The sequence below is a fragment of the Lactobacillus melliventris genome, from assembly GCF_042679465.1.
GTDB classification, from domain to species: domain Bacteria; phylum Bacillota; class Bacilli; order Lactobacillales; family Lactobacillaceae; genus Lactobacillus; species Lactobacillus melliventris.
Genome location: NZ_JBHTMT010000005.1, coordinates 112,841 through 168,663 on the forward strand (window position 1 = coordinate 112,841; position 55,823 = coordinate 168,663).

The 55,823-nt window shown below is 36.4% G+C and carries 68 protein-coding genes, 1 other RNA gene and 1 other annotated feature (2 of these 70 running past the window's edge); of the genes, 62 read left to right on the forward strand and 7 right to left on the reverse strand.

Annotated elements, in window-relative coordinates:
* On the forward strand, positions 1-24 hold the 3' end of the coding sequence (locus tag ACFQ32_RS06840) for a hypothetical protein (RefSeq protein WP_046325309.1). The gene continues 285 nt to the left of window position 1, outside the view; only the last 24 of its 309 coding nucleotides appear in the window; the start codon falls outside the window, past its left edge; the stop codon is at positions 22-24.
* A 105-nt stretch (positions 25-129) separates the two neighbouring features.
* Here the strand turns inward: ACFQ32_RS06840 and ACFQ32_RS06845 are convergent, their stop codons facing one another.
* The 3 genes from ACFQ32_RS06845 to ACFQ32_RS06855 all read right to left on the reverse strand — a co-directional run bounded on the left by ACFQ32_RS06845 (position 130) and on the right by ACFQ32_RS06855 (position 2,648).
* Entirely contained in the window at positions 130-1,164 is a 1,035-nt protein-coding gene (locus ACFQ32_RS06845) for a linear amide C-N hydrolase (protein ID WP_046325308.1), read from the reverse strand.
* A gap of 206 nt (positions 1,165-1,370) precedes the next feature.
* On the reverse strand, positions 1,371-1,955 hold the full coding sequence (locus tag ACFQ32_RS06850) for a DJ-1 family glyoxalase III (protein WP_046325307.1): 585 nt from the start codon (positions 1,953-1,955) through the stop codon (positions 1,371-1,373).
* A gap of 36 nt (positions 1,956-1,991) precedes the next feature.
* A complete protein-coding gene (locus ACFQ32_RS06855) occupies positions 1,992-2,648 on the reverse strand; it encodes an HAD family hydrolase (protein WP_046325758.1) in 657 nt (218 codons plus the stop codon).
* 257 nt (positions 2,649-2,905) lie between these two features.
* Here ACFQ32_RS06855 and ACFQ32_RS06860 point away from each other — a divergent pair, with 257 nt between their 5' ends.
* The 13 genes from ACFQ32_RS06860 (at position 2,906) to ACFQ32_RS06920 (ending at position 13,362) form a co-directional block, all read left to right on the forward strand.
* On the forward strand, positions 2,906-3,184 hold the full coding sequence (locus ACFQ32_RS06860; protein ID WP_034980372.1) for an autorepressor SdpR family transcription factor: 279 nt from the start codon (positions 2,906-2,908) through the stop codon (positions 3,182-3,184).
* Positions 3,171-3,806 (forward strand): SdpI family protein, encoded by a 636-nt coding sequence (locus tag ACFQ32_RS06865; RefSeq protein WP_046325306.1) that lies wholly within the window; start codon positions 3,171-3,173, stop codon positions 3,804-3,806. Before ACFQ32_RS06860 ends, ACFQ32_RS06865 begins: the two co-directional genes overlap by 14 nt.
* A 250-nt stretch (positions 3,807-4,056) precedes the next feature.
* Positions 4,057-4,818, forward strand: coding sequence for a sulfite exporter TauE/SafE family protein (locus ACFQ32_RS06870; protein ID WP_046325305.1), 762 nt, complete (start codon positions 4,057-4,059; stop codon positions 4,816-4,818).
* A 34-nt stretch (positions 4,819-4,852) separates the two neighbouring features.
* Complete coding sequence (locus ACFQ32_RS06875; RefSeq protein ID WP_046325304.1) at positions 4,853-5,533, forward strand: histidine phosphatase family protein; 681 nt, start codon at positions 4,853-4,855, stop codon at positions 5,531-5,533.
* 53 nt (positions 5,534-5,586) lie between these two features.
* Positions 5,587-6,468: a cation diffusion facilitator family transporter gene (locus ACFQ32_RS06880; RefSeq protein ID WP_046325303.1), complete on the forward strand. Its 882-nt coding sequence runs from the start codon at positions 5,587-5,589 to the stop codon at positions 6,466-6,468.
* A gap of 14 nt (positions 6,469-6,482) precedes the next feature.
* The gene (locus tag ACFQ32_RS06885; protein ID WP_052724659.1) at positions 6,483-6,662 is read left to right on the forward strand and encodes a hypothetical protein; all 180 of its coding nucleotides are present in this window, start codon (positions 6,483-6,485) and stop codon (positions 6,660-6,662) included.
* Between the two features lies 1 nt (position 6,663).
* A complete protein-coding gene (locus tag ACFQ32_RS06890; RefSeq protein ID WP_046325302.1) occupies positions 6,664-7,344 on the forward strand; it encodes a 2,3-bisphosphoglycerate-dependent phosphoglycerate mutase in 681 nt (226 codons plus the stop codon).
* 85 nt (positions 7,345-7,429) lie between these two features.
* The gene (locus tag ACFQ32_RS06895; protein WP_046325301.1) at positions 7,430-8,365 is read left to right on the forward strand and encodes an AAA family ATPase; all 936 of its coding nucleotides are present in this window, start codon (positions 7,430-7,432) and stop codon (positions 8,363-8,365) included.
* A 140-nt stretch (positions 8,366-8,505) separates the two neighbouring features.
* Positions 8,506-9,669 carry a galactokinase gene (locus ACFQ32_RS06900; protein ID WP_046325300.1) on the forward strand — a complete coding sequence of 388 codons (1,164 nt, stop codon included), beginning with the start codon at positions 8,506-8,508 and terminating at the stop codon, positions 9,667-9,669.
* Positions 9,670-9,684: 15 nt separating this feature from the next.
* Positions 9,685-11,163, forward strand: a complete 1,479-nt coding sequence (locus ACFQ32_RS06905; RefSeq protein WP_046325299.1) for a UDP-glucose--hexose-1-phosphate uridylyltransferase — start codon at positions 9,685-9,687, stop codon at positions 11,161-11,163.
* A gap of 170 nt (positions 11,164-11,333) precedes the next feature.
* The gene (locus ACFQ32_RS06910) at positions 11,334-12,161 is read left to right on the forward strand and encodes a hypothetical protein (protein WP_046325298.1); all 828 of its coding nucleotides are present in this window, start codon (positions 11,334-11,336) and stop codon (positions 12,159-12,161) included.
* 2 nt (positions 12,162-12,163) lie between these two features.
* A complete protein-coding gene (locus tag ACFQ32_RS06915) occupies positions 12,164-12,748 on the forward strand; it encodes a hypothetical protein (RefSeq protein ID WP_143444025.1) in 585 nt (194 codons plus the stop codon).
* Positions 12,749-12,756: 8 nt separating this feature from the next.
* Positions 12,757-13,362 carry an ATP-binding cassette domain-containing protein gene (locus tag ACFQ32_RS06920; protein ID WP_046325296.1) on the forward strand — a complete coding sequence of 202 codons (606 nt, stop codon included), beginning with the start codon at positions 12,757-12,759 and terminating at the stop codon, positions 13,360-13,362.
* A 115-nt stretch (positions 13,363-13,477) separates the two neighbouring features.
* Here ACFQ32_RS06920 and pepC read toward each other — a convergent pair whose 3' ends face one another.
* Both pepC and ACFQ32_RS06930 read right to left on the reverse strand, forming a co-directional pair.
* Positions 13,478-14,824, reverse strand: a complete 1,347-nt coding sequence (pepC, locus tag ACFQ32_RS06925; protein WP_046325295.1) for an aminopeptidase C — start codon at positions 14,822-14,824, stop codon at positions 13,478-13,480.
* Positions 14,825-14,953: 129 nt separating this feature from the next.
* Positions 14,954-15,268, reverse strand: coding sequence for a hypothetical protein (locus ACFQ32_RS06930; RefSeq protein ID WP_046325294.1), 315 nt, complete (start codon positions 15,266-15,268; stop codon positions 14,954-14,956).
* A 119-nt stretch (positions 15,269-15,387) separates the two neighbouring features.
* Between ACFQ32_RS06930 and ACFQ32_RS06935 the strand changes: the two genes are divergently transcribed.
* The 42 genes from ACFQ32_RS06935 (at position 15,388) to ACFQ32_RS07140 (ending at position 47,498) form a co-directional block, all read left to right on the forward strand.
* A complete protein-coding gene (locus tag ACFQ32_RS06935; protein ID WP_046325293.1) occupies positions 15,388-15,939 on the forward strand; it encodes a dUTP diphosphatase in 552 nt (183 codons plus the stop codon).
* Entirely contained in the window at positions 15,940-17,316 is a 1,377-nt protein-coding gene (gene radA / locus ACFQ32_RS06940) for a DNA repair protein RadA (RefSeq protein WP_046325292.1), read from the forward strand.
* Positions 17,317-17,390: 74 nt separating this feature from the next.
* Positions 17,391-18,890, forward strand: a complete 1,500-nt coding sequence (gene gltX, locus ACFQ32_RS06945; protein WP_046325291.1) for a glutamate--tRNA ligase — start codon at positions 17,391-17,393, stop codon at positions 18,888-18,890.
* Positions 18,891-19,054: 164 nt separating this feature from the next.
* A complete protein-coding gene (gene cysS / locus ACFQ32_RS06950; RefSeq protein ID WP_046325290.1) occupies positions 19,055-20,479 on the forward strand; it encodes a cysteine--tRNA ligase in 1,425 nt (474 codons plus the stop codon).
* Positions 20,472-20,915 carry a Mini-ribonuclease 3 gene (locus ACFQ32_RS06955; RefSeq protein ID WP_046325289.1) on the forward strand — a complete coding sequence of 148 codons (444 nt, stop codon included), beginning with the start codon at positions 20,472-20,474 and terminating at the stop codon, positions 20,913-20,915. Before cysS ends, ACFQ32_RS06955 begins: the two co-directional genes overlap by 8 nt.
* The gene (rlmB, locus tag ACFQ32_RS06960) at positions 20,902-21,657 is read left to right on the forward strand and encodes a 23S rRNA (guanosine(2251)-2'-O)-methyltransferase RlmB (protein WP_046325288.1); all 756 of its coding nucleotides are present in this window, start codon (positions 20,902-20,904) and stop codon (positions 21,655-21,657) included. Before ACFQ32_RS06955 ends, rlmB begins: the two co-directional genes overlap by 14 nt.
* Positions 21,658-21,866: 209 nt before the next feature.
* Entirely contained in the window at positions 21,867-22,442 is a 576-nt protein-coding gene (locus ACFQ32_RS06965; RefSeq protein WP_046325287.1) for a sigma-70 family RNA polymerase sigma factor, read from the forward strand.
* 72 nt (positions 22,443-22,514) lie between these two features.
* A complete protein-coding gene (locus ACFQ32_RS06970; RefSeq protein ID WP_046325286.1) occupies positions 22,515-22,733 on the forward strand; it encodes a P8 family protein in 219 nt (72 codons plus the stop codon).
* A gap of 192 nt (positions 22,734-22,925) precedes the next feature.
* Positions 22,926-23,075: a 50S ribosomal protein L33 gene (gene rpmG, locus ACFQ32_RS06975; RefSeq protein ID WP_084619582.1), complete on the forward strand. Its 150-nt coding sequence runs from the start codon at positions 22,926-22,928 to the stop codon at positions 23,073-23,075.
* A 3-nt stretch (positions 23,076-23,078) separates the two neighbouring features.
* On the forward strand, positions 23,079-23,249 hold the full coding sequence (gene secE, locus ACFQ32_RS06980) for a preprotein translocase subunit SecE (protein ID WP_046325285.1): 171 nt from the start codon (positions 23,079-23,081) through the stop codon (positions 23,247-23,249).
* Positions 23,250-23,350: 101 nt separating this feature from the next.
* The gene (gene nusG / locus ACFQ32_RS06985) at positions 23,351-23,899 is read left to right on the forward strand and encodes a transcription termination/antitermination protein NusG (protein ID WP_038523578.1); all 549 of its coding nucleotides are present in this window, start codon (positions 23,351-23,353) and stop codon (positions 23,897-23,899) included.
* Positions 23,900-24,026: 127 nt separating this feature from the next.
* The gene (gene rplK, locus ACFQ32_RS06990) at positions 24,027-24,452 is read left to right on the forward strand and encodes a 50S ribosomal protein L11 (protein WP_046325284.1); all 426 of its coding nucleotides are present in this window, start codon (positions 24,027-24,029) and stop codon (positions 24,450-24,452) included.
* Between the two features lie 70 nt (positions 24,453-24,522).
* A complete protein-coding gene (gene rplA / locus ACFQ32_RS06995) occupies positions 24,523-25,215 on the forward strand; it encodes a 50S ribosomal protein L1 (RefSeq protein WP_038523574.1) in 693 nt (230 codons plus the stop codon).
* A 137-nt stretch (positions 25,216-25,352) separates the two neighbouring features.
* Positions 25,353-26,219 (forward strand): phosphate ABC transporter substrate-binding protein, encoded by an 867-nt coding sequence (locus tag ACFQ32_RS07000; protein ID WP_046325283.1) that lies wholly within the window; start codon positions 25,353-25,355, stop codon positions 26,217-26,219.
* A 1-nt stretch (position 26,220) separates the two neighbouring features.
* Positions 26,221-27,213 (forward strand): phosphate ABC transporter permease subunit PstC, encoded by a 993-nt coding sequence (gene pstC, locus ACFQ32_RS07005; RefSeq protein ID WP_046325282.1) that lies wholly within the window; start codon positions 26,221-26,223, stop codon positions 27,211-27,213.
* A gap of 7 nt (positions 27,214-27,220) precedes the next feature.
* The gene (gene pstA, locus ACFQ32_RS07010) at positions 27,221-28,114 is read left to right on the forward strand and encodes a phosphate ABC transporter permease PstA (protein ID WP_046325281.1); all 894 of its coding nucleotides are present in this window, start codon (positions 27,221-27,223) and stop codon (positions 28,112-28,114) included.
* Between the two features lie 10 nt (positions 28,115-28,124).
* The gene (pstB, locus tag ACFQ32_RS07015; RefSeq protein WP_046325280.1) at positions 28,125-28,925 is read left to right on the forward strand and encodes a phosphate ABC transporter ATP-binding protein PstB; all 801 of its coding nucleotides are present in this window, start codon (positions 28,125-28,127) and stop codon (positions 28,923-28,925) included.
* 14 nt (positions 28,926-28,939) lie between these two features.
* Positions 28,940-29,695, forward strand: coding sequence for a phosphate ABC transporter ATP-binding protein PstB (gene pstB, locus ACFQ32_RS07020; protein ID WP_046325279.1), 756 nt, complete (start codon positions 28,940-28,942; stop codon positions 29,693-29,695).
* A 15-nt stretch (positions 29,696-29,710) separates the two neighbouring features.
* Positions 29,711-30,385, forward strand: coding sequence for a phosphate signaling complex protein PhoU (gene phoU / locus ACFQ32_RS07025; RefSeq protein ID WP_046325278.1), 675 nt, complete (start codon positions 29,711-29,713; stop codon positions 30,383-30,385).
* A 33-nt stretch (positions 30,386-30,418) separates the two neighbouring features.
* Positions 30,419-30,542: a sequence feature (ribosomal protein L10 leader region), on the forward strand.
* 38 nt (positions 30,543-30,580) lie between these two features.
* A complete protein-coding gene (gene rplJ, locus ACFQ32_RS07030; protein WP_046325277.1) occupies positions 30,581-31,090 on the forward strand; it encodes a 50S ribosomal protein L10 in 510 nt (169 codons plus the stop codon).
* A 43-nt stretch (positions 31,091-31,133) separates the two neighbouring features.
* A complete protein-coding gene (gene rplL, locus ACFQ32_RS07035) occupies positions 31,134-31,499 on the forward strand; it encodes a 50S ribosomal protein L7/L12 (RefSeq protein ID WP_046325276.1) in 366 nt (121 codons plus the stop codon).
* Positions 31,500-31,711: 212 nt separating this feature from the next.
* Complete coding sequence (locus tag ACFQ32_RS07040) at positions 31,712-32,641, forward strand: CAP domain-containing protein (protein ID WP_052724658.1); 930 nt, start codon at positions 31,712-31,714, stop codon at positions 32,639-32,641.
* 154 nt (positions 32,642-32,795) lie between these two features.
* Positions 32,796-33,416: a class I SAM-dependent methyltransferase gene (locus ACFQ32_RS07045; RefSeq protein WP_046325275.1), complete on the forward strand. Its 621-nt coding sequence runs from the start codon at positions 32,796-32,798 to the stop codon at positions 33,414-33,416.
* The gene (gene tadA / locus ACFQ32_RS07050) at positions 33,416-33,925 is read left to right on the forward strand and encodes a tRNA adenosine(34) deaminase TadA (RefSeq protein ID WP_046325274.1); all 510 of its coding nucleotides are present in this window, start codon (positions 33,416-33,418) and stop codon (positions 33,923-33,925) included. The genes ACFQ32_RS07045 and tadA overlap by 1 nt, the downstream gene beginning before the upstream one ends.
* A 26-nt stretch (positions 33,926-33,951) precedes the next feature.
* Positions 33,952-34,049, forward strand: an RNA gene (ffs, locus tag ACFQ32_RS07055) — signal recognition particle sRNA small type.
* Between the two features lie 55 nt (positions 34,050-34,104).
* Positions 34,105-35,910 (forward strand): DNA polymerase III subunit gamma/tau, encoded by a 1,806-nt coding sequence (gene dnaX, locus ACFQ32_RS07060; protein WP_046325273.1) that lies wholly within the window; start codon positions 34,105-34,107, stop codon positions 35,908-35,910.
* A 19-nt stretch (positions 35,911-35,929) separates the two neighbouring features.
* Complete coding sequence (locus ACFQ32_RS07065) at positions 35,930-36,259, forward strand: YbaB/EbfC family nucleoid-associated protein (protein ID WP_046325272.1); 330 nt, start codon at positions 35,930-35,932, stop codon at positions 36,257-36,259.
* Complete coding sequence (gene recR, locus ACFQ32_RS07070; RefSeq protein WP_046325271.1) at positions 36,260-36,859, forward strand: recombination mediator RecR; 600 nt, start codon at positions 36,260-36,262, stop codon at positions 36,857-36,859. It begins immediately after the preceding gene.
* Positions 36,859-37,089 (forward strand): YaaL family protein, encoded by a 231-nt coding sequence (locus tag ACFQ32_RS07075; protein WP_046325270.1) that lies wholly within the window; start codon positions 36,859-36,861, stop codon positions 37,087-37,089. The genes recR and ACFQ32_RS07075 overlap by 1 nt, the downstream gene beginning before the upstream one ends.
* A gap of 103 nt (positions 37,090-37,192) precedes the next feature.
* Positions 37,193-37,840 carry a dTMP kinase gene (gene tmk, locus ACFQ32_RS07080; protein WP_046325269.1) on the forward strand — a complete coding sequence of 216 codons (648 nt, stop codon included), beginning with the start codon at positions 37,193-37,195 and terminating at the stop codon, positions 37,838-37,840.
* A 5-nt stretch (positions 37,841-37,845) separates the two neighbouring features.
* Entirely contained in the window at positions 37,846-38,169 is a 324-nt protein-coding gene (locus ACFQ32_RS07085) for a cyclic-di-AMP receptor (protein WP_046325268.1), read from the forward strand.
* Entirely contained in the window at positions 38,169-39,029 is an 861-nt protein-coding gene (locus ACFQ32_RS07090) for a DNA polymerase III subunit delta (protein WP_046325267.1), read from the forward strand. The genes ACFQ32_RS07085 and ACFQ32_RS07090 overlap by 1 nt, the downstream gene beginning before the upstream one ends.
* Before the next feature lie 9 nt (positions 39,030-39,038).
* Positions 39,039-39,374 carry a DNA replication initiation control protein YabA gene (yabA, locus tag ACFQ32_RS07095; RefSeq protein ID WP_034980509.1) on the forward strand — a complete coding sequence of 112 codons (336 nt, stop codon included), beginning with the start codon at positions 39,039-39,041 and terminating at the stop codon, positions 39,372-39,374.
* A 12-nt stretch (positions 39,375-39,386) separates the two neighbouring features.
* Positions 39,387-40,241 (forward strand): 16S rRNA (cytidine(1402)-2'-O)-methyltransferase, encoded by an 855-nt coding sequence (gene rsmI, locus ACFQ32_RS07100; protein ID WP_046325266.1) that lies wholly within the window; start codon positions 39,387-39,389, stop codon positions 40,239-40,241.
* A gap of 8 nt (positions 40,242-40,249) precedes the next feature.
* Complete coding sequence (locus ACFQ32_RS07105) at positions 40,250-40,987, forward strand: acyl-[acyl-carrier-protein] thioesterase (RefSeq protein WP_046325265.1); 738 nt, start codon at positions 40,250-40,252, stop codon at positions 40,985-40,987.
* 55 nt (positions 40,988-41,042) lie between these two features.
* Complete coding sequence (locus ACFQ32_RS07110; RefSeq protein WP_046325264.1) at positions 41,043-41,561, forward strand: folate family ECF transporter S component; 519 nt, start codon at positions 41,043-41,045, stop codon at positions 41,559-41,561.
* A 28-nt stretch (positions 41,562-41,589) separates the two neighbouring features.
* Positions 41,590-42,336, forward strand: coding sequence for a tRNA (adenosine(37)-N6)-threonylcarbamoyltransferase complex dimerization subunit type 1 TsaB (gene tsaB, locus ACFQ32_RS07115; RefSeq protein ID WP_046325263.1), 747 nt, complete (start codon positions 41,590-41,592; stop codon positions 42,334-42,336).
* Entirely contained in the window at positions 42,320-42,871 is a 552-nt protein-coding gene (rimI, locus tag ACFQ32_RS07120; RefSeq protein ID WP_046325262.1) for a ribosomal protein S18-alanine N-acetyltransferase, read from the forward strand. The genes tsaB and rimI overlap by 17 nt, the downstream gene beginning before the upstream one ends.
* Positions 42,872-42,887: 16 nt before the next feature.
* Positions 42,888-43,937, forward strand: coding sequence for a tRNA (adenosine(37)-N6)-threonylcarbamoyltransferase complex transferase subunit TsaD (tsaD, locus tag ACFQ32_RS07125; RefSeq protein WP_046325756.1), 1,050 nt, complete (start codon positions 42,888-42,890; stop codon positions 43,935-43,937).
* A gap of 605 nt (positions 43,938-44,542) precedes the next feature.
* Positions 44,543-45,163, forward strand: coding sequence for an ABC transporter ATP-binding protein (locus ACFQ32_RS07130; RefSeq protein WP_046325261.1), 621 nt, complete (start codon positions 44,543-44,545; stop codon positions 45,161-45,163).
* On the forward strand, positions 45,160-46,329 hold the full coding sequence (locus ACFQ32_RS07135; RefSeq protein WP_046325260.1) for a hypothetical protein: 1,170 nt from the start codon (positions 45,160-45,162) through the stop codon (positions 46,327-46,329). Before ACFQ32_RS07130 ends, ACFQ32_RS07135 begins: the two co-directional genes overlap by 4 nt.
* Positions 46,329-47,498, forward strand: a complete 1,170-nt coding sequence (locus ACFQ32_RS07140) for a hypothetical protein (protein ID WP_046325259.1) — start codon at positions 46,329-46,331, stop codon at positions 47,496-47,498. The genes ACFQ32_RS07135 and ACFQ32_RS07140 overlap by 1 nt, the downstream gene beginning before the upstream one ends.
* Before the next feature lie 713 nt (positions 47,499-48,211).
* On the opposite strand, the gene ACFQ32_RS07145 is transcribed toward ACFQ32_RS07140, so the two are convergent.
* Entirely contained in the window at positions 48,212-48,358 is a 147-nt protein-coding gene (locus ACFQ32_RS07145) for a hypothetical protein (RefSeq protein WP_244885264.1), read from the reverse strand.
* A 216-nt stretch (positions 48,359-48,574) separates the two neighbouring features.
* Positions 48,575-50,500 (reverse strand): ABC-F family ATP-binding cassette domain-containing protein, encoded by a 1,926-nt coding sequence (locus ACFQ32_RS07150; protein WP_046325258.1) that lies wholly within the window; start codon positions 50,498-50,500, stop codon positions 48,575-48,577.
* 279 nt (positions 50,501-50,779) lie between these two features.
* On the opposite strand from ACFQ32_RS07150, the gene ACFQ32_RS07155 reads away from it, so the two are divergent.
* From ACFQ32_RS07155 to pcp, 6 genes are all read left to right on the forward strand, one after another.
* Positions 50,780-51,415, forward strand: coding sequence for a redox-sensing transcriptional repressor Rex (locus tag ACFQ32_RS07155; protein ID WP_046325257.1), 636 nt, complete (start codon positions 50,780-50,782; stop codon positions 51,413-51,415).
* A 160-nt stretch (positions 51,416-51,575) separates the two neighbouring features.
* Positions 51,576-51,860: a co-chaperone GroES gene (gene groES, locus ACFQ32_RS07160; protein ID WP_046325256.1), complete on the forward strand. Its 285-nt coding sequence runs from the start codon at positions 51,576-51,578 to the stop codon at positions 51,858-51,860.
* 19 nt (positions 51,861-51,879) lie between these two features.
* The gene (gene groL / locus ACFQ32_RS07165; RefSeq protein WP_046325255.1) at positions 51,880-53,505 is read left to right on the forward strand and encodes a chaperonin GroEL; all 1,626 of its coding nucleotides are present in this window, start codon (positions 51,880-51,882) and stop codon (positions 53,503-53,505) included.
* Positions 53,506-53,638: 133 nt separating this feature from the next.
* Positions 53,639-54,307, forward strand: a complete 669-nt coding sequence (locus ACFQ32_RS07170; RefSeq protein WP_046325254.1) for a DUF969 domain-containing protein — start codon at positions 53,639-53,641, stop codon at positions 54,305-54,307.
* 8 nt (positions 54,308-54,315) lie between these two features.
* Positions 54,316-55,239 carry a DUF979 domain-containing protein gene (locus tag ACFQ32_RS07175; RefSeq protein ID WP_046325253.1) on the forward strand — a complete coding sequence of 308 codons (924 nt, stop codon included), beginning with the start codon at positions 54,316-54,318 and terminating at the stop codon, positions 55,237-55,239.
* A gap of 19 nt (positions 55,240-55,258) precedes the next feature.
* Positions 55,259-55,823: the 5' portion of a pyroglutamyl-peptidase I gene (gene pcp / locus ACFQ32_RS07180; RefSeq protein ID WP_046325252.1), read on the forward strand. Its footprint extends 83 nt past the window's final position; only the first 565 of its 648 coding nucleotides appear in the window; it begins with the start codon at positions 55,259-55,261; the stop codon falls past the right edge of the window.

Consider the following 55,823-nt stretch of genomic DNA (forward strand, 5'->3'; position numbering starts at 1 on the left):
CCATCACTATTAGTTGGTAAATAGTAATTATTTATAAAAATGCGTGTAAAAGTATCAAACTTTTACACGCATTTTGTTTCAAATAGAATAATTAAAAGACTAATGACTCAAATCAACTGGTAAAAAATTTTAAGCTAGAGCTTTTTGTCTTTTAGTTTCTAATACTTTAAAGTCGTGTTGAATAGGTTGAGTGATTTTAGACGTTGTGTCAGGGTCCAGAACAAACTTGGTCATTGTTGGGCAGTCTTCGGGTTGAATATATAAACTTCTGCCTGAAACATCATATCCTGCCCAGTAACCAGAATAATCACATTTGTCTTCACCCTCGTGAAGATGTTCTAGTCCCCGTGGAATCATGACGGATTTAAAGACGTTATATAATTGTGGAATTCCTTGATCAGAGTGGAATGGTGCTAGGAATTTAGAAATAAATGTGCCACGAACAAAACGTGATGGTGCAGTGTAATCACCGGGTAATCCCAACAGACCTGAACCACTTTCAATTTGTTTAATATCTAGTTGATCAGTAATTTGGTGATGACCCAAATTGTGATTAGTTAAATGTAAATAATTCCGTAAATTGTCAAGATGCCAAGGATATTCCGGACTATTGGTCATCACACCAATGCCATCATAAATTTTGAAGGCACCATTGTTAACTGGTTCCAAAATAACGCTTTTGCCGCTGGGATCACAGAAAGTGTAATGCATTGGAATTGGAGTAGGGATGCCTGTGTCTGCATCTTCCCAATCAGGATAATTAGTTTTTTCCTGACCTAAATGTTTGAATGCTTCTTTAATTTCTGCGATAGAACCAAAATTACTTAAAACATAGGCAACAACTTCTTCACCAATGATTGGCTTTAATCCGCGCTTTTTAAGATTTTCTACTGTATCCCAAGAGGCCTCTTCTAAAAATTGTGCATCTCCTACGATTCCAGCACTATTAATGCCATCGTTAAAGAAAAGCGAATCATTGACGTTGATACCCATAAACGGATATTTGGTCATCCAGCTTTGGTGCAAACCCTTTAATTCATAGTTTGCAGGAAAAGTGGTCATTTTGCTATCTGCACTAGGTTTAAAGGGATCAAATGTAAAGTCCATTGTCCGTCCCCAAAATACGTCACCACTATCAGATTTAATTGCAATAGTTGTACACATGCTTAATACCTCCCAATTATTTGTTTTGCTTTTTTAAGGTTAATCTAATTTTATCATATTTTTTAAATACCACTAAAAAATAGGGTGTTTAAATAATCTTGTATAAAGTTCAATTTTTCCTTTAGATAATTTGGTCATAAAAAAGCCCCAAAAGTTATCCAACTCTTGGAGCTCTGAACTAACCTCTCCTTTTTTCAGCAAAAAATTTACAAACTATCCTGAATATTGTCAGCTAAATAATTGTATAACATGCCGGCTTTCAGATCCTTGGTGTCAATTCCCAGCGCTTCCGCAATTGCGTATGCAAATGCCCAGGCAGTTGCAGGACCACGACTGGTAATTACTTTGTGAACATTATCAGTAACAGTAATAGTTTCCTTGAAATGTCCGCTTGGGGCATCTTTTTTAGTTTGTTCTTCAAAACCAGGGTAGCAAGTATAATCAGCATCAGCTATAACGCCGTAACGAGCCAGAGCAATGGGAGCAGCGCACATTGCCGCATCCCATTTGCCAGCGTTATGCCGTTTTATCATTAAATCTGCTAACTTTTTATTGTCACGTAAATTTTCTGCTCCGGTTGTTCCACCTGGAAGAGCTACTACGTCATAATCCAATAGACTATCAGCAACAGTTTTATCACAAGTAAGTTTGATATTGTGTGCACCATTTACAGTTGTACTAGTAAGTCCAATCATGTCCGCTTGAACGCCTAAGCGGCGCAACACATCGATAATGCTTAAGCCTTCAACTTCTTCACAACCATCGGCAAAAACTACAGCTACTTTGTTCATTTGTTTTACCTCACAATCCTTTTACTTTATTATAAACTAGCTTAATTCCAGGTAAAATAATAAATCACTTAATTTATTTAAATGTAAGGTTGGGTGAGGGCTAATTGGCATTTTTACTTTCTTGGGCGCGAGCCAAAGGGAATCTAGGTTAGCATTTTCGGCCCCCTGAATTTCATCGACTAAGTTTGTACCAATCACAAGACAAGTAGCTGGCGACAGATTTTGCTGCTGCAATATTGTTGTCAAAACCTTCTTATCTGGTAATTTACTAGTCAAGTCATCTTTAAAATAAACCGCGGAAAAATAATTTATTAGTTCTGTATTTTGCATGCGGGATAAAGCCACATCTTTTTTCTCTTTTGTCAGCAAAATCAAGTTAACTTTATTTTGCACTTCATCTAAAAAAGGCAAGACTTCTTTATTTAACTGATCTTGTTTTTGCAGCTGGTTGTCAAAAGCCTGTTTCGCAGAAATCCAGTCATTTTTAAAGAATTCCTGCAAAGTTAATTTAATGCGTTCATCAAATCCTAGTAATTTAATCTTTTCCTGTACTGAGTTATATTGTATGCGCTGAGCTGGACCAAATTCTCTGCCTGCCAACTTCAAAGTCTGACTAAGTGCATTTAGTTCTGCAACTTTTTCGTTTAATAAGCTTCCTTCAAGAATAAAAATTAAAGTTTCATATTTTGCCAAGTGTACTTTTCCTTTCATTAACTAACCCTCTGCATTATAACGATTAGCTAAGCTAAATTAAAGACAAATATTTATGAACAAGTTTTTACTCATAATTTTTCTGAGTTCTCACACAGCCACCTGAATAGTTTTATTATTTTTACTATAGTTCAAGGATTTTTGATTAACATGTTAAAAATTATTGTTTTTTGTAAAATTGTGATACTATTTAGACAAATATCTAATTAGATATTTGTCTAAATAGAAAGGAAACTAATGTGAGCTTTGAGTCTAGTTTTAAGGCCTTGTCAGATCCAGTGCGCCGCAAAATATTGCAGCTTTTAAAAAATGGACCAATGTCGGCAGGAGATATTGCTAATCATTTTAATATGACTAAAGCTACTATTTCCTACCACCTTAATATGCTGAAAAAGGCTGATTTAATTGAAGAGGAACACGAAAAAAACTTTATTTATTATTCGCTAAATACTTCTATTATAGAAGAAATTATGGGTTGGCTTGTTGATCTGAAAGGAGATCATGATGAAAAAGAATAGTATTCGTCAAACAGAATTAATCTCGCTTCTGCTAATCTTATTTCCAATTTTGACCGGAGCATTTTTATATAATCGTTTGCCGCAAAAAATGGCCACACACTTTGGGATGACTGATATGCCAAATGCTTTTAGCAATAAATTATGGGTTATTATTGGTCTGCCTTTTTTGGGAATTATGCTTCAAATAATGGTTTTTTTTATATTACACAATCAAAAAGAAACCAAAAATCTTGATTTTAAGATAGTTAATATTACCCTTTGGCTTGTTCCTGTTATTACTAATATCGTAAATCTGTCACTTTATGCCTATGCACTGGGTCATAAAGTAAAAGGCTCCTTTATGCTTAGTGCTTTTTTGGGACTGTTCTTTATTATTTTTGGTAATTATCTGCCTAAAGTTAGTCCCAATCATGTCGTTGGCATTAGATTACCATGGACTTTGAATAATACGGAAAATTGGCGTAAAACACACAGATTTGCCGGATGGATCTTTTTTATCAGCGGCATTTTTCTGCTTCTAACTTCTTATTGGGAAATGTATTGGATGATTATAGCTGTTGCTATTTTGGTTATTTTGATTCCAACTTCTTACTCATATTTATTGAGTAAGAAAGGGTATTAAGTAACTAAGATACTGAGAGATGAATTTAAAACAAAATATTTATTTAGAGAAGAATTGACTTTATTATCGACTAAAGTTAATTCTTTTTGCGTGCAAAAACTGTATGTTTCAGTAATTATTAGTTAAAGACTAATTTGTTAAAGCCAATTTCATTATTAAATAGACAATTGGTCAGAATTAAAATACCTGCTTAAATTATTTTTCAAGAGCATTATAATAGAAATTAACTTTAAAAAGGGAGTTAGTTTGAATGGCAGCTATTTTTTCAGTAATTTTTATCTTAATTGGAGGCGTGGCCAGTGGCTTGTTGTCGTCAGTAGCTTCAATGGCTTCTCTTGCTTCATATCCGGTATTACTAGCTGTTGGTATTCCACCAGTTTATGCCAATGTCACAAATGATGCTGCCTTGATTTGGACTAGTATTGGTTCTACTATTTCTTCGACAAAGGAACTTAAAGGACATTGGCACCAAGTTGCCTTTTACTCGATATTTACGGTTGTAGGTTCTTTAATTGGCTGTCGTTTATTATTAGCTTTCCCATCGAGTGTTTTTGAAAAAGTGGTACCAATTTTTATTGCTGGTTCGGGTGTTTTAGTAATTGTTTCAGGTAAGCATCATAGTTTAGAGCCGCATAAAAGACCACTGTGGCAGGAAATTTTTTATATTGCTGCATTATTAGGTATGGGCGTTTACACTGGCTATTTTGGAGCAGCCGGCGGAGTAATTGTGCTGGTTTTATTAACTTATATTACTGATGAAAAGTTTATTGTCGTTAATGCAATCAAAAATGTCATCTGCGGCCTGGCCAATCTGGTAGCACTAATTGTCTTTATTTTTACTTCGCGTATATATTGGCTGCAGGCTATTCCTCTTGCTATCGGCATGTTTATAGGTGGCTATTTGGGAATGGATGTCTTGCGCAAAGTTCCGGCCAAATATGTCCGCATCTTTATTGCAACTTTAGCTTTTATTCAAGCTGGGTATTTCTTTTACAAAGCATATATGTTATAGTTTAAAACACGTTATAAAGGAAGGAGAATGCAAATTGGCAACGGAAATTTATTTTGTCCGCCACGGCGAAACAATGTTTAACCAGTTAAACAAAGTTCAAGGATGGTGTGATTCTCCCTTAACGGTTAAAGGAATTAATGATCTGAAGATTACTGCGCGAGCTTTAAGTCAAGTTCATTTTGACAATATGTATTCTTCTGATTTAAAACGTGCAATTGATACAGTTCACCTGATGAAAGATGCCAATCAAGTTTCAGAAATCGGTAAAATAAAAAAATTACCTGAATTTAGAGAAGTATTTTTTGGTTCATTTGAAGGTGATGATATTGAAGATACATGGAGACAGGTTGCACTGGCAGCAGGTGTTGGACCACAAACAGATGTAACCAAAATTATCAATCAAGTTGGTATTTATGAGTTTCGCGAAGCAACCAAAAAGGCCGATCCACGTCATTTAGCTGAAAATAAAAAAGAACTGGATGAACGAATGGTAAGGGCGATTAATGTTCTTCATGAATTAACTAAAAATGAAAAGAGAGTTTTGTTAGTTTCTCATGGTGATTTTTTAAAAACCCTGGCAATTAAATATTGGAATCAGAGTGACGGTCTTCATGATATTAATTTTCCCAATAATGGTAGTGTAACTCGGGGAATACTTCGTGAAGATGGCAATTTTGAAATTATAGATTATAATATAAATGCTGAAGATATGTAAAGTCCTGCTTAAAAGTAGGACTTTTTTCGCCCTTAGGCATTGAAAGGAAATTTATGAAGGATCACACTACAAAGAAATTTGCGTATGTAACTGGGTTGAATGTTGTTATTACGGCCGCTGAATTTATTGGTGGATTTGTTTCGGGGTCTTTATCCTTATTATCAGACGCAGTTCATAATCTCAGCGATGTTGGTGCAATAATTATTTCATTCGTGGCTCACATCATCAGCAACAGGCGCAACAATAAGAATAAAACTTTTGGTTATGAGCGAGCTGAAACTTTGGCTGCTTTTACCAATGGTATTATCTTAATATTAATCAGTATCGTCCTATTTATAGAAGCGATTGAAAGATTTTGGACACCTACCAAAATTAGTGGTGGCGTTATGCTCATCGTTGCCATTATTGGACTCGTGTCAAATGTAATTTCAATGCTCGTGATGAATCAAGGTAGCGAGCAGAATTTAAATGTGCGCTCTACATTTATGCATATGCTGAGTGATGCTCTTTCAAGCGTAGCAGTGGTAATAGGTGCTATTTTTATTTACTACTGGCACATTAGCTGGATTGATCCCTTAATGACCTTACTGGTTTCAGTTTTTGTGTTTCATGAAGCTTGTGAAATAACCGGCAAAGCAGCAAATATCTTGATGGAATCCAATCCCGATATTGATTTGGAAGAAATTAATAGAATTGTTTTATCATTTCCCGAAATAAAAAACATGCATCATGTACATCTGTGGCGTTATAGCGATCGTTATATCATGCTTGATGCGCACGTTAACGTTGATCCTGATTTGACTGCTAAAAAGTTCGAATTATTGACTCAAGAAATTAGCGCAAAATTGCAAAAATTAGGTATTAACCATATTAATTTTCAAGTTGAATGTGAACGCGGAAAAAATGATAAAATGATTGTAACTGATCGAGAGTAAGTAGGAGAAAGATAATTTTGAAAATTAGTATTTTTACTGCTGTTATCGTTTTGATAGTCGGCTTATATGATATTGCCTATGCTTATAACAGACGGTACAGCAATCATAATCGAGGAGTAACTCCTTTTATGATATTAGGCATCATTTTTACTATTAGTGGTTTGATTTTAATCATAATGCACTGGGTAAAGTAAAATGGTTAAGTTGGTATTGTTAAGACATGGTGAAAGTACAGCCAATAAGTCTAATGTATATACTGGCTGGAATGATGTTGGTTTAACTGTTAAAGGACGAAAACAAGCAGAATCCGCCGGCAATTTGATTAAGGAAATTACCGATTTTAAGCCCACTCATATCCATACTTCTGTTTTAACTCGAGCAATTGTGACAGCTAATATAGTAGCTGATATTTGTCATTTTTTATATTTACCTGTTACTAAGACTTGGCGTTTAAACGAAAGACATTATGGCAAATTGCGTGGAATAAATAAAGATGAGTCACGCAAAATATTTGGTAAACAGCAAGTGTTAGAATGGCGACGTGGCTTTTACGCTGTTCCTCCTTTGGGTGAAAAAGTGACTTCAAGACGCTATTCTAGCTGCGACTTTCACCTCTTGCCAAGAGCTGAAAGTCTTTATCAGACACAAAAGAGAGTGTTACCTTATTATCAAGATAACGTAGCCACCAGGTTAAAAATGGGTGAGGATCAATTAGTCGTGGCTCATGGTTCAAGTTTGCGCGCATTAATTAAAAAATTGGAGAATATCAATGATTACGATATTATCAAGCTTGAGGTGCCAAATGCAGAGCCCATAATTTATACTTTTGATCAACATTTAAAAATTATTGATAAAAAGATTTTACGCAGCTTTTAGTTCAATAGTAAGGATTTCTGCAATTATATGTTAAAATTTAATACGATATCATTTAAATTTTACATTTTTAGTTTGGAGTAGAGGCATGCGTAAAATATTTTTATTACGAGGCGCACCCGGCTCTGGTAAATCTTCATTTATTTCTCGTCATCACTTACAGCCATATGCAATTAGTCGTGATCAGATCAGATTGTTATTGGCGAATCTAACCTATTATTATGAAGAAGAAACAGATTGCTTACATCAAGTTATTCCCCGTTATGCAAACGAGCAAACGGAAAAAGTGGTGGATTACCTCGTAGAAGAAAAAATGAAACGCGGCGAAACAGTTATTGTAGATAGTACGCATATTTTTACGGAAAACATCGAACATTATCAACCCTGGGTCGAGCGTTATCATTATGAGTTATTTGTCGTTGATTTAATGTATCATAAAACTTTGCGAAATTTATTGAATCGTAATGAAATTCGCAGACAGTATGATTGGGTTAAGCCTAATGTGATTAGGGAAATGTTTTTATCATATCAAGATAACTTTGATGTGCCTGAGTGGGCGCATGTGATAAGCCCTAATCAGTTAGGTAAAGCATTATCGCAAAAGGAAAGTAATTTGGATCATTTTGCTCACGTCATCGCAATTCCTGATAAAGTTACAGAAGAGAACTTTCCTCATGTGCATATTTCCAATTTTTATTTTTCTTTTAATGATTTATTTACAGAAAAGTATGGTACATATCGTAATGTAGTTACGATTGGGAAAACCAAGGATGAAGTTGTCAATCAGTTTCGCTTACCGTTTTTTGTATTTAAATTTCATCACAAACATTTTTTGATTTCTGCGTATCCGGTTAGAAATGAAATGCTTGATCCTATTAAAAAGGTTAAAAGTGTTTGGTCATATTCTACGGGACTAGCTAATCCGGCTGATTTTTTGGAGCAATTTCCCCAAAGCCGGCCGCAGCATGTGCACCAGTTTAATTTATGTAAATTACATCCGGATAGATTATTACATATTTGGTAATAGCCTTGAAAAGAGTTTCGACAAGACGAAACTCTTTTTTAATATTGAGAATTCCTTTTCAAGCCTTGCTGGTAAATTATAATGAAGTATAATTTAATTGTTAGTATGCTGATAGCGCTTTTAAAAGGAAATGGATACAAATGAAAATTAAAGAACTCAAGCAAGAATTTAGTAAAATTTATCACCAAGAACCAACCGGCTGTTATTTTTCGCCTGGTAGAATTAACTTAATTGGTGAGCACACTGATTATAATGGAGGTCATGTGTTCCCCTGTGCAATATCTTTAGGAATTTATGGTGCAGCCAGTCCGCGGACTGATGAAAGATTTTGCTTTTATTCTGCTAATTTTGCCGATATGGGCGTAGTAGAAACTGATATGCGCCAGCTGCAGTTTGCAAAGGAAGATTCATGGGCAAACTACGCAAAAGGGATGCTTCATTTTATGCTCGAAGATGGGCCAAAGATTGATCATGGTCTTAATATTTATATTAATGGCAATATTCCTGATGGTGCCGGATTATCTTCGTCTGCAGCCTTAGAAATGTTAATTGGCATTTTATTGCAGGATCAGTTTAAACTAACTTTTTCTAAGTTAGAAATCGTCAAGCTGGGAGTCAAAACCGAAAATGACTTTATTGGCGTCAATTCTGGCATTATGGATCAATATGCAGTTGCTATGAGTAAAAAAGATCACGCCATTCTGCTTGATACTGAAAAGGTAGAGTCTGAGCTGGTACCACTTGACTTGAAAGATAATGTCATTGTTATTATGAATACGAACAAGAAGAGGACCTTAGCAGATTCAAAATATAATGAACGTAGAGCAGAATGTGAAAAGGGATTGCACTTTTTGCAGGAGAAACTGTCAATTCAGTCGCTGGGTGAATTGGATAATTTAACTTTTGATGAGAATAGTTATCTTTTGCCAACAGAAAACCTGCTGAAACGCTGCCGTCACGCAGTCTGGGAAAATGAACGCACATTAAACGCTGAAAAAGCACTGCAAAAGGGTGATTTAAATGAGTTTGGTCACCTAATGAATGCTTCACACATCTCTTTAGAGTATGACTATGAAGTGACGGGTAAAGAACTTGATACATTGGTTCATACTGCTTGGAAGCAACCTGGAGTTTTGGGTGCAAGAATGACTGGTGCTGGCTTTGGCGGCTGTGCGATAGCTTTGGTTGCCAAAAATAAAGTTGAAGCTTTTGAAAAAAATGTCGCTGATATTTATCAAGAAGAAATTGGCTATTTACCTTCATTTTATATTGCAGACACTGCTGATGGTACAAAAGTTTTATAATATTGGAAAGTTGAGATGGATAAAACGAATTTAATTGATAATTTTATTACGCAAGTTATTGCCCACAGCGATTTTACGGAACTTGATCGTATTTATTTGAGAAATAGAATTTTGGCCCTTGTTGGTGATGAGGCAAGAAAAGTAACAACCAATAAGGAAGATCTACTGGATCTTAAAGACGAGTTGATTCAGGCTGCTCAAAATTCAGAAAAGTGCCCAGCTAATAATTCCGCTAGGGATGTCCTTGATGCACAATTAATGAATTTGATTGTCCCTAGACCAAGCATTGTTAACCACGACTTTTGGCAAACTTATGAGCGTTCACCACAAAAAGCGATAGCTGATTTTTACCAATTGGGTAAAGATAGTGATTATATTAAAACTAGAGCTATTGCAAAAAATATTTATTTTACAGCTGCAAGTAAATACGGCGATCTAGAGATTACGATTAATCTTTCCAAACCAGAAAAAGATCCCAAAGAAATTGCGGCAGCCAAGAATGCCAAAGTAAAGTCATACCCAAAGTGTCAGTTGTGTATGGAGAATGAGGGCTACCTTGGTCATATAAATTATCCTGCGCGTACCAATCACCGTATCATTCGCTTTCATTTAGGAGATGAAACTTGGGGCTTTCAATATTCCCCTTATGCGTATTTTAATGAGCACTGCATTTTCTTAGCGCCAAAGCATGAACCGATGGTAATAAATGAACAAACTTTTGCCAATTTGCTGGAAATTGTTGCTAAATTCCCAGGTTATTTTGTTGGTAGCAATGCGGATTTGCCAATCGTAGGCGGCTCGATTTTAGCGCACGAACATTATCAGGGTGGCAAGCATCGCTTTCCGATGGAAAAAGCACCAATTGATAAAAAACTTAACTTTAAGGGATTTGATGATGTAGAAGCAGGTATTGTCAAGTGGCCTATGTCTGTGATCCGTTTACGTGGTCTAAATAAAAATAGCTTAATCAATTTAGCAAACAAAATTTTAATAAACTGGCACAATTATAGTGATGAGAAAGTAACAGTTCGGGCATTTACAGACAATACCCCTCACCATACTATTACCCCAATTGCTCGTTTACATGGACAAACTTATGAACTTGATTTAGTTTTAAGGGACAATCAAACTTCAGATAAATATCCTGATGGAATTTTTCATCCCCATGCTGATGTCCAGCACATTAAAAAAGAAAATATCGGCTTAATTGAAGTAATGGGATTAGCAGTTTTTCCGCCACGCTTGAAGCCCGAGATGCTTGAGGTAAAAAAGTTTTTGCTTAACCAATCTAACAATATTGCACCAATGCATCTTGACTGGGCTAAGGAAATTAGCAGTAAGTATGAAATCACTAATGCAAATGTGGATCAAATTCTACAAAAAGAATTAGGTCTTGTTTTTGCACGCGTTTTAGAAGACGCGGGGGTTTTCAAGCAAACTGCAGAAGGTAAAGCCGCTTTTATGCGTTTTGCTAAGAAAGTTGGTCTATGTTAAGTTTTTAATTTTATTTAAGTAATCATATGAATAAAGGCAACAATAAGAGCATTTTTTAATAGGGAAAAATTAGTTTTTTCTTAACTTTTTTGGCATACTATTTTAGTTTATAATTAATATTATACATGATATAGTATTCAAAGATATATTTGTTAAGAGGACTTCTGCTAATGCTAAAACGAACCCCAAAATTTGTTCTTATTTTTCTAATTATTTATTTTTTTATGATTACCTGGCAGTTTTTTATAGCCGCTAAATCTGAAGCAGGATTAATACCATTAAAGGGCAAAGCAGTTGACATTTCTGTTATGCTTTTCTTTTCAATTCAGCCTAATGGTTGGAACGAAAATATTATAAATTTAGTTATTTTGTTGGCCTTGGTATCTGTCTTTGGAGCTGGTCTCTTAATCTATTTTAAAAATAATAATATGTTTAGCGCTGTCCAGCAAAGAATTGGATATCATGGTTTTATCAAAGCAGGGATTATTCGCTCGTTTATTATTGGTGTAGTATTTTCTTTAATAACTAATCTTTACCAGTTAGCATTAATTAACTTATTTTATTATCCCTTTTTCTTTAAAACCAGACCTATCAAATTATACATTGGTGCCAGACCAGGATATTTTTCCACTAATCAACTAATTGACTTATGTTCGTATGTTATATTATCTGCTATTGGCTGGGGTATTTTTGCTGTTTTAATTTTCAGTATTGGTCTGTTTGTATCAAAAAATAGTATTTATCTAGTTTTGGGCCCGTGTGTAGGGCTGGGTTTAACCTTATTGTCATTCATAATATCACTGGGCAATGAATTTTTGCTCTTTCTCTCGTATTTGTGGTTTCCATTTGCTGTACTTGCACCGGGACAGTTTGCGCTAGGCTCTCGCTTGCCACCGATTAATTCATATTTGCTTTTTATAGTAGTGGCATTGGTTTATCTGTCACTTGCTGCTTACCTAATCCAACTTTGGCAGAAGAAAAAAAGAAAGCTGGGCTAATTATGCGCTTAAAAAGAATATCCTGCAGACTTGTTTTAATTGGTTTCATCATATTTTTGATAGGATTAATGGGGAGCATTATACTTATAAAAACAGGTTCACCAGAAACCATGGAATTGCCAAACGAATATCTCAATTTTCACATGGTATCACTGTATTTGCAGCCAGCGGTCTTCTTGCTATTTTATAAGCAGATACTTACTTTTCGTAACATCAACGTGTTTGTGACGGTGCGAAAAAAGAATAAGTCGATGATCATGCACTTAATGGTACTGGCTACAATTTATTGTTTAATTTTTGTATTAGGTCTTTTTGTTCCGTATTTTTTTACTGATTACCCTTTATTTAAATTTGGTAACCCAATTGTGGGCATTGAACTCATACTACTACACGTGCTGGTTTTTTTGCTTCTACTTTGGCTGTTAGTTGGTGGCTATAACTGGCATAGGCCTTATTTATTATTGCTAATGGCGATAATCATAGACTTAATTTATCACTACTATATTGAGAAAAATATTTTAATAAATTACAGTCTCGTGTATGACGAGTTATATCGAGCTGTTCATGAAATTTATGGTGGCTTTTAGGAGAAATAATGTTAGAGCTTAAGCAGATAAAAAAGTCATTTGGTCAGAAGCTGGTTTTAAAAAGCGTATCTTTGACAGCTAAGCCAGGAGAACTAATTCATATTTCAGGTATTAACGGTTCTGGAAAGTCTACCATTTTTAAGATTATTACCGGCTTGTTAAAGGCTGACAGCGGTGAAATTAAGTTGGATGAAAATGATATTGTTGGGGCATTAATTGAAAATCCAAGTTTTTTGGAATATGAATCAGCCATGTCCAACCTTCATTTTCTGGCTAATCTTAACAAGCGCTTTAATGAGAAAGAAGTTAGGGATTTACTACAGTACTTTATGCTTGATCCTGACGATCCGGAACCCATAGTCAAGTATTCTGTTGGTATGAGGCAAAAGGTGGGCATCATCCAGGCTGTGATGGAAAACCAAAATATTATTTTGCTTGATGAGCCGACACGTGGAATTGATCAAGAGAGCATTGGCTTTTTTGTAGCTATGCTTAAAAAATTAAGACAGCAAAATAAAATTATAGTGGTTGCCAGCCATGATCAAATAAGTGAGCTTAAATACGATCGTCAATTCGTATTGAAGAAGGGAATACTGCGAGAAAAGCAAAAATAGCTTTGAATACTTATTCAAAGCGTATAAAAAAGCATTGGGAAAACTGCTAGGTGATATAACCACCAAATTTCTCAATGCTTTTTAATATTTAACTTTTTGAACGGAAATAATAATTTTATTTAAAAGCCAAAGCGCCCATTGGGTCCCATGGTAATAATTGGATCGGGTCCTTAGCTCCTTCATCAAAGGCTGTTCTTAAATCATCAGGTAAGAATTTCTTGTTAATAACTGCTTGGTAGACAAATTGGTCAAACCATGAGTCACTCATTACAAAATAGCCCTTAAAGCCTGGCTTTTCTCCCCATGAGTTTTCAATCTTCCATTTAGTAGGCTTGTCATCAACTAAGTCAACGCCGGTGATAACCATGGCATGATCCATCATACTTTCGCTGGAATCAAGTTTATCACCCTTAGACATTGAAAAGTCAACGTCAAATAGTTCATCACGCTTATAAATATTGGTGTCAAGCAAGCCCAGTTGTCTTTCTGAATCCTTACCAACATTTGAACCAAACCAAACAACTTCTCCGGCTTTTAGTTGTTTAATAATCAAGTCTTTCATTTCAGAAATTTTAACGTTAAGGTGGCGTACTTGTCTGCCGCCAACAACATTACCCAAGTACTCAACTGAAAAGACTTTGTGATATGGTTTATCATCAGTAGGAGAGTTAATGATTGAAACATGATCTTCCAAGTTCATGCCCACAAATTTATCAAAGAATTCTTTAGGAGTGATACCAGCTTCACGGTGGTAATTACCATCATCATCTTTATATTCAAAGTCAAATTTCTTTGGTGGTACGCCTAATGAAATAGCTAAAATGCGGAAAACATCATTTAACAATTCGTTTTTGCGTTGCTCAATTTCGTCTTCTGACTTACCTGCATTGACCAAATCGCGTAATTCTAAGCCGTCTTTACGCAAAAGAGTATTTAAAGTATCATTTAAAGCGCCAGAATTGTTCGAGTTGGCAGTTTCTGGGTAAACAGACTTGGGTACAATACCATACTTTTCAACTAATCCACATAACATGTCCCATTGACCACCATCTTGTTGCGGGGTTGCGAATAGGAAGCTTACCTTACGGTCACCGAGTGGCTTCTTAGCTGACGCAATTACATTTTCGAAGAAGAAGTTTGATTTTTCAAATTTGTCCCAGAAATTAGTGTAATTTTGAGATAATTCAAAATCCTTAATCTTATATTCTTTTTGCAATGGGTGACGCATAGTATTTAATGCAGAAAACATCCAGCAGCGACCAGACTGCTTTTGATCAGCAGGTTTACCAGTATCAATCTCTACGGAAAAAGTAGGTGTTAAATCAATTTTTGATTGCAAATTTTGACTTGCCTTAAAAATGCCGTTTTCTTGAGCAGCATGACTGGCAATATTAATTCCAGCATGATTTGATAAATCATTTGTAAACTTATCAATGGCTGCACTTGTAATTTCTTTTGTCATTTATATTAAAATCCTCCTTAAACAAACTAATACTATTTTAGCCTAACTAAATAAAGTAGTCTATCTTTGAAAATTTAATTATTGTTAAAAATATATTGGCTTTTGCTTTATCTATTTAATCTGAAATGTTTATATATTTTTGTTTGCTGGATTTGGCTTATGATACCAGATCGAATGAAATTCTGAATGCTTCTCAAAGTATTTAATAACTAAAGGATCAAGTGGCCAAACAGGTAAGTGAGATTCTTGAGCAATAAACATTACTGTTGCCATTTGTTTGTGTAAAATCTTGTTACTGTCTATTTTGGGGTTGATAAAGAAATGGTTCATTATCCAGACAGTAGCGTCTTTGCGCTTAATTTTATCCATGGTCCAGCTGCAAATAGTTTCGCCATTATCATCATCTTCGCAAAAAAATTGGTGAGGGTTATCTAAGTTAAACATTTACTTTTCCTTCAAACTTTAATATTTCAGCTAATTTTACCAAACTAATTATATAAGATTTTAAAACACAGCAGTAAATTAATGTAAAATAGTGTTTAAAGATTTTTAAAGGAGATAACATGGAGAAAATTCGGGGCTTTGAAATTGTATCTAAATATAAAAATAAAAATGTGGCGTTACCTAGAAGACAAACAATTGCCAGTGCAGGCTATGATTTAGCAGCAGCAAAAGACGTTTTAATTCCCAGTATTTGGCGGCTTAATTTTGTGCGTATTTTTCGGTTAATTCGTAATGGTCATCAGCTATACGAACAAGACTATGAAATGGCCGAACATGTGCTCAAGCCGTTTTTGATTCCGACAGGTGTAAAGGCTTATATGCCTGAAGATGAAGTGTTAATATTGGCTAACCGCTCTTCAAATACTTTTAAAAAAAATCTTTCTTTGCCAAATGGCGTGGGCGTCATCGATGCGGATTATTACAATAATGATGACAATGAAGGTGAAATTTTCGTACAGTTAATTAATTATGGCGTTAGACCAATTCAGATTCACAAGGGGGATCGAATTGGTCAGGGGATTTTTGTTCATTATTTAAAAACCGATAATGATCTGCCTATTGACAGGCAAAGGTTAAGCGGTTTTGGCTCAACTAATAAGAAGGAAAGCTAAATGGCAAAACTTAAAACAAAGTATAAATGTCGTTCTTGTGGCTATATTTCTGCCAGCTATTTAGGACGCTGTCCTAATTGCGGTGCCTGGAATCAGTTTGAAAAGGAAACTGAAGCGGTGCAAAATCGCTCAACTAAAGGCAGCCCTAGTCGCTTGATCAAGAAAACCGGAATAAGTGAACCGGTTAAGCTGGAAAATGTTAAGGCTGAAAAAGAAGAACGCATTCAGACTAGTATGGAAGAATTGAACAGGGTTCTAGGTGGGGGCATTGTTCCAGGCTCCTTAGTCTTAATCGGTGGTGATCCAGGAATTGGCAAGTCGACTTTAATGTTGCAAATCATGAGCGAACTAGCTGGTAAATATAAAGTATTGTACGTTTCCGGTGAAGAATCAGCTAATCAAATCAAGTTAAGAGCAGATCGCTTGGGACTGCCGGCTAATGATATGATGCTTTATCCAGAAACTGATATGGAAGATATTCGCCAGCAAATTGCCGCTTTAGCACCTGACTTTGTTGTCATTGACTCAATTCAAACTATGAATGAACCTAGCTTAGACTCAATGACGGGTTCAGCATCACAAGTAAGGGAAGTTACAAGTGAGTTAATGAAAATAGCAAAAATGGATGCTATTACCGTTTTTGTTATTGGCCATGTTACAAAGGAAGGGGCAATTGCCGGCCCTAAAATTTTGGAGCACATGGTTGACACTGTTCTTTATTTTGAAGGTGATGAACACCATGCCTACCGTATTTTGCATTCCGTTAAAAACAGATTTGGCGCAGCTAATGAAATCGGCATGTTTGAAATGGTTAATAATGGTTTAAAAGAAGTTACTAACCCGTCTGCTATTTTTTTGGATGAGCGTTTACCGAAGTCAACCGGGTCTGCTATTGTCGTTTCACTCGAAGGGACTCGTCCTATTTTGGCAGAGATTCAGGCATTAGTTACACCCACTGCTTTTGGCTATGCTAAAAGAACTACATCTGGTATTGATTATAACCGCGCTGGACTGCTTTTAGCAGTTTTGGAAAAACGGGGCAACTTAATGTTGCAAAATCAGGATGTCTATTTAACAGCTACCGGTGGAATACGCCTTAACGAACCCGCTGTCGATTTGGCTGTAGTGATGGCTATAGCGTCTAGCTATAAAAATCAGGAAATTTTGCCCACAGATTGTTTTGTAGGCGAAGTCGGTTTAACTGGTGAAGTAAGGCGAGTTAATCAAATAGATGCGCGAATTAAGGAAGCAGCAAAAACTGGGTTTAAGCGTATTTTTATTCCCAAACATAATATGCATACCAGCCTGAAAAACGCAGATATTGAAATTATTCCGGTTTCAAGTATTCCGCAAGCATTAAAACTGGTTTTAGGCTAACGAATATTGAACTTTTTGACTATTACGCGTAAACTTAAATTGTTTATATTTACTTTTTGAAAGAGGCATGAATTTTGGCTAAACAAAAAATTCGGGTAAGATATGCCCCAAGTCCAACGGGGCATTTACATATTGGTAATGCACGGACTGCGCTATTTAATTACTTATTCGCGCGGCATAATAAGGGCACTTTTGTTTTAAGAATTGAGGATACGGACCAGAAACGGAATGTTGCAGGCGGCTCGCAGTCGCAAATGGAAAACCTGCACTGGCTTGGTATCGATTGGGATGAAGGTCCTGATAAAGGTGGCGCTTATGGCCCATACCGTCAATCTGAGCGTAAGGATATTTACAATAAATATATCAAACAGCTGATTGATGAGGGCAAAGCTTATTATTCTTATAAAACTGAAGAAGAATTAGAAGAGCAGCGTGAAGAACAGCGGGCCATGGGAATTGCGCCCCACTATACTTACGAATATGAGGGCATGACAGCTGCTGAAATTGCTCAAAAGCAAGAAGAAGCAGAAAAGAAGGGCTTAAAGCCGGTTGTTCGTATCCACATTCCTGAAATGGAAACATATTCTTGGGATGATATTGTTAAGGGACATCTAAGTTTCGAATCTGATACTATTGGTGGCGATTTTGTCATTCAAAAGCGCGATGGTATGCCAACTTATAACTTTGCTGTTGTTATTGATGATCACCTGATGGAAATCACTCATGTTTTGCGAGGAGATGATCACGTTTCAAATACCCCAAAACAATTAGCAGTTTATGAAGCATTAGGCTGGCAGCCGCCAAAGTTTGGTCATATGACTTTGATTATTAATTCTGAAACTGGTAAGAAACTTTCTAAGCGTGATGAATCAGTTTTACAATTCATTGAGCAATATAGAGATTTAGGCTATTTGCCTGATGCAATGTTTAACTTTATTACTTTATTGGGCTGGTCTCCTGTGGGCGAGAGTGAAATTTTCAGTCAACGAGAATTAATTAAGCAATTTGATCCTGCGCGTTTGTCAAATTCTCCTGCTGCTTTTGACCAGAAAAAACTGGAATGGATTAACAACCAGTATATTAAGAAAGCTGACCGAGACACGCTTTTGGATTTAGCGCTTAACAACTTGCAGGAAGCTGGTTTGGTTGAAAAAGATCCCAATCCGGAAAAGCTGGAATGGGTCAGACAATTGGTTAATATTTATTCTGTCCAAATGTCTTATACAAAACAAATTGTGGATCTGGCAAAGATTTTCTTTAATGCACCTAAAGATTTAAGTGAAAAAGAAATTGCGGAAATTCGTCAGGATGAAGCCAGACCAGTAATTGAGGAATTTAAAAAACAAATTGATTTAATTCCCCGTTTTACTGCACCGCAAATTATGAATGCGGTACAAGCAACTCGTCAAGCAACTGGGATTAAGGGCAGACGCTTGTTTATGCCAATTCGAATTGCTACTACCAGGTCAATGGTAGGACCAGGAATTGGCGAAGCGATGGAGCTCTTAGGCAAAAAACGCGTATTAGAGCATCTGGACTTAACATTAAAACAAATGAGTGAAAATGGCTTGTAAATAAAAGCAGCGTATTATTCCGTTATTGAATGAGTAATACGCTGTTTTAGTGTATATTTGAAAGGAACTTGGCTACGTTAAGATTAAATCTTTTGCTTGTTAGGATTTGTCACAGTTTCTGGTAAAATGAGAATATAAGATTTTAGAAAGGCAAGTCAGCCGCTGTGAAAATTTATAATACTTTAACTAATACAAAGGAAGAATTTAAGCCGATAGTGCCCGGACAAGTGACAATGTATGTTTGTGGACCAACGGTATATAATTACATTCATATTGGTAATGCCAGAAGCGTCATTGCTTTTGACACAATCAGACGTTATTTAGAATTTCGTGGGTTCAAGGTTAACTATGTGTCCAATTTTACAGATGTAGATGACAAGATGATTGCTGAAGCTCAAACTGAACATCTGACTGTCCCTGATTTAGCTGCAACATATATTAAAGCTTACCTAGCAGATATTGCTGCTTTAAATGTTGAGCCTGCTACTAAAAATCCTCGTGCTACGCATGAAATCACTGCGATTATCAAATTTATCCAAAAACTAATTGATAAAGGATATGCCTATGAATCAGATGGGGATGTCTATTATCATACCCGGAAATTTAAGCACTATGGTCAACTTAGCAGTCAAAACATTTCCGAACTTGAAGAAGGGGCTTCTAAGCATATTAATGCTGCAGAACAAGAGCGTAAAAAAGACCCGATTGATTTTGCCTTATGGAAAAAGCAAAAAAGTTCAGCTGAAATAGCTTGGAAATCGCCTTGGGGAATGGGTCGGCCTGGTTGGCACATAGAATGTTCGGTGATGGCTATTAAATATTTGGGAGAAACAATTGATATTCATGGTGGGGGCCAAGACCTGGAATTTCCCCATCACGAAAATGAAATTGCACAAAGTGAAGCTGTAACAGGAAAAACCTTTGTTCATTACTGGATGCACAATGGTTTTGTAACAGTCGGGGCAGATGCAGAAAAAATGTCTAAGTCACTGCACAATTTCGTGACTGTCCACGATTTACTGCAAGAAGTGGATCCACAAGTATTGCGCTTTTTTATGGCAAGCGTTCAATATCGCAGACAAATTAACTATTCAGCGGAAAATCTAAAACAGGCGCAAATTATTTTACAGCGGTTCAAAAATACATTTAATAACCTGGAATACCGCCTAAAAGATGATTCAACTAGTGAAAAGGCAGAATTTCTAGCCGCTAAAATTAAAGATACTGAGCAAAAATTTGTCACAGCTATGGACGATGACTTTAATGTGCAAAATGCTTTAACTGCCATTTACGATTTATTACCAGAAATAAATGCTAATATTAATGCTAAAAATGCTGATAAAGGTGCTCTTAAAAAAGCGGCTAAGCTTTTAACAAGCTGGCTGGCAGTTTTTGGAATAGATGTACAGCGCTTAATTACCACTGAAAATCAAAATAATGATGAGCAAGTTCTGCGACTAATTAAAAAACGTGAAAAAGCACGTAAAAATAAAGATTGGGCGCGAAGCGATGCGCTGCGTGATGAATTAAAGCAAATGGGCATCACAGTTGAAGATACCCCGCAAGGAACGAGGTGGTTACGTGAGTAAAACTAAAATAATGATAGAAAATGATGTTAATCCAGAGACCTTAAATGGGCAAACTTTAGCTTATCTTGGGGATGCTGTTTATGAGATATTTATTAGGCGTCACCTCATTAAATGCGGCATTGTTAAACCCCAGTCTTTGCAAAGACGGGCAACCCATTATGTTTCGGCTAAGGCACAGGCGGCATTAATTACAAAACTGCAAGAAGATAATCTGCTTACAGCAGATGAAATTGCAACTTTTCATCGCGGAAGAAATTCAAAAACTTATACGAAAGCCAAAAACACCAGTTTAGCCACTTACCAATTATCTACAGGTTTTGAGGCAGTTTGGGGCTACTTGGAACTTTTAAACAAAAGAAATCGCATTGAAGAATTAACTGAGTGGTGTATTAAAACCATTGAGAATGGAGGCATTGAAAAGTATGACTTCAAGTGACAAGGATTTTGTCTATGGCCGGCATGCTGGACTGGATTATTTAAGAACACAAGATGCTGATCACATTAACAAAATTTTCTTGCAACAAGGAATAAAGGAAAATTTTGCTAATGAGGTTTATGCCCTGGCTAAGCAAAAGGGCTTAATTATACAAACTGTTCCTAAAAGTAAATTGGATAAGTTAGTTCAGGGTGAGAATCATCAAGGACTAGTTTTAACAGTTGCGAGTTTCGAATATGCTAATTTGGAACAATTATTAGAGCAATTTGCAAATACCAAAGAGGATCCATTTTTATTAATGCTTGATTCAATTGAAGATCCCCACAATTTAGGCTCTATTTTAAGAACTGCTGATGCAACTGGCGTTGATGCAATCATCATTCCTAAAAGAAGGGCTACCGGTTTAACTTCTGTAGTGGCCAAAACTTCAACTGGTGCGATTGATTATGTGCCAGTAGCACGGGTAAACAATCTTGTACAAACTGCAAAGATGCTTAAAAAGCGGGGCTATTGGCTTTTTGGTACTGATATGAAAGGCACAGATTATCGTCAATGGAATAGTAATGGTAAAACAGTTTTGGTAATCGGCAATGAAGGCAAAGGAATATCACGACTGCTTAAAGAGCAGATGGATCAGATGTTGACTTTACCCATGGTCGGTCATGTACAATCACTTAATGCCAGCGTCGCCACAGGTGTTTTGCTTTATCAGATGCTTAATAGTAGAAATCCACTCCCATAATTTCTTAACACTTTGGTTTAACCAGAGTGTTTTTTTATTGCAAAATTCTAAAAAACTTTTTTAAGTTTAATGCAGCTTTAACAAATTTGACTTTTTGTCATGGCTAAGTTAACACAAAAAAATAGTTGCTGAATTTGAACCTAAGTTCGATTTTTAGGATATTTTGGTTGTTGTATTCTTCAGAAAAATTTACCAAAAGGAGAAAGTAAATGAAGGATACCGAAAAAACCATTAAAAGTGAGGCGGAATTAATTCAGCAAATTAAAGAAGGTGATGATGAGGCGCTAATAAATTTATGCCAGCTTTATAAACCTTTGATTAATAAAATTAAGAACATATATCATGTTCGCTACTATGATAATCAGGACTGGGAGCAGGATGCGATGATTATTTGTCATGAATCGGCAATTGGTTTTGATTTAAATAAAGGAAAATTCAGCAGCTATTATAAGACCAGGCTTACTAACCATGCGCGATCTTTGGTTAGGTATGACAATGCTTATCGCAGACAGGCGTTGAAACAATCAATTTCTTTAGAAACGGCAAAGAAAAATCATATTTTACCCCTAAATAAATCCTTTGCCTCCATGCCAGAAATACCATTAAGTGAAAACATTGCAATTTTAACCGCAAGATTATCTGATTTGGAAATTAATGCTTTGCTAGTGGGATTAGGCATTAAGGAACAAGAAGATGTAATCAACAATTTAAAGATCAGCCAGCTAACTTTAGCGAGAGCGCGCTCGCGCCTTGTCCAAAAAATGCGCCAAACATTGCTCAATTAGTATTTTTATAGTATACATTTCAAAAATGCGGTATAATTTTACTTGTAGAATAATTTTTAGGAGGTAGTTAAGATGGCAGAAGAAGTTATGAAAACTGCATTGTTAGATCGTCACATGAAAGAAGTTTTTGACTGGAGTGATTCAGATCTTCCAGTTAGAGATGCTCTTTGGGATTATTTTATGGAAAAGAATGGTAAAGATACCATTAAGACTGAGGAAGCTATGCTCCCATTCCTAAAAGATACTGACGATAAAATCGAATCCTTCGTAAACGAAAATCTTAAGAAGTAAATCCGACTAATACAATGTTCTACGCACAGTGGTCACGCAATAGTTTGGCCACTATAAAGCAGCTGCTTGAAGAAGCAACTGCTTTTATTATATTTTTGTAAGCTTGAACTTAATCAAGTTTATCGGTAATTATTAAATTAATTGCTTAAGCAATTAATTTTTGCTAAAATACAATAGTTTGGAAGTGAGATTATGGCAGTGAAAAAAGCATCATTGGCCTGCAGTATTTGCGGCTCTCGTAATTACTCAATCACCGCAAGTAAAAATCGCACTCAGCGGCTCGAATTAAAAAAGTTTTGTAAACATTGCGGTAAAATGACTTTACATAAGGAAACGAGGTAAGTTATGGTTAAATTTTTTAAAAGTGTAGCTGAAGAAATGCGTTTGGTCACTTGGCCAACATTTAAACAAAATCGTCATGATACAGCAATCGTAATTGTTTCCTCAATTTTGTTTGCAGCATATTTAGGTTTGCTTGATTTATTGCTCACCAATATTACACAAATTGTTATGTAATAGCACAGTTTCTCTGTTTGTGGTACAATTGAATAAGTTATAAAAGTCTTCTGACGTGGAGGCTTTTTTGTTTGCCAAAAATAAAAGGAGAATTTCTAATAATGGTAGAAACAACTAAGAAGCAGTGGTATGTACTTCACACTTATTCAGGATATGAAGATAAGGTTAAATCAGATCTATTGTCACGTGCACAAAGTATGGGAATGCAAGATTATATCTTTCGCGTTATGGTTCCTGAACAAGAAAAAATTGAAAAAGTAAATAATAAGAAAAAAGAAGTAGAAGAAAAAATCTTTCCGGGCTACGTTCTGGTGGAGATGGTAATGACGGATGAAAGCTGGTTTGTCGTGCGTAATACGCCAAATGTAACTGGCTTTGTGGGTTCACACGGTGGTGGCTCCAAACCATCTCCTCTTTTAGAAGAAGAAGTAAATAGACTCTTACGCCAACAAGGTGAACCGGCTAAAAGACCACAAATTGACTTTGAAGTTGGGGAAACTGTTACTATTATTGATGGCGCTTTTAATGGCGTTGAAGGCAAAATTACTGAAATTCAGCCTGATAAATATAAGTTGTTTGTTTCGGTTGACATGTTTGGCCGTGCTACTACCACTGAGCTTGACTATGATCAAGTGAAGAAGATTAGTTAATAAATAGGTCAATTATTGCAAAATTGCTAAATTGATGATAATATATTAAAGTACTTTTATTATTGTGGGAGGAAAAGTAGGTAACTTTTCCATTTTAACCACGCACGGAATCAAGGAGGTTTTGACCGTGGCAAAGAAAGTTGTAAATGTTGTTAAATTACAAATTCCAGCTGGTGCTGCAACACCCGCTCCACCAGTTGGTCCAGCTTTAGGTCAAGCAGGTATTAACATTGTTGGTTTTACTAAGGACTTCAATGCTAGAACTGCTGACCAAAAAGGCATGATAATTCCTGTAGTCATCACAGTCTACGAAGATCGTTCATTCGACTTCGTAACTAAGACTCCACCAGCTCCAGTTCTTTTGAAACAAGCTGCTAAGATCGACAAGGCATCTGGTGAACCTAATACCAAGAAAGTTGGTAAGGTTACCAAGGATCAAGTTAAGGAAATTGCTGAAACAAAGATGAAGGACCTTAACGCTGCTGATGTCGAAGCTGCTATGCGGATGATCGAAGGCACTGCTAGAAGCATGGGTATCGAAGTCGAAGACTAATCCTGTTATTTATAACAATTTAGGTGGGAGAGTTTAAACTCGCTTGACCACATATTAAGGAGGAAATCACATGCCAAAGCATGGTAAAAAATATTTAGAAGCTGCTAAAAAAGTAGATTCAAAGAAATTATATTCAGTTGCTGAAGCAATTAAATTAGTTAAAGAAACTTCATATGCAGGCTTTGATGCATCAGTTGAGGTTTCATACAACTTAAGCGTTGACCCTAAACAGGCTGACCAACAAATTCGTGGTTCACTGGTATTGCCTAACGGTACTGGTAAGACCCAAAAGGTGATTGTTTTTGCCGATGGTCCACAAGCTGAACAAGCTAAAGCGGCTGGAGCTGACGAAGTTGGTTCTGACGATCTGGTTGAAAAAGTACAAAATGGTTACTTAGACTTTGATGTTGTTGTTGCTACACCAACAATGATGGCTAAAGTTGGTCGCTTAGGTCGTATTTTAGGACCTAAAGGCTTGATGCCAAACCCTAAGACCGGTACTGTAACAATGGATATTGAAAAAGCCGTTAAGAATGTTAAGGCTGGTCAGGTTGAATACCGTGTTGACCGTCAAGCTGCTATTCATGCTGCTATCGGAAAAGTTTCATTTACTGATGAACAGTTAATTGAAAACTTTGATGCTTTACGTGACGTTATTTTACGTGCACGTCCATCAGCAGCTAAGGGTCAATACATTAAGAGCGTAGCTGTGGCTGCAACCTTTGGCCCTGGAATTAAACTTGATCCATTAAATTTGGACTAAAACAAAATAGTTAACTAAAGCAACTTTGCTATCTTGGCAAGTTGCTTTTTTTCTCTTTGCAAGTATTTATGATTGGTCTATGGTGAAAGTTTTGATAAACTAAAGCTGAATTTATTTGTCTAATTGAGGGAATTATTATGAAAAAAAGTAATTTGGGTGTACTGCTAGCATTAATCTTGTTTATACCCCTTTTTTTAACTGGCTGCAGTCAAAACCGGGAAAAAATTACTATAGTTGGCTCCAGTGCCTTACAGCCTTTAATAGAACAAGCAGGTAATGATTATCACCTGGCCCATATGAGCAGCAATATTGTGGTTCAGGGCGGAGGTTCCGGTACCGGTTTAAGTCAAGTGCAAGCCGGAGCTGTTGAAGTGGGTACTTCAGATGTTTATGCGGAAACACAAAAAGGTATTGATGCCAAAAAATTGGAAGATTTTCCAGTCGCTGTAGTGGGAATTGTTCCGATTGCTAATAAAGGCGTTGGGGTTAAAAATTTATCACCGAAACAGCTTTCCGATATTTTTACCGGCAAAATTACAAACTGGCGTCAAGTAGGTGGCAAAAATCAGTCAATCATTGTGATTAATCGTTCACGTGGCAGTGGTACAAGATCTACATTTGAAGATTTGATTTTAAAAGGAAAAGACGCGGTAAATTCTCAAGAGCAAGATTCTAACGGTACGGTTAAAAAAATTGTTAATTCAACACCTGGTACTATTTCTTATATTTCTTTTCCCTACGCAAATGACCAAAATATTCAAAAAATAAGTATAAATCATGTTCAGCCCGAAAATAAAAATATTCCTACGAATAAGTGGCCGCTTTGGTCCTATGAGCATATGTATACAAAAGGCAAGCCCAATAAGGCAACGGCCGCTTTTATCAAATATGTACTAAGTAAAAAAGTACAAAAAGATTTGGTTCCCAAAATAGGCTATATAAGTGTTCACGAAATGAAAGTAACACGCAATAGTCAAAATAAGGTTACAAAGATAGGTAAATAAAATGGCAAAAAAAGAACAAGACTTACAGCAAGTGGTTGAAAATGCAATTGCCGAACAAAAAGTACCTCACGTTAAGTTTAAAGGCATTGATCCTAAAAATATTGATGTTGATCGTCTGACCAAGCCATCAAAAGAGACCCGACAAGAGTGGTGGGGCAGAGGACTAACATTTTTAGCAATTATCTTAATTGGCATACTAATTATTGCAATTATTGGCTTTGTTGGGATGCATGGCTTGGCCACTTTCATTGATAATAAGGTAAATATCTTTCATTTTCTTTTTTCTACTGACTGGAATCCCGGTGCTGGTAAGAACCACGTTGGGGCAGCAGCAATGATTGTAACTTCGTTTGCAGTAACTCTACTTGCAGCGCTAATTGCGACACCTTTTTCCATTGCCGTAGCACTATTTATGACTGAATATGAATCAGGCAAAAGGGTGCAACTATTGCAATCGGTAATGGAGTTATTAGTAGGAATACCATCCGTAGTTTACGGCTTTATTGGTTTAATGGTAGTGGTTCCGGCTGTCAGAACTATTTTTGGCGGAACAGGTTTTGGTATTTTAACAGCAACATTAATACTTTTTGTAATGGTTTTACCGACAATTACTTCTCTAACTGTTGATGCGTTTAAAGCGATTCCTAAGGATTTGCGTAAATCTTCCTCTGCATTGGGCGCGACAAAATGGCAGACTATATATCACGTTGTTTTAAGGGCTGCGCGTTCCCGTATTATGACAGCTATTATCTTTGGTATGGCTCGTGCTTTTGGGGAGGCCCTGGCTGTTCAAATGGCAATCGGAAATGCGGTTCTAATGCCTTATAACTTGGTAAGTCCGGCAGCTACTTTAACAAGTCAATTGACTAGTCAAATGGGTAATACTGTTATGGGGACTTTACCTAATAATGCGTTATGGTCATTGGCACTTTTACTGTTAATTATGTCATTGGTGTTCAATTTCTTAGTACATTTAATTGGAAAGAAGAGTTAGTAGTATTATGAATGCAAAAAAAACAAATCGAATTGCTACTGGCGTAATTTACTTTTTAGTGGGAATTGTTATATTGCTTTTGGTGGGAATTTTAGGTAATATTTTGGTTTCCGGAATCCCACACTTATCTTGGCATTTCTTAAGTTCAGCCTCATCATCCTTTGAAGCAGGCGGCGGAATTAGAGACCAACTGTTTAATTCTCTCTACCTTTTACTTTTAACTTTGATTATTTCCCTGCCAATCGCTTTAGGAGCTGCTATTTATTTAGCTGAATACGCCCCAGATAACTGGTTTACGCAATTGATTAGAACTACTATCGAAATTTTGAGTTCATTACCATCAATTGTTGTCGGTCTTTTTGGCTATCTGCTGTTTGTAGTTCAGTTTGGCTTGGGCTTTTCCATCCTTGCTGGTGCTTTAGCACTAACTTTTTTTAATTTACCTACTTTGACCAGTAATATCGAAGAAGCAATTAAAGGAGTTCCTCAGACGCAAAGAGAAGCCGGCTGGGCTTTGGGGCTATCAAATTGGAAAACTATTCACGGTATTGTTTTACCAGCTGCTCTTCCTGGAATAATTACTGGCGTGATTTTGAGCGCTGGAAGAGTCTTTGGCGAAGCTGCTGCTTTAATTTACACAGCCGGGCAGAGCGGCTCTACCGTAGATTATTCAAACTGGAATATGTTTAGTCCTACTAGTTTTTTAAATATTATGCGTCCCGCTGAGACATTAGCTGTACACATTTGGAAAGTAAATACTGAAGGTATTATTCCTGATGTTAACGTGGTGTCTGCTGCGACTTCAGCGCTGTTAGTAATTGTGGTTATCATCTTTAACTTTGGTGCACGTGCACTTGGCAACTGGATCTATAAACGGCTAACCGCTGCCAAGATAAAGTAGGAGGGTTCTTATGGAAAATTGGCAAAATCAAAAAAGCTACATTAAGACCTTTGCTGAGGATGAGTGTGCAATATCAACGAAAAATTTGAGTGTTTTCTATGGTGGTACTGTCCAGAAGTTGTTTGATGTCAGCTTGGGCTTTAAGAAAAATACAATTACTGCTTTAATTGGAGCTTCTGGATCAGGAAAATCAACTTTCTTGCGCTCACTTAATCGTATGAATGATCGGGTAGCCAGGGTTGATGGCAGCATTATGTTTCATAATCTTGATGTTAACCAAAGTAAAATTAATGTCTATGAATTGCGTAAAGCAATCGGTATGGTTTTTCAAAAACCAAATCCTTTTCCTAAATCGATTAGAGAAAACATCACTTACGCTTTGAAAGCTAACGGTCAACAGAACAAAAAGAAACTAGATCAGATAGTTGAGGAAAGTCTTAGAGCTGCAGCTTTGTGGGATGAAGTCAAAGATAAGCTAGATCAGAGTGCTCTAGCTCTTTCTGGGGGTCAGCAGCAAAGACTGTGTATTGCTCGAGCTATTGCTTTAAAACCAGAAATTTTACTTCTAGATGAACCGGCCAGTGCCTTGGATCCGGTGTCTACTGCCAAGCTTGAAGATACGCTGAAGCAACTGCGCAAAAAATATACCATGGTTATGGTAACTCACAATATGCAGCAGGCTTCAAGAATTAGTGAGTATACAGCATTCTTTCATCTGGGACATGCGCTAGAATATGATACTACAACCAATATTTTTACTAATCCTCAAGGTGAAATCACTGAAAAGTACATTCAAGGTAGTTTTGGATAAAGGTGGCGTTATTAATGACAAATGTAATGGAGGCAAAAAATGTTAAACTTAAATACGGCAATTTTGAAGCTTTACATGGAATTAGTTTAGCATTTCCTGCCCAAAAATTGACCGCCTTGATCGGGCCTTCTGGTTGCGGCAAATCAACCTTCTTGCGTTGCCTAAATCGCATGAATGACGATATTGATGATATTAAAATCACCGGTGAAATTTTGTTAGAAGGTAAAGATATCTATCATTCTCATATCGACTTAGTTGCTTTACGTAAGAAAGTGGGTATGGTATTCCAGCAACCAACACCGTTTCCGTTTTCAGTTTTTGATAACGTCGCTTACGGCTTGCGTATAGCTGGGGTCAAAGATAAGGAACTGATTGAGCAGAGAGTTGAAGAAAGTTTAAAGCAAGCTGCAATTTGGAACGAAACAAAAGATAGCCTGCAGCGCAATGCCCTTGCTTTTTCAGGTGGACAACAACAACGTATCTGCATAGCCCGGGCGCTGGCAATTAGGCCGGAAGTGGTTTTGCTTGATGAACCAACTTCTGCTTTAGACCCAATATCAAGTTCTGAAATTGAAGAAACGTTAATGGCATTAAAGCAAAAATATACTTTCATCATGGTGACACACAACTTGCAACAAGCGAGTCGGGTTTCAGACCAAGTAGCTTTTCTAATGAATGGTGAGTTGATCGAATCTGGTTCGACACAGGAAATGTTCTTGTCACCTAAGAAAGAAATGACAAACAATTATCTTAATGGCCGTTTTGGCTAAATTTGGAGGTGGATTATGCACGAAATATTTTTAGACGAATTGAAGAAATTGAATGCTCGGTTTATGGAGATGGGAGTTTTAGTTAATGACCTGATCGATAAAGGTACGCGTTCTTTCGTCGAACATGATAAAAAAGCAGCGCAACAAATGATTGCGGAAGATAAGGAAGTTGCCAAAGAGGCTGTTAAAATAGAAAAAAAGGCTTTGGAACTAATGGCTTTACAGCAACCGGTTGCGACTGACTTCCGAGTTGTTATCAGCATTTTAAAAGCTACAACAGACTTAGAAAGAATAGGAGAAAATGCTAATAGCATTGCCGTTGAAACTGTCAGAGTTAAAGGTAATCCACGTCTGCCAGATGTTGAAAAGATAATTTCCAACATGACTCATCAGGTGCGCGAAATGCTGGTACAAGTATTAACGGCTTATGTTCAGGAAAATGAAAAAGATGCCAGACAAATGGTACTTGGTCATGCCAAAGTTTATAAGGATTATAAAAACGCCAGACAAATGATTATAGACGGAGTTGAACAAGAACCTGATGCTGCAGTGGCTTCTGCCAGCTATTTTGTCATTATTAGATTACTTGAAAGAATTAGCGATCACATTGTGAACTTGGCGAGTTGGGTAATTTATAAAACTTCGGGTGAATTATTCGAATTAATTAAGCCTGATCCGAAAGAAAAATAATTAACTTGCATTTAGAATATAATCCTGTTATATTTAATAAAGTAAATTCTACCTAAGACTCGGGTGGCATGACGCCTTAATTTCCCGCCGAGGCCAGAAGATAATGAAGAGTTTAAAGCTCCATGTCTTTCTTGGCATGGAGTTTTTATTTGGGCCTGATGGAATTTATTATTAATTTGATGGAGGTGAAATCGAGTGAGTAAAGCTGCTATTGCTGAAAAAGAGAAGTTCGTTGACGCGTTTGCTGAAGAACTTAAAGCTGCAAAAGCAATCTTGGTAATTGATTACCTTGGCTTAACTGTTGAAGAAGTTACTAACATGCGTAAGGAACTTCGTGAAAACGACGTTAACATGAAGGTTGTTAAGAATACTTACTTAAGACGTGCTGCTGCTAAGGCTGGTATTGAAGGCCTTGAAGAGACTTTTGTTGGTCCTACTGCTGTAATTTATACTGATAATGCTGAAGATATTACTGAACCAGCACGTATTGTTTCTAAGTACGAAGATAATTATGATGTTATCGACATTAAGGGTGGTATGCTAGAAGGCAAATTGACTTCTAAAGAAGAAATCAAAGAGCTTGCTGCCATTCCTGGACGCGAAGGTTTACTGTCAATGCTTGTTTCTGTATTACAAGCTCCAGTACGCAATTTCGCATATGCTGTTAAAGCTGTTGCTGATTCAAAAGATGAATCTGCAGAATAAATAATGTAATTTATATCTAAAAATTTTGGAGGATAAAATAAGTATGGCTTTAGATACTGATAAGATTATTGAAGACTTAAAAGGTGCTTCAATTCTTGAATTAAATGACCTAGTAAAGGCTATTGAAGATGAATTTGGTGTTTCTGCTGCTGCTCCAGTTGCTGCTGCAGGTGCTGCTGGTGGCGAAGCTGCTGCTAAGACATCATTTGATGTTGAATTGACAGAAGCTGGCCAAGAAAAGGTTAAGGTTATTAAGGCTGTCCGTGATATTACTGGACTTGGCCTTAAGGACTCAAAAGATCTTGTTGATGGCGCTCCTAAGAACGTTAAGGAAGGCGTTTCTGAAGACGAAGCTAATGACATTAAATCTAAGCTTGAAGAAGTTGGCGCTACAGTTACAGTTAAATAATTGTAGTCTAGCTAACCAAGCTAATAAAGGACGTATTTGCAATAAGCAGGTACGTCCTTTTTATATTACTTAATGTATTAGTTTTACAATACATCTAAATTATATAACCACATTTATCACCTTATAAAATAATAAAAAAGATAGTTATTTAATTATAAAATGGTTAGTGTTATTATTGATTTAAAATGTACAAAAAATAGAAGGAGAAGGAAATGAAAAAGATTAATTGTCATAAACTTGTGGCTGCAGCAGTAGCAATCACAAGTATTGCAAGTGGGTTATTTGTTGATTCAAGGATTACTGCAGCTAAGTCAGTTTCAAGCAGTATCGTCTTGAAAGCGCCAGCAGTAAAAAGGGTGAAGGTCAAAAGAAAAGCAAATCTATATAACAATAAAGGGCGCAAGTTAAAGAAAAAAGTTTTGAAAAAAGGCAGAAAATTAACTGTTATTAAAAAAGCCACCAAAATAAGAGGTAAGAAGTTTTATTTTGTGACTAAAAATAAGCTGATTTTGGCCAAAGATGTTACTACTTTAAAAGCGAAAGCTAAAAAACCGCAGAACTTGCCAACAAATCCTGCAAATCCATCTAATACTAAAGATAAAGTAACACCACCAAATTCGACCAATACGGGTACAACTCAGACTGCTAAAAAGAATGCAAAAATTGAAAGCTTTTCCCTTAATGAATTTAGACAAGAATTTTTAAAAAAATTGAATGAAGAAAGAGCTCAACGTGGACTCAATGCTGTTAGTGAAGATGCTAATCTTGACGAAATAGTTCAGAACAGAACAAAATTATTACCTGATAATTTTGCACATGTTGATGCTGCTGGCAATTTCATTTTGAATGATTTCTTTAATAAAGCAGGAGTCAAGCGTCACAGTACAGCAGAATGCTTAGCAATGTTTCCTTGGGGTGTAGACGTGAACCACTCAGACAATAGTTTGCTTGATGCTACGAAAAACGCAAGCAGTGTGCTAGTTGCTGACAATATGATTTACGAATATATCTATAATGATGCTGAATCTAATTGGGGTCACCGTGACATTTTACTCGATCCGAATGCCAAAACAATTGGTCTGGGTGCAATAGCAGAAAATGAAAGCGAGCAGATATATTCTTCAGTTGGTGTAATTTATTAATTACTAAACTTAAATAAAAGTTTTAATTATAAAAATAATAAATCTAATTATGTTTTGAAATAGGTTTCTAACATAGTTAGATTTTTATTTTGTTTGCAAAAATACTATTGTCCGCTAAAATTAATTAGATAAGGTTTTAAGAAATGAGCAAATTATGACTGATAAAGAAAATCAAATGTATTTCACTGAAAATCCAACTTCCGCGCATAATGAACGTGTCATTGACTATCAAGTTAATGGGATTGATCTTAAATTTACTACTGATGCAGGAGTTTTTTCCAAAACGCGCGTAGATTACGGTTCAGGAGTCTTAATTAAAGAAATGGCAAACATTGTTTTCCCTCAAAATAACATTTTGGATGTCGGAACTGGTTATGGTCCTATTGGACTGTTTGCAGCCAAATTTTGGCCCGATCAAACTGTAGATATGGTTGATATTAACGAGCGAGGACTGGTTCTGGCAAAAGAAAACGCTGCAGTTAATGGAATAAAAAATGTCAATATTTATAAGTCAGATGTTTACGAAAATGTTTCTGACGAACCAAAATTTGGTTTAATTGTGACTAATCCGCCTATTCGAGCAGGAAAGAGCGTCGTTTCTAATATCTTAAATGGTGCCAAGAGCCACCTTATCCAAAATGGCGTTTTGTTAGCCGTAATTCAGAAGAAGCAGGGAGAACCCAGTGCGCGCAAATTGCTAATTAAAACTTTTGGCAACTGTGTGATATTAAAAAGAGATAAAGGTTACTATGTATTGCAGGCGGTGAATAGGTAATGCCATTTTCAAGCGCTGACAAAAAGAATTTTATGCAACTAGCTTTTAAACAGGCCGAAAAAGCGCAAAGCTTGGGGGAAGTTCCAATTGGCGCCGTAATAATTGCGCCAGATGGGCAAGTTATTGGAGAAGGGTTTAACCGGCGAGAATTAGACCAAGACGCGACGCAACATGCCGAAATGATTGCAATCAGGCAAGCTTGTTCAAAGCTTGGTACCTGGCGTTTAATTGACTGCAGTCTTTTTGTCACCTTAGAGCCTTGTCCAATGTGTGCGGGTGCAATTATTAATTCCCGCATTAAAAATGTCTTTTTTGGTGCACTTGATCCTAAAGCTGGTGCAGCTGGCAGCGTGGTTAACCTTTTTGAAATAGCCAAATTTAACCACCATCCCCATGTAATTCGTGGACTATATCGTGAAGAAGCCAGTCAAATGCTGAAAAACTTTTTCAAAGAGATCAGACAAAAGCAGAAAGCAGCAAAAGACTCTGGTAAAAATTTCGCAAATTAGTGGAAAAATACTGTAAAATAAGGTAATATATCTTATGGGCAATGTTTGACCTCCAAAGCGTGTCAGGACCGGAAGGTAGCAGCACTAAGGTTGCTCGGGCATGTGCCTTTTATTAGATAATTACAAACTCTTAACTCTTTCGCAAGAGTTAAGAGTTTTTTACTAGGGAAGACTGATCAATGGCTTATCAAGCGTTATACCGCAAATGGAGACCGCGCACTTTTGCTAGTGTGATTGGTCAAAATGATATTACGGATACTTTGAAAAATGCAATTAAGCGCGGTACAATCTCCCATGCCTTTTTATTTGCTGGGCCACGTGGTACTGGGAAAACTTCCTGTGCCAAGATCTTTGCTAAAGCTTTGAATTGTACCAACCTGCAAAGCGGTGAACCATGTAATAAATGTGCTAATTGCCTGGCAGCTGATAAAGGTGCAATGGCGGATATTATGGAGATTGATGCGGCTTCCAATAATGGTGTTGATGAAATACGCGACATCAGAGATAAAGTAAAATACGCACCAACTCAAGGTAAATACAAAGTATATATCATTGATGAAGTCCATATGTTGTCAATGGGTGCATTCAATGCTTTGCTTAAAACATTAGAAGAACCGCCAGAGCACGTTGTTTTCATCTTAGCTACTACCGAACTGCAAAAAGTGCCGGCAACAATAATATCAAGAACTCAGCGTTACAATTTCAAGCGTATCTCTCAAGCTGACCTAGAAAAGCGAATGAAGTATATACTGGAGCAAGAAAAGATCAGTTATGAAGATAAGGCTTTGGCTGTGATTGCTCAGGTAGCTGATGGTGGTATGCGGGATGCTTTGAGTATCTTAGACCAACTGTTGAGTTTTGACAAAAACAAAGTTGAGTATGATTCGGCTCTTGAAATAACTGGATTTGCTGCTAAAGAAAAAATTGAACAGATTTTATTAGCAATATTGAATGAGGATGCAACTAAAGCATTATCTTTAACACAAACCGAACTTGCTAATGGTGCTAGTACGAAAAATATTTTAGATGAACTTATTGAAATGGCGACTAATGCCTTAATGGTTATTAAAACCAATGACAGCAGCCAAAATTTCTTTCTAAGCGACGACTTTGTTGATCAGATTAAAGAAGTTGCTCCTGAACGCTATTTTCAATTGATTTCTGCCGCTAATACCGCATTAAATGATTTACGTTATACTAATCAGCAGCAAATTCCGCTAGAAGTATTTATTGTTGAATGTGCTGGGAAAAAGGTTAGTACGGTAGACTCTAAGAATGTTGTATCAGAGTCTGCCACTTCTCAAAATGCTGACCCGGATTTGACGGAAGAAATAGCAGCATTAAAGAAGCAAGTTATGGCTTTAACCAAAAAAGTTGCCAGTTTAAGTAAAAAACAAACTAGGAACAGCGATCAGATTTTTCATCTTGACAATGCTGCAGCCGACCGATTTGATAAAAACAATGGCAAAGGTTCTAAAATAAAGTCTGCCGCCAAACCTAAAAAAGCAAATAAAAACAGAAAAAAGGCCAATCAACAAAATCGTAAGCAAGTTTACCATGTGTTAGAAAATGCCACGAAGGATGACCTCACTGCTATCAAAAATGTTTGGCCCGATTTGCAATCTGTTTTGGGTGTTTCGCAAAGAGCTTTGTTAGATGTACTTGAGCCAGTTGCTGCTAGTGCGAATCAAGTAGTAATGAAATGTAAATACACCCTTTGGTTTGAAAAAGCTAGTGAAGATGGGAATTTATTAGATATTTTGACTGAAGAAATTGCTAAATTTACTAAGCATAGTTATGAAATAGTGCTAGTACCTGATGAAGATTGGGCCACAGTACGTAAAGAATTTATACAGAAACATGGTAAAGAATTACTTGATAAGCAAAAGCAAAAAGATTCAGAATCTGAGCAAAGTGAATCAGATAAGCAGATAGTGGATAAAGCCAAAGAGTTATTTGGTGACACAGTAAATGTTAAAGACTAAAATTTAAGGAGAAAAGATAATGAGTAAAAGACCTAATTTTGGTGCCATGGGCGGTATGAATATGCAACAAATGATGAAACAGGCCAAAAAATTGCAAGAGCAAATGGCTCAGGAACAAGAAAATATTACCGCCCAGGAATTTGTGGGCAAATCTGCAGATGATTTAGTCGTAGCTACTTTTAGTGGTGATCGTAAATTAAAAAATATTACCATTAATAAGGATGCAATCGATCCGGATGATCCAGATATGCTGCAAGATTTAGTTATTGATGCCGTTAACAAAGGTCTGCAAGAAATTGATCAAGCTACGCAGCAAAGTTTAGGCAAGTATACGAAGGGTATGATTTAATTGCAATATCCAGCACCGATTGCGCATTTAATTGATTCTTATATGAAATTACCTGGTATTGGTGAAAAAACAGCAACAAGGCTTGCTTTTTATACTCTTGATATGCCAGATGAAGATGTTCACGGCTTTAGTACAGCACTAACAGAGGTAAAAGAAAAGCTTCATCGCTGTTCTATTTGTGGCAATATTACGGAAAAGGATCCGTGCCTAATCTGCAGTAATCCTGAACGTGACCAGTCGACTATTATGGTGGTTGAACAGCCTAAAGACGTGATGGCTTTTGAAGACATGGGTGAATATAGTGGTCTATATCATGTTCTGCACGGTGTTTTATCACCAATGGATGGTATTGGGCCAGAAGAAATTAATATTAAGTCACTGATTGTTCGCTTGCAAAAACAGGATGATGTCAAAGAGGTTATTTTAGCTTTAAATTCAACTCCCGAAGGTGAATCAACAGCGATGTATATTAGCAAACTAATTAAGCCTGCTGGAATTAAAGTAACCCGCCTGGCTGCTGGTTTGGCTGTCGGTAGTGATATTGAATATGCTAATTCGATTACTTTAAAAAGAGCGGTACAAGGGAGAACTTCAATCTAATGGCTCGTAATAAAGTTAAAAAAATGGGTGACGAATTGCTAATGACCACAATTGAAGATTTGCAGGAGCAGATTGCTGTTCAAAAAAATCTTGATCCAACGACACTTGATATGTCTGAGGATAACGTGGTATCAGGTAAAATTTTAAGAGCAAAATATTCTTTTTTATATAATGAAGCTCGTCATCGTCATACAAGATTTAGTGGTTTTTCTAATGCGATTTCAGACTAAAAAGTCCTTAGTGAAAGGACTTTTTATTTTGCACAAAAATTAAAAGTACGTTGGGGTGTTCATATAAAGAGAACTCTTGTAAAATAGAAACATGGAGAGTTTTATGAAAAGTTATTTTATCAGTTTCGAAGGGCCGGATGGGTCAGGAAAAAGTACAGTTTTAAAGCAAGTTGTAGCTCAAATAGGTCCTAGACTTAAGACACAATATCTAGTAACTAGGGAACCTGGAGGCTCAAAAATTGCAGAAAAAATCCGGCAATTAATTTTGGATCCTGTGAATGAAGAAATGTCCGCTAAAACTGAAGCATTGCTTTATGCAGCGTCTCGCAGCCAACACATGTTTGAAACTGTGATACCGGCTCTTAAAGCTGGTAAGGTAGTTTTCTCTGATCGATTTGTTGATAGTTCACTTGCTTATCAAGGAGCAGGACGAGATTTGGGTATTGCCGCTGTGAAACAGATTAATGATTTTGCCACTAGTAAAATTGAACCTGATCTCACTATTTTTCTCGACGTTAAACCGCAAATTGGCTTAGACAGGATTGCCCAAGAACGAGCTGGTCAAGAAGACCGTTTGGAACAGGAAAAATTAATTTTTCATCAAAAAGTTTACCGGGGCTATCAAGAAGTAAATCAAGCTTATCCTAAAAGAATAGTGGTAGTTAATGCAAATAAACCACTCAATTTGGTTGTAGAGGATTGTGTTAAAATAATTGCAAACCGATTACCAGCAGATTTGTTAAAGGACTGATTAAGATGAAATTAATAGTTGCAATTGTTCAAAAAGAAGATGCTAACCGTTTGCAGCGTACCTTTGTTAAAGAGAGTATTCGCGCAACTAAACTTGCTACAACTGGTGGATTTCTTAGTGAAGGTAATACGACCTTTCTTATCGGTATAGATGATAAGCATGTTAAACAAGTTTTGCGTATTATCAAGGATGAATCCAAATCACGTGAAGAATATATGAATCCGAATATGGTAATGACAGGCTTTGATATTAGTAGTCAACCGATAAAAATTACAGTTGGTGGAGCTACTTGCTTTGTCTTGCCTGTTGAAGAATTTAAGCAATTCTAATGTCTGTCAATATTAAGGAAGCGGGCCAGAAGCAAACTGAACTTTTGCGTCAGGCATTTGAACAAAATAAACTGGCCCACAGTTACTTATTCGTTGATGCTAATGAAATTCAGGCTTTAAATACAGCCTATTGGTTAGCCTGTCTTTTTAATTGTAGTGGTAGTAAAAAACCAGATGGTACTTGTCAAAACTGCCGGCAGATTATTTCAGGCAATCACCCGGATGTTTTGCTGGTAAAGCCCGAAGGCAAGCAAACTTTGGGCATCGATCAAGTACGCATTTTAAAAGAAGAATTGGCTAAAAGTCCGGTTCAAAGCAGTGTCCGTTTCTTTTTTATTAATGAAGCACAAAAGTTAACTTTGCCTGCAGCTAATGCTTTGCTTAATTTACTAGAAGAGCCTATTGCACCTGTCGTTACAATTTTAATCACCAATAATACTGATCAAATTTTGCCAACAATTCGGTCACGTACTCAGATTATTAATTTTGCGAATAATGACAAAGAGAATGGTAAAAGTGCGGAATTATTAGCAAATGGCTTCAGTCCTAGTGAAGTTAGCGAGCTGGAAGATACAACTAAATTAGATAAAGATACTAAATATTTTTACCAAGAGATGATTGAGCACAATTCATTAGCACTTGTCATTGCGCACCAGTTGGCAGAAATAGCAAGAAGCAAAAGTGAACAAAATTATATTCTCTTTTTACTTAAGAAATGGGCACAAGAGGAATTAGAAAATAATCATCAAGATGATGGAGCAAGAATGCTAAAGTATTTGCTTGAAATTGATAAGATGCAGTACAGCAATGTTAGTTTTCGTAATTTACTTGATTTTCTTGCTTTGCAGTGGAAACGGTAGGTGTTCGTGGTGGATTCATATTCAAAGTTGGAGCAGCTTCACGATTCGATGGTTAGCATGACCAAAACAATCGAAAGTTTAGAGAATAGTATTTTAGAGACTTTAAAAGAAAATACTGAATTAAAAGTAGAGAATCAATTGCTGCGCGAAAAAATGGACAAAATGAATAATGCCCACAATAGTACCGTAAAAACTCAAAGTGGCCTTGAATCTTTGCGGCAAATTTACAGCTCAGGTTATCATATTTGCAATATGTACTATGGCTCTCACCGTGATCCTAATACAGACTGCATGTTTTGCCTGGATATTCTTGATAATTTCGGTGAAAAAAAGAAGAAACATTAAAGGACTGATCAAATGCAGAGGCAAAGTAGTTATGCCCAAGAAAATGGTAAGCTTTATCTAGTGCCAACTCCGATTGGTAATTTGGAAGACATTACAATTAGAGCAAAAAAAGTTTTACAGGAAGCTGATTATATCGCAGCTGAAGATACCAGAACAAGTGGCATCCTACTTGAAAAAATTGGGGTCCATAATCATATGCTTTCCTTTCATAAGTATAATTCAAAGGAAAGAGCGCCCGAATTGATTAAATTAATGACGAAGGGTGCAGTTATCGCAGAAATTAGTGACGCTGGAATGCCCGTCATTTCTGATCCGGGTTATATTTTAGTCCAAGAGTGTATCAAGAATAATATTCCAGTTGTCCCTTTACCAGGTGCTTCCGCCTTTACTACTGCCTTGATTGCCTCTGGCTTTGATGCTCAGCCATTTACTTATTATGGCTTTTTACCGCGGAAAAAGAGTGAGCAAAAATCCTTTTTTGAACAAATGAATAAAGCACGCGCAACTTCTGTTTTTTATGAAGCACCACATAGATTGGTTAAAACTCTTAATAATTTGTCCGAAATTCTGGATTCTGAGCGTCAAATTGTTGTCGCCAGAGAACTGACTAAGATTCACGAGGAGTTTGTTCGTGGTACAATCAGTGAAGTAACTACTTATTTTGAGCAAAATGCGCCGAGAGGTGAATTTGTGATTTTGGTTTCACCAAATACCAAGCAAGCTGAAAAATTATCTTGGACTGCATTAATTGCGTTAGTAGAGCAGTTGGTTGCTAAAGGAAAAAGCAAAAAAATGGCAATTAAGGAGATTGCTCAGGAAAATCACGTTTCAAAAAATGAGTTATATGAACGTTATCATCAAAAGTAGGTGAAATTATGAAGTACAGTGAAAAACATATTGTAAATTATTATGAATGTGATGAAAATAAAAATTTAAAATTACCTGCGATGATTGATTTGATGATGAGTGTTTCGGAGCATCAATTAGATTCAGGTAATGGTAGTACTAACGCCTTGACCAAAAGGGGATTAGGTTGGGTCGTGACGCAATATCATATGGAAATTGCCCGCCTGCCCCATCCAAATGAAGAAATTATACTTACAACTGAGCCATTTGGCTATAACCGTTTTTTGGAATATAGAAATTATGTATTTACCGATCAGACTGGCAATGAGTTGATAACAGTAAAAAGTGAATGGGTTTTATTTGATTTAAAGACCCGCAAATTAGTATCAACTGATAAAGAAATGATGGCTGAATTGGGAATACCACTCTTGAAAAAGCTGCCTCGTTTTCCAAGACTGCGGGTCCAGGAAAATTACGAGAAAAAACGGCAGTATCGCGTACGCTATGATGATTTGGATACCAACCATCACATGACTAATGGTCACTATTTTAATTGGTTTCTTGATACGCTTGACCGCGATTTTTTAAAAAATCATGTCGTCAAGACTATTGATATTAAATTTAATCTTGAGGTCCGTTATGCGCAAACGCCATATGCATGTGTAAACTTAATCAAAGATGGTGACACTATAAAATCATTTCATGCGATTGCGGATGAAGACAAAAAGGATAAAGCTGTTTGTGAACTAACTTGGCGCAAAATATAATATAATTATTTTTTGTGTTCTAACATAATTTAATTAAAGAAAGAAAGTGTTCCAAATGACTATTAAAGAAATGTTTAAGGTCGAATTGCGTGATCTTGTACTCTTAGGAATTATTGTCGCAATGAAGATCATTCTTAGTCGTTTTACAGTCGGATCAGCTGTTGTTCATGTAAGTTTGGGCTTCATCGGAAGCGTAATGCTGGGATTCTTATTTGGGCCTGTTTGGGGTAGCATTGGCGGTGGAATTAGTGACTTGGTTTCATCGGCTTTATTCGGTAATCAAGGGGGCTTTTTTATCGGCTTTACCCTGAGTGCAATGATTGGTCCGTTTATTTATGGCTTGGTATTTTATCAAAAGCCAGTCAAAATTTGGCGCATTATTTTGGCAACTTTATTAGTGACAGTTGTTGTTAATATCGGCTTAAATACACTTTGGGTTCATCTTTTATATGGTATGGACTACTCTGTCGCGCTTATTCAGCGAATTCCGAAGGAAGCTATCACCCCCTGGGTGGAAATGATTGTTAGTTATTTTGTTTTGAACGCAATTTCAAGGGTTAGGATTAACAGGTAATTTTCGAAAAGAGTAAAAATAATTTAGAATGAAAATTTTGAGTATGTCGACTGCGACAAATAATTTAAGTGTGGCTTTAAATGACGATGCTAAAATAATTACGGAAAAGAATGAATTTGACCAGCGTAATCACAGCGCGCATTTGGATCCATTAATTGCCGAAATTTTGAAAGAAAATAATCTAAGATTGGCAGAAATCGATCGTTTTGCCGTTGCAATTGGTCCAGGGTCATACACTGGTTTACGGATTGGTGTTACGACAGTAAAAATGTTTGCCAGCATTTTACATAAAGAGGTAGTAGGCATATCTACTTTACAAGCACTGGCTGCAAGTTGTGCAGAAGAAGGCACTTTAATAGTGGCTGGAATTGATGCTCGTAATGACAATTACTTTGCGGGTGCTTATGTCAATAAGGAAGATGATTGGGGTCCTGAATGTGTAATACCTGATGGGCACTATCATATTGACACACTTTTAAGCGCAGTAGCAGAATATTGTACAAATAACAGTCTGGAAAATGTTATTTATGTTGGTTCTGGCTTTGAAAAACAAACAGAGGCCATCAAAAAGATAAATATTCCCTTTAATTTTGGGACAGAAAAACAAAATCTTGTTCATGCTGGTTTAATAGGTAAGCTGGCTGTGGATGCTCAACCCGATGATCCTGACCAGTTGTTGCCAAACTATTTACGGCGCACACAAGCTGAAATTGATTGGCATAAAAAGACCGGAGAAGCATATAAACCTGATAGTAACTATGTGGAAGAAGTTTAAGTATTTCTGGCCTTTTTTGTTTGTAGCGCCAAAGAAAAAGTTTGTTGACTTTATTCCTGAAAAATTTATTATCAATCACTCTATCCTGAATATTAGACAAGCGCAAATTGAGGACATTTCTGCGATATTGTTACTTGAGCAAAGTTTATATCAAGGAGAGGAGCCTTGGAGCGGAGCAATTTTTCAAACTGAATTGGGCAAAAAGAATTCACTTTATTTACTTGTGCTGCAGTCGCAATTGGTAGTTGGGCTAATTGGTGTCCGAATTAATAATAGGAAAGCTCACATTACTAATTTAATGGTTGATTCCGCTTGGCAAAAAAGGGGTATAGGTACTTATTTAATCAGAAAAGTAATTAAAGCAGCGCAAGAACAAAATTGTGAAGAAGTTAGCCTGGAAGTAAGAGAGGATAATTTGAATGCCCAAAAGTTATATCAAAAATTAGGTTTTGTTACAACTTTCGTCTGGCCCAATTATTATCAGGACTCTAAGCAAAACGCGTTTAACATGGTGCTTAAATTGGCAAGTGACTAAAAGAAAGGAAATTAAATTGGTAAATAAAAAAGACATCCGGATTTTAGCTTTTGAAAGTTCTTGTGATGAGACTTCGGCTTCTGTTGTTAAAAATGGCAGAGAAGTTGAAAGCTTGATAGTGGCAACTCAAATTAAAAGTCACCAGCGTTTTGGAGGGGTTGTTCCCGAAGTAGCCAGTCGCCATCACATTGAAGTGATTACGCAAATTACCAAGGAAGCTTTAAGTGAAGCAAAAGTAACCTGGAATGATATCGATGCTATTGCCGTAACTTATGGACCTGGATTAGTCGGAGCCCTGTTAATTGGTGTCAGTGCAGCTAAAGCAGCTTCCATGGCTACAGGCATCCCCCTAATTGGTGTTGATCATATTATGGGCCACATTATGGCAGCACAATTAAAAGAAGAGATTACTTATCCGGCTCTTGCACTGCAAGTTTCTGGTGGACATACTGAAATTGTTTTACTAAAAGACCCGACCCATTTTGAAATAGTTGGTGATACTAGGGATGACGCGGCAGGAGAGGCTTATGATAAAATCGGCCGAGTTTTAGGAGTTAATTATCCAGCTGGTAAAACAATAGATGAATGGGCTCACCAAGGGCAGGATACCTTTGATTTTCCCCGGGCAATGATTAAAGAAGATGATTACGATTTTTCTTTTTCTGGATTAAAGAGTGCGTTTATTAATACTTGTCATCACGCTGAACAAATTAACCAAAAACTAAATAAATATGACTTAGCGGCCAGTTTTCAAGCCGCAGTAATTGATGTTTTAGCAACTAAAACAATTAGGGCAATTAAGCAGTATCAGCCGCAGACTTTCATCATGGGGGGTGGTGTAGCCGCTAACCATGGTTTACGGGACAGAATGAATGGTGAAATAGCAAGTTTACCGCAAAATATTCAGCCCAAAGTCATTTTGCCTGATTTAAAGCTTTGCGGTGACAATGCTGCGATGATTGGTGCAGCGGCCTACAATTTGTATCAAGAAGGAGAATTTGCTGATCTAACTTTAGATGCTGATGCATCATTAGAATTACCTTACGCATCAGAAATGCTGCAATAAAATAAATAATATCAGGATCAAGACAAAATCCCTACGAAAAAAGGCGTTGAGTTCAACGCCTTTTTGTTGTTCTGAAAATAGTTTTTTCCCAGACTCTTTTTTATCATTATGTGTTTTGAGCCCAAGTATTTTAAACATTATATTTATGTATCAATTACAAAATGATCGGAGTATACAAAATGACAGCTGGTGAATAGCTACAGTATCGGATTGCAAGAACTTTTAGACAGTAGTATTAAGAAATAAAAAATGTCACATATGTTTTTAAAAAGTCATATGTGACATTTTTTAATTTAGTTTTCCCACCTGAATATAATAAAGTCAAACAGGTAAGGGAGAAAATCAAATGGTTAGTTTATTTCATTCATTGATGATCCTAGCTGTTAGCATATTTTAAAGAGTTCAAAAATACAAAATTTGATAATCACTTTGATTATGAATTTTATACGGATAGACTATAAATAAAACTCAAATACAAACAAGTTTCTATCAATAAATAGGGATACGTTTAAATTTCTAATCAAAAAACAATAAAATTATGGTAGGCTAAATTATAATAACTCTATCATTTTTAAATTAATTCACCATTCAAAAAGGAGACAATAATGTTAACAGTCCAAAACCTATCGCTCAAAACCAGGCAGCCAATCCTGCACGATTTTTCTTATCAATTTGCACCCGGTCAATTTTATCAAATTGCCGCAGAAAACGGTTCTGGTAAAACAAGTTTCTTGCGTGCTGTTACGGATCTAATTCCAGCTTCTTCTGGTAAAGTCTTATTGGACGGAAAGCCGTATGCCAAAAATAAGCGTAAGCTTTTTTTCTTTGAAAGCAATGAATGGTTCAACGTCAATTTAACTAGCCTTGATTACTTAAAATTCGTGAAAAAACAATGGCATTCTAATGTCGACCTTAATCAAGAGCTTGATTTGCTGGGTGTACGTGAGTATGTCAAAGTCCCAATTAAAAAGTATTCGCTTGGAATGAAACAAAAATTGATCGTGGCCATGTACTTAGTTAGTGGCGCCGAATATTACTTGATGGACGAGATTACTAACGGTCTTGATGAAGAAAGTCGCACAATTCTTTATAAACGACTAAATGATGAGGTAGTTCAGCGTAATAAATGTATTATTCTAACCTCCCACTATAGCAGCGAGATTAAAGTGAATAACTTACACCGGCTCGTTTTACAAAAACAAATGATGCACGAGGTAGAACAATGAGCTCATATTTTTCATTGCAACTTAAAAAGGTTACTAAACACAATCTATCAATTATTTCACTGGTTATTTTATTATTAATTTCTTTTGGCTTACTATACATGAAGTCTACGCAGCTCATGGGTACAGGTTCTTTAAAAGGAGATGCTCAGGGTCAGATTGCCATGAAAAAGCAAGCTTTACAAGCCGATTGTCAAGCACTCAAACGATATTCACCGCAAGGAAAATCATATAAGGCCATTGAAAAAGATATCAAACAAACTGAAATAGGATTAAGAAAAGATCAAGCCTTTGTTGATAATATTAATCATAATCACTGGAAGCGAGTTTATGAGACCAAATTAAAAAGGGAACAAAAAGGCAAATTGACTGATCTAAGTGCGGATGAAAGAGATGGACATAAAAGTGTAATATTGCGTTTAAAGTATCTCATAGCTCACCCTATGCCTTATGAAAGCGATAGCGCAGTCACCGGGATACAGTTCTTGTTAGATTTGAATGAAAACTATTGGCCTGTCTTATTTAGTTTGGTAATGATTTTTATTTTGACTTATTTATTTACTAGTTCATATAAAAATGGTCTTGACATTTCCACTGTCTTGCCAATTAATCGCTTGCAAAGTACCTTGACTAATAATATTGCTGGGTTAGTGGTCGTCAGCTTTATTTTTCTTTTACTAAACTTATTAGTTTTCGGGGGAGCAGCGAGCATTTTTGGTATTGGTCGCAGTGACTATCCTTATATCATTCACCATCTGGTTAGCGACCACTTGGTGCCGGGAATTGTTCCGACTGCCAAATTGTTGCCCCAAGCAGTTATACTGCAGCTCTTAAATTTCATATTTATGGTTTTGCTTGTACAGCTGATTGCTAAAATTTTTCATAACCAGTTACCGACTTTGTTAGTTTCGCTATTATTTTTATTAGGCGGTCATTTTGTTACAGTTTTTATTATTCCGCTGGAGAAGATTGCGCAGTGGCTTCCTGGTACTTATTTAGGAGTATTAAACATTGTTTCAAACCAAACAGCCTATACAATGGACAATTCTGCTATTAACTTTTCAAATGGTGTGTTTACCTTAATACTGAGTTCTATATTATTATTGTTATTGGTATTTTTAATTGATCGCTTTACAACTGTTGCTCATAGAAATGGGAGGCTGGCATAATGTCCTATTTGGCTTTTCAACTTAAAAAAGTATTTAAGAATAAGCTAACCCCAGTTTGCATAGCGAGTCTAGTCTTATTAATGGGTATTGTCTTATTCATGAATATTCGCACTAATCCCCAATTTTCCTTACAGGCGAGGGCTGAATCGGAGATTGCTTACTTTCAAAAAGAAATTAACCAGCAGCAAAGATTACTTAAACAAGAAAAACAAAAAGCGGAAACTGAGATTTACAATGATACTAAATCTACTATTAAGCAAAATCAAGAAGTAGTTAAGCAAGATAAACAAGTTCTAAATGCGGCAAATAAAGGTAACTGGCGCAATGCCTACACGATCTTGTGGCAACAAAAAAAGCGAGAACAAACTATTTCATCAAATGGTCAAGATTCAGCAGGCCTAAATTCAAGAATAAATGTAGAGAAAAAACTGCGATTCTTTAACTATTTACGCCATAAGCCTTTGCCTTATGAAAGTCAGGATATGCCAGTAACAGGCTGGCAGTTCTTACTGCAATTAAATCAGCAATATTTGCCTTACGTATTTACTCTTGTTGCTCTGTTTTTATTAACTTTGCTTTTAACTGATTCTTATCATCAAAAGTTAGATACTGCGCAGCTATTACCGCTTGAAAAAAATAATTTAATAATTTCTAATGCCACAGCAGGAATTGTCCTGACTCTTGGTAGCTTTTTAGGGATTAATTTAGTATTATTTATTGCAGCTTCCTTTATTTCCGGTACAGGTAGTTTAGATTATCCTTATATCGTAGGTCAATATAAAGGTGGTAGGCCTCTTATTGCATGTGTATCTACTGGCAGTTTTATTATTAAAGTAATTGTATTGCAGGTACTTACCTTCATCTTCGAGGTTGTCCTAGTTCAGTTCCTTGTCCGAATTTTTCGTGATAAATTACCAGCATTACTTATCGCTATTTTACTTGTCCCGGGACTTAACATTGCTACTATGATAGTTGAGCCGCTGCGTAAGATTTGCGCATGGCTGCCAATGACTTACCTGAATGCAGTTGACATAGTATCAGGCAATTTAGGAATTAATTATCAAAATGTGCAGTTGAACTATACGACAGGGCTTTTAACACTGTGCTGTTCAGTTTTAATAATTGCTATTTTGATTTTACTGTCCAGTCATATAAAATACAAAGAATAAAATCTTATATTTTTTAAATCAATATTTTTACTTCTAACATAGTGTTATCATAACCTTAGACGTTCATTTGTTTATTTAAATTATGCTTACTCAAAAGTCTTTTAAAATTAAGTGTAAAAATATATAACAAGTAATAACATACTTACCATTACAAAATGGGAGACTCATTTCAAAAGAGTCTCCCATTTTGATTAAACAAGTATTTACAGATTTAATATTCAATAATATCTTGCCTTGCTGTGTAAATTTTAGTGCTATAGTATCATCTATTCTAACTAGGTAATAAGGTACGTACCATGATAAAGTTAATTAGATTGTTGTAAGCTCTTCTAAATATTAAAAGATAAAATATTGAGCAAAAAAGTCTGGGAAAAGATAGTTTTCCCAGACTCTTTATATCTCTTAAAAATCTTTGTAAAAAGCGATCAAATCGTATTTATCGCACGGATTAAAATCACAACTTTCATAAAACATGCGCGTTTTAACGGTATTTTCGGTCAACAAAACTTTCTGTATGACAGAATTATATTTCTGTAATACGCTATTCATTAATTTCGTACCAATTTCCCGACTTTGATAAGCAGATTAACCAGTAACTCTTGGATATAAATGAAGGTCAGACCATTACCAACTACTCAGATTAATCCAACTAATTGGTTATGATTATAAGCACTAATAGCAAAAAGCGAATTTGCCACTGCCTTTTGCAGTTGCTAGGGATTTTGTGTATAAGAACTCCAACCGACGCTGGTGTATAAATTGATGAGTTGGTCTAAAGTAATATTTTGGTCAACTATATATTTCATTTTTATTCCTCCTTTATTAATTAATAATTGAAGAGCAATAAGTAATTTTCCCATGCGTATCTCCCATTTCATTTCTTATAAAGCCAGCAAAATTATCTCTTTTAGTTTAAACAACTACAATTTTAAAAGCAGCACTAAATTCATCAAATTTTGCTAACAAAAAATTTATTAATAGTTGGCGAGGTAATTTACAGCAAGTTAAAATATAAAAACAGCAGATAAAAAGGCTGATTTGTTCCTATTTTTGTTGTGCTTACTTGATATATTGTTTTAGTCAAAGCTATCCAGTTCAGTCAGTGCTTTTTCCCAAGCATCATTTGCATCGTCCAGATGTTTTTGTACAGCGCTAAGCTGTTCTTGCAAGGGACCTAATTTGTCAAAATTAGTGGCAATTTCAGGATCAGCCATTTGAGATTGAATATCTTTTTGCTCTTTTTCCAGCTTTTCAATTTTATTTTCGGTATTTTCAACTTCTCTTTGCAATTTACGTTTTTGTGAATCACGAAGCTTTTGTTCTTGATAGGACAACTTGTTTTTATTTTTTTCGGGTTCAATGACAGTTGTGTCTTCATTAGCAGATGTACTGGCGGAAACGGCATTTTGCTTAGTTTTCTCGTTTAAATAATAATTATAATCACCCTCATAAACTTGGGCAGTACCATCTTTGATCTCTACAATTTTATTAGCTAATTGATTGATGAAATAGCGGTCGTGAGAAACAAACAATAAAGTACCGTCAAAATCCTGCAAAGCTTTTTCTAATACTTCTTTCGCCTCAAGATCCAAATGGTTAGTAGGTTCATCCATCAGCAGAAAGTTGTTATGTTCAAGTGATAATACAGTTAACGTTAATCTCGCTTTTTGACCACCAGATAATTGTCCGACAGTTTTATCAATATCTTTTGCCGTAAACAAAAAACTGGCTAAAATGGAACGAACATCTTTTTCAGGCATTGTTTTATGCCGGTCCCAAACGGTGTCAATCACCGTTTTAGTTGGATCAAGTCCTTGTAGTTCCTGATCATAATAGCCGATATCAAGGGATGCACCATATTTAATTGAGCCTTTTTTCGGCTTTAATTCCTTCATCACGGTTTTTAGTAAAGTTGATTTACCAATACCATTTTGACCAATTACGGCTACGCGATCGCCTTTATTTATTTGCAGAGAAATATCGTGCACCATTGTTTTTGTCGGATAGCCAATTGTTAAATCACGTAAAATTAGTACTTCTTTACCAGATGGCCGCTCGCTTTGAAAATTAATGCGCACTTTATTTTTGTGTTTTGGCGGAGTAATTCTTTCCATTTTCTCCAATTGCTTGCGGCGACTTTGTGCTCGTTTAGTAGTTTTGGCTCTGACAATATTTTTTTGAATAAATTCTTCGTCTTTTTTGATTTGCTCTTGCTGCTTTTCATACGCTTCTTCTTGCTGGCGATCACGCAGCTGCCGTTCAGCAACGTATGCGGAATAATTCCCCTTAAAGACAGTTAATTTGCCAAATTGCAATTCAAAAATCTGTGTGGCTAAATTATCTAAAAAATACTGATCGTGGGAAACAACTAAAATAGCACCAGAATAGTTTTTAAGATAACTTTCCAGCCAGTCCAGAGTGTCTAAATCAAGGTAGTTGGTAGGCTCATCAAGTAATAGCAGAGCAGGCTTGCGCAGCAGCAATTTAACAAATGAAAGTCTGGTCTTTTCTCCTCCGGAAAGACTTGCGATTTTTTTGGACCAAGTTGCTTCAGGAAAGTTAAAGCCATTCAAAATACTTTTGATATCAGCCTGGTAGGTATAGCCCCCTTGCTGCTCAAAGTTGAATTGCAGCTGGTCATACTGTTTTAACAAATCACTTCTTTTAGGGTTAGCAGCAATATCCTGCTGTAAACTTGTGATTTTTTTGCTCATATTAATTAATGAAGTAAAAACAGACAACATTTCTTCCCAAATTGTTTTACTTTCATTTAAGCCATTTTCTTGGGCAATATAGCCGACATCTATATTTTTATTGATGGTGAAGTCACCATGTGTGGCTTCTTCTTCACCGGTCATAATCTTAAGCAGGGTCGTTTTACCGACACCATTTGGTCCAATAAGACCTATTCTGGCATTTGCGTCAATTGAAAAATTGACATTTTTAAATAATGTGTTGGCACCAAATTGTTTTTCTAAATCGTGTCCTTGTGCAATTATCATAATTTTTCACCTAAAAACCATTTTAGCATACGTATTGAATTTCTTGTGTGAGAGTTTGACGGATATATGAAAGAAAAAGAGCAAAAATACAGCTTTTTAAGCGTGAATGAATAAAAATACCAGTTTCTATTATCAAGCCTGTTACCATTTTGCTAAAATTTAAAAGATTGTGAAAAAAATGTTTGCAAATGACGTAAATTTATAGGTAAAATAGAATTGATTGCTGAGAAATTCACAAGAACGAATTATGGTTACTTAATTAAGTTGGAGGCTTCTTAAATGGAAAAAATCAAAATACCAACGGCAACGGCTAAAAGGTTGCCGTTATATTACCGTTATCTTATTATCTTAAATGAGGCTGGCAAAGAAAAAGTTTCTTCGACTGAATTGTCTGAAGCTGTTCAGGTAGACAGTGCTTCAATCAGACGTGATTTTTCTTATTTCGGCGCTTTGGGCAAAAGGGGTTATGGCTACGATGTAAAAAGTTTACTTTCTTTTTTTAAAAAGATTTTAAACCAAGACACTTTAACAAATGTTGCTTTGGTTGGCGTAGGTAACTTGGGTCATGCTTTATTAAATTACAATTTTAAACGCTCAAATAATATTCGCATTTCTTGTGCTTTTGATATTGATGAGAAAATTACCGGCAGAATTCTAAGCGGTGTGCCTGTCTATGATATGAGTGAACTTAAAAAGCAGCTTAGTGACCAACAAATTTCTATTGCGATTTTAACGGTGCCATCTGCGGCTGCTCAAAAAACTGCTGATGATATGGTAGAAGCTGGAATTAAGGGAATCATGAATTTCACCCCAATTCGTTTATCTGCACCAAGTGGCATTCGAATTCAAAACGTTGATTTGGCTACTGAGTTGCAGACACTTATTTACTTTCTTGATTCGGATAAGAAAAAATAGTTTTAAAAAGCAAATTAGCACTTTTTTACTCAAAGTGCTAATTTTTTCTTGCATTTTTTCATAAAAGGGGTTATTATCATAAATGTAAGTTAGCACTTGACAAATAGGAGTGCTAATGGCACATAAAAGAGATTAAAATTTAATTTTAGGAGGGACAAACGTGTTACAACCAATAGGTGATCGCGTGATCGTAAAAGTTAAAGAAGAAGAAGAAAAGACTGTAGGCGGAATCGTCCTGGCTTCTAATGCTAAACAAAAGCCGACAGAAGGTGAAGTAGTTGCTGTTGGTGATGGTAACTTTGCTGAAAATGGCAACAAAATACCTATGACTGTTAAGGAAGGCGACGTTGTTTTATATGACAAGTATTCTGGTACAGATGTTAAATACGATGGTCAAAAATATTTAGTCCTTCACGAAAAAGATATTTTAGCAATTGTTAAGTAATTAAGGAGCGTATAAAAATATGGCAAAAGAAATTAAATTTTCAGAAAAAGCAAGACGTTCCCTGTTAAAGGGCGTTGACAAATTAGCTGATACTGTTAAGGCTACTATTGGTCCTAAGGGTAGAAACGTTGTTTTGGAGCAATCTTACGGCAACCCAGACATTACTAACGATGGTGTGACAATTGCCAAGGCAATTGAATTAAGAGACCACTATGAGAATATGGGTGCTAAGTTAGTTGCAGAAGCAGCACAAAAGACCAATGATATTGCCGGTGATGGTACTACTACTGCGGTTGTTTTAACCCAAGCAATTATTCGTGAAGGTATGAAGAATGTTACTGCTGGTGCTAACCCTGTTGGTGTTCGTCGCGGTATTGAAAAAGCCACAAAAGCTGTAGTAAATGAATTACACAAGATTAGTCACACTGTTTCTTCAAAAGACCAAATTGCTCAAGTTGCTTCAGTTTCTTCAGCTTCAAAAGAAGTTGGTGATTTAATCGCTGACGCAATGGAAAAAGTTGGTAATGATGGTGTTATCACTATTGAAGACTCACGTGGTATCGAAACTGAATTATCAGTAGTTGAAGGTATGCAATTTGACCGTGGTTACCTGTCACAATACATGGTAACTGATAATGACAAGATGGAAGCTGATCTTGACAATCCATATATCTTAATTACTGATAAGAAGATTTCTAACATTCAAGACATCTTGCCATTGTTACAAGAAATTGTGCAACAAGGCAAATCACTTTTAATCATTGCCGATGATGTTTCTGGTGAAGCTTTGCCAACATTAGTTTTGAACAAGATTCGTGGTACATTCAATGTTGTTGCTGTTAAGGCTCCTGGCTTTGGCGACCGTCGTAAAGAACAACTGCAAGATATTGCCGCTTTAACTGGTGGTACAGTAATTACTGAGGACTTAGGGCTCGAATTAAAGGACACTAAGATTGACCAATTAGGTCAAGCTCGCCGGATTACTGTAACTAAGGACTCAACTACTATTGTTGATGGTTCTGGTTCAGATGAAGCAATTAAAGACCGTGAAGACTCAATCAGAAAGCAAATTGCAGAAACTACTTCTGACTTTGACAAGAAGAAATTACAAGAGCGCCTAGCTAAATTAACTGGTGGAGTTGCTGTTATCCATGTCGGTGCTGCTACTGAAACTGAATTAAAAGAACGCAGATACCGCATCGAAGATGCTTTGAACTCAACCCGTGCTGCTGTTGATGAAGGCTACGTTGCTGGTGGTGGTACTGCTTTAGTAGATGTTAAGGATGCTGTTAAGGACCTTAAAGGTGACAATGCTGATGAACAAACAGGTATTAACATTGTCTTAGAAGCTTTGACTGCTCCAGTTCGTCAAATTGCTGAAAATGCTGGTGAAGATGGTTCAGTTATCTTGAATAAGCTTGAAGGTCAAGAAAATGAAGTTGGTTACAATGCAGCCAACGGTAAATGGGAAAACATGGTTGAAGCCGGAATTATTGACCCAACTAAGGTAACCCGTACTGCTTTACAAAATGCTGCGTCTATTGCTGCCTTGTTATTGACTACTGAAGCCGTTGTTGCCGAAATACCAGAAGATAAACCTGCCGCTGATCCAAATGCAGGTGCTGGCAATCCAGGTGTGATGTAATTTAGTTTTTATTAGTTAATTAATAAATCCTACTAGCAATCCTGTGGGGCTTGCTGGTAGGATTTTTTGCTTTGAAATTTTGCTTACAGAATTTGATAAGTAATTGCTGCCTTTACAATAGGAAGGAATATTAGTGGAATATTTAAGTTTACTAGGTATTGTAGTTATAGTGATTGGCTTTACACTGGGACTTGATACCATAGCCGTTGTTATTATTGCTGCTTTAATTACAGCCTTAGTTTCAGGAATTGATTTTGTCTCTTTTTTGACAATTTTGGGTAAAGGATTTATGGATAATCGCATGGTTTCCCTGTTTTTTCTGACTTTACCGACAATTGGCATTTTAGAAAGACATGGCTTAAAGCAAGCTTCTGTTAATTTGATTAAAAAAATGAAAAAATTGACGCCAGGTCGTATTTTCGATATTTACCAAGCCATTCGTGAGATTGCTGGTGCTTTCGGCATTTCATTACAAGGACACGTCCAATTTATTGCGCCACTAATTAATCCAATGGCACAAGCTGCAGGTAAGGTTAACAGCGAATTGACCTCTTTAGAAATTGACCAAATTAAGGGTAGAGCGGCTGCAACAGAAAATTTTGGTAATTTCTTTGCCCAAAATTTATTCGTAGCTTCTTCAAGCGTTCTACTTATTGCAAGTACTATGAAATCACTGGGTCACCCAGTTGATCCTAGTGGCATAGTTCTATACACTTTTCCAGTTGCAATCATCAGTTATATTTTATGTGTGGGTTACAATCATGTGTTTGACAAAAAATTACTCAAACAGCAAGAGAAGTAGGAGAAATAATGGATACTTTAATCAATAATATTTTATTAGCGTTCTATATCTTAATCGGGCTGTTTTTCTTGGCTGCAGCAATTGAGTCTTGGCGTGATCAATCAAATCCTGTGCGTTGGGGTACCGGGCTTTTCTGGTTTTTGTTTGCAATACTATTCTGTTGTGGGCAATGGCTTTCGAATGCAATTAACGGTGCAATTATAATAATTATTGCTTTATTATCTCTGTTTAAACAGGTTCGCGTAGGTCACATAAAAGATTTGGATGAAAAAGTTGCTCAACAAACGGTTAAACGTATTGGCAACTGGATTTTCTTACCAAGTATCTTGCTGGCAGTTTTAGCTTTGCTAATAGCCCAATTTACTAATCTAGGTGGCCAAGTAGGTATAGGTGTGGCAGCAATTATTTCACTTGTTATTGCACAAATTTTGACAAAAGCAAATGTGAAAGTTGTGTATGAGGATACTCAGAGAATGGTGCGTTCGGTAGGGTCAGCGGGAATCTTACCACAGCTGCTTGCTACTCTGGGTGTGGTGTTTACAGCTTCCGGTGTTGGGCAAGTGACTGCTAAAGCTATTTCTGGACTTTTTCCTATTGGAAACCATTTATTGGGAGTTACACTCTATTGTGTTGCCATGGCTTTGTTTACAGCCATCATGGGTAATGCGTTTGCGGCCTTTGCAGTTATTACTGCTGGGATTGGCATCCCTTTTGTTGTGGCACAAGGAGGTTCACCGGTTGTAGTTGCAGCTTTAGGGATGACTTCGGGTTATTGCGGTACGCTGTTAACACCAATGGCAGCAAACTTTAATACTTTGCCCGTTGCTCTTATGGAAATGAAAGATCAACTAGGCGTAATTAAACAACAATTTCCGATCGCAATCAGCATGTTGCTTATTCAAATTATGCTAATGTATTTTTTGGCATTTTAAGATAGTAAGGAGAAATATAATGAAAATTCTTGTAACAGGTTTTGATCCATTTGGTGAAGATAAAATTAATCCTGCGATCGAAGCAGTTAAACGGCTGGATGATGAAATCGCCGGAGCACAAATCGTAAAACTGGAAATACCAACTGTTTTTGGCGATTGTGCCGATGTGGTTCATGAAGCTATTCTGAAGGAAACAACTGATTATGTTTTAAATATTGGACAAGCTGGTGGCCGCTATGGTCTAACTCCCGAACGAGTGGCAATTAATTTTGATGATGGTCGCATTGCCGATAATAAAGGATACCAACCACTTGCTACACCTATTCAGGCAGACGGTCAAAATGCATATTTCACGCAACTGCCTGTTAAGGCAATGGCACGGGCAATTAGGGAAGCTGGACTTCCAAGTTCAGTTTCTACGACGGCAGGTACATTTGTCTGCAACCACATTATGTATCAAGTGCAGTATATGATTGATAAAGAATTTCATGACTTAAAAGCTGGCTTTATGCACATTCCGTATTTACCAGAACAAGTTGTTGCTAAACCAGAGACTCCTTGTCTGAGCTTAGCAGATGATGTAA

What these genes read in the sequence shown, in the direction of transcription:
- nusG (WP_038523578.1), top strand. Translation starts at nt 23,351, where the DNA reads ATGGTAGAAACAACTAAGAAGCAGTGGTATGTACTTCACACTTATTCA.
- ACFQ32_RS07130 (WP_046325261.1), top strand. Translation starts at nt 44,543, where the DNA reads ATGTTAACAGTCCAAAACCTATCGCTCAAAACCAGGCAGCCAATCCTG.
- ACFQ32_RS07045 (WP_046325275.1), top strand. Translation starts at nt 32,796, where the DNA reads ATGACTGATAAAGAAAATCAAATGTATTTCACTGAAAATCCAACTTCC.
- ACFQ32_RS07155 (WP_046325257.1), top strand. Translation starts at nt 50,780, where the DNA reads ATGGAAAAAATCAAAATACCAACGGCAACGGCTAAAAGGTTGCCGTTA.
- ACFQ32_RS07175 (WP_046325253.1), top strand. Translation starts at nt 54,316, where the DNA reads ATGGATACTTTAATCAATAATATTTTATTAGCGTTCTATATCTTAATC.
- ACFQ32_RS07040 (WP_052724658.1), top strand. Translation starts at nt 31,712, where the DNA reads ATGAAAAAGATTAATTGTCATAAACTTGTGGCTGCAGCAGTAGCAATC.
- tmk (WP_046325269.1), top strand. Translation starts at nt 37,193, where the DNA reads ATGAAAAGTTATTTTATCAGTTTCGAAGGGCCGGATGGGTCAGGAAAA.
- ACFQ32_RS07140 (WP_046325259.1), top strand. Translation starts at nt 46,329, where the DNA reads ATGTCCTATTTGGCTTTTCAACTTAAAAAAGTATTTAAGAATAAGCTA.
- rimI (WP_046325262.1), top strand. Translation starts at nt 42,320, where the DNA reads ATGTGGAAGAAGTTTAAGTATTTCTGGCCTTTTTTGTTTGTAGCGCCA.
- rplL (WP_046325276.1), top strand. Translation starts at nt 31,134, where the DNA reads ATGGCTTTAGATACTGATAAGATTATTGAAGACTTAAAAGGTGCTTCA.
- ACFQ32_RS06935 (WP_046325293.1), top strand. Translation starts at nt 15,388, where the DNA reads ATGGAGAAAATTCGGGGCTTTGAAATTGTATCTAAATATAAAAATAAA.
- rplA (WP_038523574.1), top strand. Translation starts at nt 24,523, where the DNA reads ATGCCAAAGCATGGTAAAAAATATTTAGAAGCTGCTAAAAAAGTAGAT.
- dnaX (WP_046325273.1), top strand. Translation starts at nt 34,105, where the DNA reads ATGGCTTATCAAGCGTTATACCGCAAATGGAGACCGCGCACTTTTGCT.
- ACFQ32_RS06870 (WP_046325305.1), top strand. Translation starts at nt 4,057, where the DNA reads ATGGCAGCTATTTTTTCAGTAATTTTTATCTTAATTGGAGGCGTGGCC.
- groL (WP_046325255.1), top strand. Translation starts at nt 51,880, where the DNA reads ATGGCAAAAGAAATTAAATTTTCAGAAAAAGCAAGACGTTCCCTGTTA.
- radA (WP_046325292.1), top strand. Translation starts at nt 15,940, where the DNA reads ATGGCAAAACTTAAAACAAAGTATAAATGTCGTTCTTGTGGCTATATT.
- ACFQ32_RS06900 (WP_046325300.1), top strand. Translation starts at nt 8,506, where the DNA reads ATGAAAATTAAAGAACTCAAGCAAGAATTTAGTAAAATTTATCACCAA.
- ACFQ32_RS07000 (WP_046325283.1), top strand. Translation starts at nt 25,353, where the DNA reads ATGAAAAAAAGTAATTTGGGTGTACTGCTAGCATTAATCTTGTTTATA.
- pstB (WP_046325279.1), top strand. Translation starts at nt 28,940, where the DNA reads ATGACAAATGTAATGGAGGCAAAAAATGTTAAACTTAAATACGGCAAT.
- ACFQ32_RS07065 (WP_046325272.1), top strand. Translation starts at nt 35,930, where the DNA reads ATGAGTAAAAGACCTAATTTTGGTGCCATGGGCGGTATGAATATGCAA.
- ACFQ32_RS06890 (WP_046325302.1), top strand. Translation starts at nt 6,664, where the DNA reads ATGGTTAAGTTGGTATTGTTAAGACATGGTGAAAGTACAGCCAATAAG.
- ACFQ32_RS07110 (WP_046325264.1), top strand. Translation starts at nt 41,043, where the DNA reads ATGACTATTAAAGAAATGTTTAAGGTCGAATTGCGTGATCTTGTACTC.
- ACFQ32_RS06915 (WP_143444025.1), top strand. Translation starts at nt 12,164, where the DNA reads ATGCGCTTAAAAAGAATATCCTGCAGACTTGTTTTAATTGGTTTCATC.
- ACFQ32_RS06930 (WP_046325294.1), bottom strand. Translation starts at nt 15,268, where the DNA reads ATGTTTAACTTAGATAACCCTCACCAATTTTTTTGCGAAGATGATGAT.
- pepC (WP_046325295.1), bottom strand. Translation starts at nt 14,824, where the DNA reads ATGACAAAAGAAATTACAAGTGCAGCCATTGATAAGTTTACAAATGAT.
- rlmB (WP_046325288.1), top strand. Translation starts at nt 20,902, where the DNA reads ATGACTTCAAGTGACAAGGATTTTGTCTATGGCCGGCATGCTGGACTG.
- ACFQ32_RS06920 (WP_046325296.1), top strand. Translation starts at nt 12,757, where the DNA reads ATGTTAGAGCTTAAGCAGATAAAAAAGTCATTTGGTCAGAAGCTGGTT.
- ACFQ32_RS07085 (WP_046325268.1), top strand. Translation starts at nt 37,846, where the DNA reads ATGAAATTAATAGTTGCAATTGTTCAAAAAGAAGATGCTAACCGTTTG.
- ACFQ32_RS06910 (WP_046325298.1), top strand. Translation starts at nt 11,334, where the DNA reads ATGCTAAAACGAACCCCAAAATTTGTTCTTATTTTTCTAATTATTTAT.
- phoU (WP_046325278.1), top strand. Translation starts at nt 29,711, where the DNA reads ATGCACGAAATATTTTTAGACGAATTGAAGAAATTGAATGCTCGGTTT.
- rpmG (WP_084619582.1), top strand. Translation starts at nt 22,926, where the DNA reads ATGGCAGTGAAAAAAGCATCATTGGCCTGCAGTATTTGCGGCTCTCGT.
- pstA (WP_046325281.1), top strand. Translation starts at nt 27,221, where the DNA reads ATGAATGCAAAAAAAACAAATCGAATTGCTACTGGCGTAATTTACTTT.
- ACFQ32_RS06965 (WP_046325287.1), top strand. Translation starts at nt 21,867, where the DNA reads ATGAAGGATACCGAAAAAACCATTAAAAGTGAGGCGGAATTAATTCAG.
- ACFQ32_RS07145 (WP_244885264.1), bottom strand. Translation starts at nt 48,358, where the DNA reads ATGGGAAAATTACTTATTGCTCTTCAATTATTAATTAATAAAGGAGGA.
- rsmI (WP_046325266.1), top strand. Translation starts at nt 39,387, where the DNA reads ATGCAGAGGCAAAGTAGTTATGCCCAAGAAAATGGTAAGCTTTATCTA.
- ACFQ32_RS07075 (WP_046325270.1), top strand. Translation starts at nt 36,859, where the DNA reads ATGGCTCGTAATAAAGTTAAAAAAATGGGTGACGAATTGCTAATGACC.
- ACFQ32_RS06850 (WP_046325307.1), bottom strand. Translation starts at nt 1,955, where the DNA reads ATGAACAAAGTAGCTGTAGTTTTTGCCGATGGTTGTGAAGAAGTTGAA.
- pstB (WP_046325280.1), top strand. Translation starts at nt 28,125, where the DNA reads ATGGAAAATTGGCAAAATCAAAAAAGCTACATTAAGACCTTTGCTGAG.
- ACFQ32_RS06865 (WP_046325306.1), top strand. Translation starts at nt 3,171, where the DNA reads ATGAAAAAGAATAGTATTCGTCAAACAGAATTAATCTCGCTTCTGCTA.
- tadA (WP_046325274.1), top strand. Translation starts at nt 33,416, where the DNA reads ATGCCATTTTCAAGCGCTGACAAAAAGAATTTTATGCAACTAGCTTTT.
- pstC (WP_046325282.1), top strand. Translation starts at nt 26,221, where the DNA reads ATGGCAAAAAAAGAACAAGACTTACAGCAAGTGGTTGAAAATGCAATT.
- ACFQ32_RS07090 (WP_046325267.1), top strand. Translation starts at nt 38,169, where the DNA reads ATGTCTGTCAATATTAAGGAAGCGGGCCAGAAGCAAACTGAACTTTTG.
- ACFQ32_RS06905 (WP_046325299.1), top strand. Translation starts at nt 9,685, where the DNA reads ATGGATAAAACGAATTTAATTGATAATTTTATTACGCAAGTTATTGCC.
- tsaB (WP_046325263.1), top strand. Translation starts at nt 41,590, where the DNA reads ATGAAAATTTTGAGTATGTCGACTGCGACAAATAATTTAAGTGTGGCT.
- ACFQ32_RS06880 (WP_046325303.1), top strand. Translation starts at nt 5,587, where the DNA reads ATGAAGGATCACACTACAAAGAAATTTGCGTATGTAACTGGGTTGAAT.
- ACFQ32_RS06970 (WP_046325286.1), top strand. Translation starts at nt 22,515, where the DNA reads ATGGCAGAAGAAGTTATGAAAACTGCATTGTTAGATCGTCACATGAAA.
- ACFQ32_RS06845 (WP_046325308.1), bottom strand. Translation starts at nt 1,164, where the DNA reads ATGTGTACAACTATTGCAATTAAATCTGATAGTGGTGACGTATTTTGG.
- secE (WP_046325285.1), top strand. Translation starts at nt 23,079, where the DNA reads ATGGTTAAATTTTTTAAAAGTGTAGCTGAAGAAATGCGTTTGGTCACT.
- ACFQ32_RS07105 (WP_046325265.1), top strand. Translation starts at nt 40,250, where the DNA reads ATGAAGTACAGTGAAAAACATATTGTAAATTATTATGAATGTGATGAA.
- ACFQ32_RS07135 (WP_046325260.1), top strand. Translation starts at nt 45,160, where the DNA reads ATGAGCTCATATTTTTCATTGCAACTTAAAAAGGTTACTAAACACAAT.
- ACFQ32_RS07150 (WP_046325258.1), bottom strand. Translation starts at nt 50,500, where the DNA reads ATGATAATTGCACAAGGACACGATTTAGAAAAACAATTTGGTGCCAAC.
- ACFQ32_RS06895 (WP_046325301.1), top strand. Translation starts at nt 7,430, where the DNA reads ATGCGTAAAATATTTTTATTACGAGGCGCACCCGGCTCTGGTAAATCT.